39 protein-coding genes (1 of these 39 cut by a window edge) are annotated in these 41,520 nt (G+C 67.7%); 14 read left to right on the top strand and 25 right to left on the bottom strand.

Going from position 1 to position 41,520, the window contains the following annotated elements:
- Positions 1-181 precede the first annotated feature (181 nt).
- The 12 genes from J2739_RS16740 to J2739_RS16685 form a co-directional block, all read right to left on the bottom strand.
- Positions 182-1,210, bottom strand: coding sequence for a branched-chain amino acid ABC transporter permease (locus J2739_RS16740; protein ID WP_309903612.1), 1,029 nt, complete (start codon positions 1,208-1,210; stop codon positions 182-184).
- A 74-nt stretch (positions 1,211-1,284) separates the two neighbouring features.
- Positions 1,285-2,436, bottom strand: a complete 1,152-nt coding sequence (locus J2739_RS16735) for an ABC transporter substrate-binding protein (protein ID WP_309903610.1) — start codon at positions 2,434-2,436, stop codon at positions 1,285-1,287.
- Between the two features lie 34 nt (positions 2,437-2,470).
- On the bottom strand, positions 2,471-3,556 hold the full coding sequence (gene paaE, locus J2739_RS16730; protein WP_309903608.1) for a 1,2-phenylacetyl-CoA epoxidase subunit PaaE: 1,086 nt from the start codon (positions 3,554-3,556) through the stop codon (positions 2,471-2,473).
- Positions 3,557-3,559: 3 nt separating this feature from the next.
- Positions 3,560-4,093: a 1,2-phenylacetyl-CoA epoxidase subunit PaaD gene (paaD, locus tag J2739_RS16725; RefSeq protein ID WP_309903606.1), complete on the bottom strand. Its 534-nt coding sequence runs from the start codon at positions 4,091-4,093 to the stop codon at positions 3,560-3,562.
- On the bottom strand, positions 4,093-4,866 hold the full coding sequence (paaC, locus tag J2739_RS16720; RefSeq protein WP_309903604.1) for a 1,2-phenylacetyl-CoA epoxidase subunit PaaC: 774 nt from the start codon (positions 4,864-4,866) through the stop codon (positions 4,093-4,095). Before paaC ends, paaD begins: the two co-directional genes overlap by 1 nt.
- Before the next feature lie 10 nt (positions 4,867-4,876).
- Positions 4,877-5,200: a 1,2-phenylacetyl-CoA epoxidase subunit PaaB gene (gene paaB, locus J2739_RS16715; protein ID WP_309903625.1), complete on the bottom strand. Its 324-nt coding sequence runs from the start codon at positions 5,198-5,200 to the stop codon at positions 4,877-4,879.
- 50 nt (positions 5,201-5,250) lie between these two features.
- Positions 5,251-6,261, bottom strand: coding sequence for a 1,2-phenylacetyl-CoA epoxidase subunit PaaA (gene paaA, locus J2739_RS16710; RefSeq protein WP_309903603.1), 1,011 nt, complete (start codon positions 6,259-6,261; stop codon positions 5,251-5,253).
- Positions 6,262-6,272: 11 nt separating this feature from the next.
- The gene (gene paaK / locus J2739_RS16705) at positions 6,273-7,592 is read right to left on the bottom strand and encodes a phenylacetate--CoA ligase PaaK (RefSeq protein WP_309903601.1); all 1,320 of its coding nucleotides are present in this window, start codon (positions 7,590-7,592) and stop codon (positions 6,273-6,275) included.
- Between the two features lie 33 nt (positions 7,593-7,625).
- Entirely contained in the window at positions 7,626-8,063 is a 438-nt protein-coding gene (gene paaI, locus J2739_RS16700; protein WP_309903599.1) for a hydroxyphenylacetyl-CoA thioesterase PaaI, read from the bottom strand.
- A 13-nt stretch (positions 8,064-8,076) separates the two neighbouring features.
- A complete protein-coding gene (locus J2739_RS16695) occupies positions 8,077-8,880 on the bottom strand; it encodes an enoyl-CoA hydratase-related protein (RefSeq protein ID WP_309903598.1) in 804 nt (267 codons plus the stop codon).
- 129 nt (positions 8,881-9,009) lie between these two features.
- Complete coding sequence (locus J2739_RS16690) at positions 9,010-9,657, bottom strand: TetR/AcrR family transcriptional regulator (protein WP_309903596.1); 648 nt, start codon at positions 9,655-9,657, stop codon at positions 9,010-9,012.
- A gap of 69 nt (positions 9,658-9,726) precedes the next feature.
- Complete coding sequence (locus J2739_RS16685) at positions 9,727-11,019, bottom strand: SUMF1/EgtB/PvdO family nonheme iron enzyme (protein WP_309903594.1); 1,293 nt, start codon at positions 11,017-11,019, stop codon at positions 9,727-9,729.
- A 183-nt stretch (positions 11,020-11,202) separates the two neighbouring features.
- Here J2739_RS16685 and J2739_RS16680 point away from each other — a divergent pair, with 183 nt between their 5' ends.
- A complete protein-coding gene (locus tag J2739_RS16680; protein WP_309903592.1) occupies positions 11,203-11,814 on the top strand; it encodes a TRAP transporter small permease subunit in 612 nt (203 codons plus the stop codon).
- A 14-nt stretch (positions 11,815-11,828) separates the two neighbouring features.
- Positions 11,829-13,598: a TRAP transporter large permease gene (locus J2739_RS16675; RefSeq protein ID WP_309903591.1), complete on the top strand. Its 1,770-nt coding sequence runs from the start codon at positions 11,829-11,831 to the stop codon at positions 13,596-13,598.
- 90 nt (positions 13,599-13,688) lie between these two features.
- On the opposite strand, the gene J2739_RS16670 is transcribed toward J2739_RS16675, so the two are convergent.
- The 4 genes from J2739_RS16670 to xseB form a co-directional block, all read right to left on the bottom strand.
- A complete protein-coding gene (locus J2739_RS16670; RefSeq protein ID WP_309903589.1) occupies positions 13,689-14,771 on the bottom strand; it encodes a TRAP transporter substrate-binding protein in 1,083 nt (360 codons plus the stop codon).
- Between the two features lie 94 nt (positions 14,772-14,865).
- Positions 14,866-16,749 (bottom strand): 1-deoxy-D-xylulose-5-phosphate synthase, encoded by a 1,884-nt coding sequence (gene dxs / locus J2739_RS16665; RefSeq protein ID WP_309903587.1) that lies wholly within the window; start codon positions 16,747-16,749, stop codon positions 14,866-14,868.
- A gap of 12 nt (positions 16,750-16,761) precedes the next feature.
- A complete protein-coding gene (locus J2739_RS16660) occupies positions 16,762-17,691 on the bottom strand; it encodes a polyprenyl synthetase family protein (RefSeq protein WP_405053898.1) in 930 nt (309 codons plus the stop codon).
- Positions 17,688-17,954: an exodeoxyribonuclease VII small subunit gene (gene xseB, locus J2739_RS16655; RefSeq protein ID WP_309903583.1), complete on the bottom strand. Its 267-nt coding sequence runs from the start codon at positions 17,952-17,954 to the stop codon at positions 17,688-17,690. Before xseB ends, J2739_RS16660 begins: the two co-directional genes overlap by 4 nt.
- Positions 17,955-18,196: 242 nt before the next feature.
- On the opposite strand from xseB, the gene J2739_RS16650 reads away from it, so the two are divergent.
- The 8 genes from J2739_RS16650 (at position 18,197) to J2739_RS16615 (ending at position 24,876) form a co-directional block, all read left to right on the top strand.
- Positions 18,197-19,336, top strand: coding sequence for an aromatic ring-hydroxylating oxygenase subunit alpha (locus J2739_RS16650; protein ID WP_309903581.1), 1,140 nt, complete (start codon positions 18,197-18,199; stop codon positions 19,334-19,336).
- Between the two features lie 15 nt (positions 19,337-19,351).
- Positions 19,352-20,269 carry a DMT family transporter gene (locus tag J2739_RS16645; RefSeq protein WP_309903624.1) on the top strand — a complete coding sequence of 306 codons (918 nt, stop codon included), beginning with the start codon at positions 19,352-19,354 and terminating at the stop codon, positions 20,267-20,269.
- 16 nt (positions 20,270-20,285) lie between these two features.
- Positions 20,286-21,197: a sulfurtransferase gene (locus tag J2739_RS16640; protein ID WP_309903579.1), complete on the top strand. Its 912-nt coding sequence runs from the start codon at positions 20,286-20,288 to the stop codon at positions 21,195-21,197.
- Positions 21,194-21,742, top strand: coding sequence for a DUF2796 domain-containing protein (locus J2739_RS16635; protein WP_309903577.1), 549 nt, complete (start codon positions 21,194-21,196; stop codon positions 21,740-21,742). Before J2739_RS16640 ends, J2739_RS16635 begins: the two co-directional genes overlap by 4 nt.
- Positions 21,743-21,761: 19 nt before the next feature.
- On the top strand, positions 21,762-22,466 hold the full coding sequence (locus J2739_RS16630) for an ABC transporter ATP-binding protein (RefSeq protein ID WP_309903575.1): 705 nt from the start codon (positions 21,762-21,764) through the stop codon (positions 22,464-22,466).
- 166 nt (positions 22,467-22,632) lie between these two features.
- Positions 22,633-23,895: an ABC transporter permease gene (locus J2739_RS16625; protein ID WP_309903573.1), complete on the top strand. Its 1,263-nt coding sequence runs from the start codon at positions 22,633-22,635 to the stop codon at positions 23,893-23,895.
- Between the two features lie 2 nt (positions 23,896-23,897).
- Positions 23,898-24,509 carry a DUF3299 domain-containing protein gene (locus J2739_RS16620; RefSeq protein WP_309903571.1) on the top strand — a complete coding sequence of 204 codons (612 nt, stop codon included), beginning with the start codon at positions 23,898-23,900 and terminating at the stop codon, positions 24,507-24,509.
- Positions 24,510-24,666: 157 nt separating this feature from the next.
- Complete coding sequence (locus J2739_RS16615) at positions 24,667-24,876, top strand: dodecin (RefSeq protein ID WP_309903570.1); 210 nt, start codon at positions 24,667-24,669, stop codon at positions 24,874-24,876.
- A 28-nt stretch (positions 24,877-24,904) separates the two neighbouring features.
- Here J2739_RS16615 and J2739_RS16610 read toward each other — a convergent pair whose 3' ends face one another.
- The 4 genes from J2739_RS16610 to J2739_RS16590 all read right to left on the bottom strand — a co-directional run bounded on the left by J2739_RS16610 (position 24,905) and on the right by J2739_RS16590 (position 28,121).
- Complete coding sequence (locus J2739_RS16610; RefSeq protein WP_309903568.1) at positions 24,905-25,138, bottom strand: hypothetical protein; 234 nt, start codon at positions 25,136-25,138, stop codon at positions 24,905-24,907.
- Between the two features lie 130 nt (positions 25,139-25,268).
- Positions 25,269-26,138 carry a ZIP family metal transporter gene (locus J2739_RS16605; RefSeq protein WP_309903566.1) on the bottom strand — a complete coding sequence of 290 codons (870 nt, stop codon included), beginning with the start codon at positions 26,136-26,138 and terminating at the stop codon, positions 25,269-25,271.
- A 308-nt stretch (positions 26,139-26,446) separates the two neighbouring features.
- Positions 26,447-27,205 (bottom strand): aspartate/glutamate racemase family protein, encoded by a 759-nt coding sequence (locus J2739_RS16595; RefSeq protein WP_309903564.1) that lies wholly within the window; start codon positions 27,203-27,205, stop codon positions 26,447-26,449.
- A gap of 31 nt (positions 27,206-27,236) precedes the next feature.
- Positions 27,237-28,121, bottom strand: a complete 885-nt coding sequence (locus tag J2739_RS16590; protein ID WP_309903562.1) for a transporter substrate-binding domain-containing protein — start codon at positions 28,119-28,121, stop codon at positions 27,237-27,239.
- 220 nt (positions 28,122-28,341) lie between these two features.
- On the opposite strand from J2739_RS16590, the gene J2739_RS16585 reads away from it, so the two are divergent.
- Complete coding sequence (locus J2739_RS16585) at positions 28,342-29,562, top strand: D-amino acid dehydrogenase (RefSeq protein ID WP_309903560.1); 1,221 nt, start codon at positions 28,342-28,344, stop codon at positions 29,560-29,562.
- A 3-nt stretch (positions 29,563-29,565) separates the two neighbouring features.
- Here the strand turns inward: J2739_RS16585 and J2739_RS16580 are convergent, their stop codons facing one another.
- Genes J2739_RS16580 through polA form a run of 3 tightly spaced genes read right to left on the bottom strand, consistent with a single transcriptional unit; the run spans position 29,566 to position 34,598 of the window.
- Positions 29,566-30,468 carry a LysR family transcriptional regulator gene (locus J2739_RS16580; RefSeq protein ID WP_309903559.1) on the bottom strand — a complete coding sequence of 301 codons (903 nt, stop codon included), beginning with the start codon at positions 30,466-30,468 and terminating at the stop codon, positions 29,566-29,568.
- A 16-nt stretch (positions 30,469-30,484) separates the two neighbouring features.
- Positions 30,485-31,774: a M20/M25/M40 family metallo-hydrolase gene (locus tag J2739_RS16575; protein ID WP_309903557.1), complete on the bottom strand. Its 1,290-nt coding sequence runs from the start codon at positions 31,772-31,774 to the stop codon at positions 30,485-30,487.
- Between the two features lie 31 nt (positions 31,775-31,805).
- Positions 31,806-34,598 carry a DNA polymerase I gene (polA, locus tag J2739_RS16570; protein WP_309903554.1) on the bottom strand — a complete coding sequence of 931 codons (2,793 nt, stop codon included), beginning with the start codon at positions 34,596-34,598 and terminating at the stop codon, positions 31,806-31,808.
- A gap of 97 nt (positions 34,599-34,695) precedes the next feature.
- On the opposite strand from polA, the gene J2739_RS16565 reads away from it, so the two are divergent.
- From J2739_RS16565 to J2739_RS16555, 3 genes are read left to right on the top strand one after another with little or no spacing between them, the layout of a single operon-like run.
- Complete coding sequence (locus tag J2739_RS16565) at positions 34,696-35,052, top strand: hypothetical protein (RefSeq protein ID WP_309903553.1); 357 nt, start codon at positions 34,696-34,698, stop codon at positions 35,050-35,052.
- A 9-nt stretch (positions 35,053-35,061) separates the two neighbouring features.
- Positions 35,062-36,114 (top strand): homoserine kinase, encoded by a 1,053-nt coding sequence (locus J2739_RS16560; RefSeq protein WP_309903551.1) that lies wholly within the window; start codon positions 35,062-35,064, stop codon positions 36,112-36,114.
- A gap of 18 nt (positions 36,115-36,132) precedes the next feature.
- The gene (locus J2739_RS16555) at positions 36,133-36,933 is read left to right on the top strand and encodes a BPSS1780 family membrane protein (protein WP_309903549.1); all 801 of its coding nucleotides are present in this window, start codon (positions 36,133-36,135) and stop codon (positions 36,931-36,933) included.
- A gap of 62 nt (positions 36,934-36,995) precedes the next feature.
- Here J2739_RS16555 and J2739_RS16550 read toward each other — a convergent pair whose 3' ends face one another.
- Both J2739_RS16550 and J2739_RS16545 read right to left on the bottom strand, forming a co-directional pair.
- Entirely contained in the window at positions 36,996-39,107 is a 2,112-nt protein-coding gene (locus tag J2739_RS16550; RefSeq protein WP_309903547.1) for a hypothetical protein, read from the bottom strand.
- A gap of 244 nt (positions 39,108-39,351) precedes the next feature.
- A protein-coding gene (locus tag J2739_RS16545; protein WP_309903544.1) for a UvrD-helicase domain-containing protein crosses the window boundary here: on the bottom strand, positions 39,352-41,520 show its 3' portion. 195 nt of this gene lie beyond the right edge of the window; 2,169 of the gene's 2,364 nt are visible here — the last part of the coding sequence; its start codon lies off the right edge, out of view; its stop codon occupies positions 39,352-39,354.

Genomic DNA, 41,520 nt, shown 5'->3' with positions numbered 1-41,520 from the left:
GTCGCCTTTTCTTTGGTTACTTTCTTTTGGCGAAGCAAAAGAAAGTGACTCGCCCGCCGGGGCGACATCCCGGCTCCAGCCTCCAAACAGCCACACCGCCAAAGCAAGCGAACGAAGTCCACACCCTCTCCTTCACCTTCTCCAAGAGCCAGAGCCAGAGGCAGAGGAAGCAAAACCGCACTCATTCCTCATCCTCCACATGCCGGCTGCTCAACGAGCGCCACCACAACACCGGAATGATCAGCGTGAAGACAAAGACTTCCTTAAAGGCACTGGCCCAGAAGGACGAAAAGGCCTCCAGCTGGCCGACGATGAGCGCCCCCACCAGCGCCAGCGGATAGCTCGCCAGGCCGCCCACGATCGCGGCCACGAAGCCCTTCAGCCCGATCAGGAAGCCGGTGTCGTAGTAGATGGTGGTGATCGGCGCAATCAGCAGCCCCGAGACCGCGCCGATCGCCGCCGCAAGGGCGAAGCTCAGGTCGCCGGAGAGGCCGGTGGGAATGCCCATCAGCCGCGCTCCCACACGGTTGATCGCAGTAGCGCGCAGCGCCTTGCCCACGATGGAGCGCTCGAAGAACAGGAACATCAGCACCACCAGCGCGGCCGTGACCGCCACCACCACCAGCGCCTGTCCGGTGATCGCGACGCCGCCCAGGTCCAGCCGCATCTCCGAGAAGGCCGGCGTGCGCGATCCTTCGGCGCCGAAGAACAGCAGCCCCAGCCCCACCAGCACGCCGTGCAGTGCCACCGAGACGATCAGCAGCGTCAGCACGGTCGCATCGGCCAGCGGCCGGTAGGCCAGCCGGTAGAGCAGCGGGCCCAGCGGCACGATGACGGCCAGCGCGGCGAGCGTCTGCGTGAACTGCGACTCGGGCCGCAGCAGCAGCACCAGCGCGCAGGCCACCAGCGGCAGCACCACGCACCAGGCCAGGGTCGAGGCCCAGTCGATGGCCGCGCCGCGCTTCCAGCGCCACAGCTCCACGACGAGCGCCGCGGCGGCCAGCACCAGCAGCAGCCACAGCGTGGCCGGCACGCGGCCGGCCTGCAGCGCCACCACCGACAAGGCGCTGAAGGCCACGAATTCCCCTTGCGGGATGAAGATGACGCGGGTCACGGAGAACACCAGCACCAAGGCCAGCGCCATGAGCCCGTAGATCGCCCCGTTGACGATACCGTCCTGCCCCAGGATCAGGGCGATTTGCATGTCCATGCAGCTACTCCGGCGCGGCGCGCGCAGGCCCCCGGCCCGCGAACGCCGTCGCACGCACGCTCAGGTTGAGGGGCTCAGTCTTGCGGCTGGTATTTCCAGGCGCCGTTCTCGATCTTCACCATCACGCGCGCGCGCTGGTCCAGGCCGAGGTGGTCGGTCGGCGACATGGTGAAGATGCCATGGGCGCCGGGGAGGTTCTTGACCTCTTCCATCGCATCGCGCAGCGCGGCGCGGAAGGCAGGCGTGCCGGGCTGCGCCTTCTTGAGCGCAACGGGAACCGCGGCGTTCATGATCAGGCCGGCATCCCAGGCATGGCCGCCGAAGGTGGACACGCTGCCCTTGCCGTAGGCCGCCTCGTAGGCGTTGACGTAGGCCAGCGCGGACTTCTTGAGCGGATGCGAATCGGGCAGCTGCGCCGCCACCAGCATCGGGCCGGCGGGCAGCAGCGTGCCTTCGACGTCCTTGCCGCCGACGCGCAGGAAGTCGGCGTTGGCGACGCCGTGCGTCTGGTAGACCTTGCCGGCATAGCCGCGCTCCTTGAGCGTCTTCTGCGGCAGCGCGGCCGGCGTGCCGGAGCCGGCGATCAGCACGGCATCGGGCTTGGCGGAGATCAGCTTGAGCGCCTGGCCCGTGACCGAGGTGTCGCTGCGCGCGTAGCGCTCGTTGGCCACGATCTTGAGCTTCCTGAGCTCGGCGGCCTTGGTGAATTCCTGGAACCAGCCTTCACCGTAGGCATCGGAAAAACCGATGAAGCCAACCGTCTTCACGCCGTTGGCCGCCATGTGCTCGGCGATCGCGAGCGACATCATGATGTCGTTCTGCGGCGTCTTGAAGACCCACTTGCGCTTGGCGTCCATGGGCTCGACGATGCGCGACGAAGCGGCCATCGAGACCATCGGCACCTTCTCCTCGGCCACCACGTCGATCATGGCCAGCGAGTTGGGCGTCACGGTCGAGCCAAGCACGATGTCGACCTTGTTCTCGCTGATCAGCTTGCGCGTGTTCGACACCGCGGCGGTGGTGTCGGAGGCGTCGTCCAGCACGATGTAGTTGACCTTCTGCCCGCCGATGGTCTTGGGCATCAGGGCAATGGTGTTCTTTTCGGGGATGCCGAGGGAGGCGGCCGGCCCGGTCGCCGACAGCGTCACGCCGACGTTGATGTCGGCGTGCGCGGCGAAAGCCATGGCGCACAGCAGTGCCACGCCGAGGCGGGTGAAAGAAGTCATGAACGGTCTCCGTTGGTTGAGAAATCGCGCGCGCTCAGCGTTCGTCGAAGGACAGCCGAACGCGCTCGGTCAGGGGATGTGCCTGGCAGGTGAGGATAAAGCCGCCCGCGACCTCATTCTTGTCGAGCGCGAAGTTGCGCTCCATCCGCACTTCCCCTTCCAAGAGTTTGGCACGGCAGGTGCCGCACACGCCCGAAGTGCAGGAGTACGGCACCTCGAGGCCGGCGGAGGATGCGGCGTCGAGGATGCTGGGCTGCCCCTTGGTGAACGGGATCTCGCGCGCCAGCCCGTCGCGCACGATGGTGATGCGCGCCGTCTCGGCATCGCCCGGCTGCGGCTCGTGCACCACCGCGCCCACGGTGCCGGTGGGCGACTGGGCCAGGCCGAAGCGCTCGATGTGGATGCGCTCCTCGGGCACGCCGGCTTCCAGCAGCGCCGCCTCGGCTTCGTCGTTCATCTGGAAGGGCCCGCAGATGTAGACATGGTCGATGCTCCCGGGCGGCACGAGGCCCTGCAGGAACTCGGCGATCTTCTCGCGGTTCATCACGCCCATGTTGATCGGCACGTCGGTGTGCTCGTCGGAGAACACGTGCTGCAGCACCAGGCGGGTCATGTAGCGGTTCTTGAGGTCCTCGATCTCCTCCTTGAACATCGTGGACTTGAGCTGCCGGTTGCCGTAGATGAGCGTGAAGCTCGACAGCGGCTCGCGCGCGAGCACCGTCTTCATGATCGAGAGGATGGGCGTGATGCCGCTGCCGCCCGCGATGCCCACGTGGTGGCGGCGCGCCTCGGGCTCGAGCGGCACGAAGAAGCGGCCTTGCGGCGCCATCACCTGCAGCGTGTCGCCGGGCTTGAGGCTGCTGTTGATCCAGTTGGAAAACAGGCCCTGCTGCACCTTGCGCACGCCCACGCGCAGCTCGCCGTCGTCCACGCCGGCGCAGATGGAATAGGAACGGCGCAGGTCCTGGCCGTCGATCTCCTTGCGCAGGGTGAGGTACTGGCCCTGGGTGAAGCCGAAGACGCCGCGCAGGTCCTCGGGCACGTCGAAGGATACGACCACCGCCTCGGCGGTATCGGGCTCGATGCTGCGCACGCGCAGCGGGTGGAAGATGACGCTCATGGCTCAGAGGGGTTTGAAGTGCTCGAAGGGCTCGCGGCAATCCAGGCAACGGTAGAGCGACTTGCAGGCGGTGGAGCCGAAGGCGGACAGCCGCTCGGTGTGATCGCTGCCGCAACGCGGGCAGGCCACCGGCGCGGCGGCCGGGCGCCGCACCAGGCGAATCGGGACCGCACCGCCGGGCAAGGCGGCCGCGCCCGGCGGCGCGATGCCGTAGTCGCGCAGCTTGCGCTTGCCTTCGTCGCTGATCCAGTCGGTGGTCCAGGCCGGCGCGCGACGCAGCGTGACGCGGGCGGGCCCCAGGCCTGCGGCCTCGATGGCATCGCACACGCTGCGCTCGATCACCTCGGTGGCCGGGCAGCCGGAGTAGGTCGGCGTGAGCACGATCTCGAGGCCCTCGGCCTGCGGCAGCACTTCGCGCACGATGCCCAGGTCGCAGACCGACAGCGCCGGCACTTCGGGGTCGAGCACCGTGCCCAGCACGTCCCAGGCGCGCGAGACGCGGGTCTCGTCGGCAAGGGCCGGGCGCTGCGCACGCATCACCACGCCCCGCCCGGATAGACGCGCTGCAGATGCTGCATCTCCGCCAGGATGTAGCCCATGTGCTCGCTGTGAACGCCGTGCTTGCCGGTGCTCATGAAGGCCGACTCGGCCGGCATGGCAAGGGTGGCTTCGTGCAGGACCGGGCCCATCTCGGCGAACCAGGCCTCCCGCAGCTCGGACCAGGCCGGGCCCAGGCCGCTGGCGCGCGCCGCTTCGTCGACGGCATCGGCAGCAAAGAGCTCGGGCACGTAGCGCCACAGCTCGGCCAGCGCGGACGCCATGCGCGAATGCGATTCGTCCGTGCCGTCGCCGAGGCGCACGACCCAGTCGGCCGCATGCTGCTGGTGGTAGCGCGCCTCCTTGACGGCCTTGGCGGCAATGGCGGCCACCTCGGCGTCGGTCGAGGACTCGAGCTTTTCCCACAGCAGCTTGAGCAAGGTCGCGACCATCGCGTTGCGCAGCACGCTGAACGCGAAGTCGCCGCGTGGCAGCTCGACGAGGGTGGCATTCAGGTAGTCGCGCTCGTCGCGCAGGAAGGCCAGCTGGTCCTCGTCGTGCGCGCGGCCCTCGATCTGGCCGGCGCGGGTCAGGAGCGCGCGCGCCTGCCCCACCAGGTCCAGCGCCATGTTGGTCATGGCGATGTCTTCCTCCAGGACGGGCCCGTGGCCGCACCACTCTCCCAGGCGCTGGGCGAGGATCAGGCAGGTATCGCCGATGCGCAGCAGGTACTGCACGGCGGGGCTGCGGTCGAGTTCGATGGAGGCTTGCATGGGCATCTGCTCACATGTGGTCGACCGACTTCGGCAATGCGTAGAAGGTCGGGTGGCGGTAGACCTTGTCTTCCGCCGGGTCGAAGAACATGTCCTTGTCGCCGGGGTCGCTGGCGACGATCTGGTCGGAGCGCACCACCCAGACGCTGACGCCTTCCTGGCGCCGCGTGTAGACGTCGCGCGCCATCTGCAGCGCCATCTTCGGATCGGGCGCGTGCAGGCTGCCGCAATGCTTGTGGTCCAGCCCGGCCTTGCTGCGCACGAACACTTCCCAAAGCGGCCACTCGCGTCCTGCGGACGGGGTCGCCTGCGGCTGGGCCGTGCTCGATCCCACGCCGACCCTCTCCTCGCCGGGGGAAGGCAATGCGCCTTGTTTGTCGCTGCTCATGCTGCCAACCTCCGCGCTTGTTCTTGCTTTGCCGCGTGGGCAAGGGCTGCTTCCCGGACCCAGGCGCCCTCTTCCCAGGCCTTGACGCGCGCGCCCAGGCGCTCGCGGTTGCAGGGCCCGTCGCCGCCGATCACGCGCCAGAACTCGGCCCAGTCGATGGCGCCATGGTCATGCGCCTGGCGCTCCTCGTTCCACTTGAGATCGGGATCGGGCAGGGTCACGCCCAGCACCTTGGCCTGCTCGACCGCGGCATCGATGAACTTCTGCCGCAGCTCGTCGTTGGTGAAGCGCTTGATGCCCCAGCGCATGGACTGCGCACTGTTGGGCGACTGGTCGTCGGGCGGGCCGAACATCATGACCGAGGGCCACCACCAGCGGTTCACCGCGTCCTGCACCATGGCCTTCTGCGCGTCGGTGCCGTGCTGCATCATGGTGAGCAGCGCCTCGTAGCCCTGGCGCTGGTGGAAGCTCTCCTCGCGGCAGATGCGGATCATGGCGCGCGCATAGGGCGCGTAGGAGCAGCGGCAGATCGGCACCTGGTTCATGATCGCCGCGCCGTCCACCAGCCAGCCGATGGTGCCCATGTCCGCCCAGGTCAGCGTCGGGTAATTGAAGATGGAGCTGTACTTGGCCTTGCCGCTGTGCAGCGCGTCCAGCATCTGGTCACGGCTGGTGCCGAGGGTCTCGGCAGCGGCGTACAGGTAGAGGCCGTGGCCGCCTTCGTCCTGCACCTTGGCCAGCAGGATGGCCTTGCGCTTCAGCGTGGGCGCGCGGCCGATCCAGTTGCCCTCGGGCAGCATGCCGACGATCTCGGAATGCGCATGCTGGCTGATCTGGCGCACCAGCGTCTTGCGGTAGTGCTCCGGCATCCAGTCCTTGGCCTCGATGAAGCCGCCGGCGTCGATGCGCTGGTCGAAGCGCTCTTCCAGCCGCATCTCCTCGGCCGAGCGCACGGCCTTGGAGCCGTCCTTGTCCTTGCCCATGGTGTCCATGGCCTGGGTGTACATGGCGTGTCCTTTCAGGTTTTGGGGCGCTCGTCGAGGACGCGCCGGGCCTTGCCCGTCAGCGTGCGCTCGAGCGTGGCGGGGGGCTGCACCACCACCGTGGTCGAGATGCCGACCAGGGTCTTGACGCGCTGCTGCACCCACTGGGCGATCTGGTCGCATTCGGCATCGGGAAGGCCGGCGGCGCCCTGCTGCAGTTCACAGCGGACTTCCACGTGGTCCAGATGGCCCTCGCGGCTGACCTTGATCAGGTACTGGCCGGAGAGCTTCTCGTGCGCGAGCACGACCTCCTCGATCTGGGTGGGGAAGACATTGACGCCGCGGATGATCAGCATGTCGTCGCTGCGCCCCACGATCTTGCCCATGCGGCGGAAGCTGCGCGAGGTCGGCGGCAGGAGGCGCGTGAGATCGCGCGTGCGATAGCGGATGATCGGCAGCGCCTCCTTGGTCAGCGAGGTGAAGACCAGTTCGCCCTCCTCGCCGTCGGGCAGCACCTCACCGGTCTCGGGGTGGATGATCTCGGGATAGAAATGGTCTTCCCAGACCACCGGGCCGTCCTTGCTCTCGATGCATTCGCTGGCCACGCCCGGGCCCATCACCTCCGACAGCCCGTAGATGTCGACCGCATCCATGCCGCCCTTGTGCTCGATCTCGCGGCGCATGGCCTCGGTCCAGGGCTCGGCGCCGAAGATGCCGACCTTGAGCGAGCTGTCGCGCGCATCCAGCCCCTGGCGCTGGAACTCCTCGATGATCACCTGCATGTAGCTGGGCGTGACCATGATGATGTCGGGCCGGAAGTCGCGGATCAGCTGCACCTGCTTCTCCGTCTGCCCGCCGGACATCGGGATCACGGTGCAGCCGGCGCGCTCCGCGCCGTAGTGCGCGCCCAGGCCGCCGGTGAAGAGGCCGTAGCCGTAGGCCACGTGCACGATGTCGCCGGCCCGCGCGCCGGCGGCGCGGATCGAGCGCGCCACGAGATTCGCCCAGTGCTCGATGTCCTGCAGGGTGTAGCCCACCACGGTGGGCTTGCCGGTGGTGCCCGAGGAGGCGTGGATGCGTGCCACCTGCGCGCGCGGCACCGCGAACATGCCGAAGGGATAGTTGTCGCGCAGGTCCTTCTTGACGGTGAAGGGAAACTTCGCGATGTCGCTCAATTGCCGGAGGTCATCGGGATGCACGCCGCCTGCGTCGAAGGCCTGGCGGTAATGCGGCACCTTGTCGTAGGCGCGCTGCAGGGTGGCCTTCAGGCGCTGCAGCTGCAGCGCGGCGATCTCGTCGCGGCTGGCGGTTTCGATGGCTTCGAGGTCGCCGGGCTCGGGGCGTTTCACGGGCATGGGGGGTCTCCTTGGATCCGAGGGCTGCTGTGCTCAGGCCGGTGCGACCGGCTTGCCCTTGAGAGTGTAGGAACGCCCCCGGAACATCGCGATGCGCTCGCCGCGCTGGTTCAGCACCTCCGTGTCGTAGACGCCCGTGCGGCCCGCCTTCGAGACCTCGACGCAGCGCGCGACCAGCCGGTCGCCCTGGCGCGCCGGCGCGAGGAAGTCGATGCCGAAGCCCGAGGCGACCGTCACCTCGTTGTAGGAATTGCAGGCATAGGCGAAAGCCGAGTCGGCCAGGGCCGAGATGAAGCCGCCGTGGCAGATGTCGTGGCCGTTGAGCATGTCCTCGCGCACGGTCATGGCGATGTCGGCGCGGCCGGGCGCGATGGCCTCGATCTCCATGCCGAGGCCGCGCACGGCGCGGTCCTTGGCGAACATGGCATCGCGCACGCGTTCGGCGGTGTGCTGGGCTTGGGTGTCGCGCATCGATCGGGTCTTTTCAGCGGTCGTTGAACTGCGGCAGGCGCTTGGCGCGGAAGGCCTCCACGCCTTCGCGGTAATCGGCGGCGGCGCCGAGCTCGCGCTGCAGCGCGGCTTCGCGCGCCAGCGCGTCAGGCAGGTCCAGCGACTGCGCTTCGGCCAGCGCCTTTCGCGTGGCCACCAGCGCGCGCAGGGGCATCGCGGCCAGGCGTTGCGCCAGGCCCTCGACGGTGAGGCTGAGCTCATCGTCCTCCACGCATTTCCAGATCAGGCCCATCTGCGCCGCCTCGGCCGCCAGCAGTTTGTCGCCGAGCAGCGCCAGCCCCAGCGCGCGCGCCTGGCCGACCAGCCGCGGCAACAGCCAGGTGCCGCCGGTGTCGGGCACCAGCCCGATCTTGGTGAAGGCCTGGATGAAGCTGGCCGAGCGCCCGGCCACCACGAGGTCGCAGGCCAGGGCCAGGTTGGCGCCAGCGCCGGCCGCGACGCCATGCACCTCCGCGATCACCGGCACCGGCATCGAGCGGATGCGCAGCACCAGGGGCGCGTACAGCGATTCGATCACGTGGCCGAGGTCCTTGGGCGCCGCGCCGGGCGTGAAGTCCGGCGCGACCAGGGGATCGGACAGGTCCTGCCCGGCGCAGAAGGCGCGACCGGCGGCACCCAGCACGACACAGCGCACGGCACTGTCGGCCGCTGCGGCGTCGAGCTCGGCCATGAGCGCGGCATGCAGCTGCGAGGTGAAACTGTTGAGCGACTCCGGCCGGTTGAGCTGGAGCGTGCGCACGGCGCCGGATTGCGTGGTGCGGACCAGGGCTTCGTTCATCGTGTGCTGGGGGTGGGTTGACGACGGGTCCGAGGAAGGCGTCTCGAATAATTGACCGACCGTTCGGTTGATTATAGGATTGCCAGTCTTACCCCCGCAAGCTTTGGTCCTCGGTGCTAACCCTGAAATCTAGCGCGGGCCGACCGCTGCGCGCTTGCCCTTCGGCGCCAATGCCGGTGGCAGCTCCACCGCCCGCACGCCGCCGAAGAACAGGTCGGAGACGATCTCGCCGATGGCCTCGTGGTCGAGTTCGCGGTTCGGCTTCATCCAGGTGAACATCCAGTTGATCATGCCGAAGAGCAGCATGGCCATCGGCTTGCCGAGCTTGCTCCCCGCCGCCTCGCCGCGCACCTCGGCGATGGTGCGCGCGAAGGCGGCGACCACGCGCCGCTCGACGCCGACGATGCGGGCCTGGTCCTCCTCGCGCAGGAAGCGCACGTCCTCGGTCAGCACGCGCTGGGCGTTCTGCGCCACCGCGTACTCGGCCACGAAGCTGCGGATCAGCGCGGCGAGCCGGGCTTCGGGCGTCGAATGCTCGCGCATCACCTGCTCCACCACCGCTTCGAGGCGCTGCACATGCTCCTCGGCGATGCGCACGGCCAGGTCGTGCTTGTCGCGCACATAGTGGTAGAGGGTGGCCTTGGACACGCCGCAAGCCGCAGCCACCTCGTTCATCGAGGTGCCCGCATAGCCGCGCTGCGCGAACAGCTGCGCGGCATTGGAAAGAATCATTTCTCGCTGGCCGTCGTAGCCAGCCGGGTCACGCACGCGAGCCATCCGGCAGCGCCCTTTCCGGTCGATGTTGTGCAAGCCCGCATGATGGCACGGGCGCTGGAATCGACGGCCTTACAACGCGCAGGTCCGAAATCCGAAGAACCCGTCGTCGCGCTCCGGCCAGGCGAAGCCGCGGCGCCGGGGGGAACGCAGGCGCGCGCGCGTAGCGACCGAGGCGCCGCGCAGCACGCGCGCCGTGCCGAAGGCGGGCTGCGGATCGAACTCGGTGCCCGCGCTCCAGGGGTCGGCACGAAAGTCCGGCCAGGGCTGCAGGGTGCCGGCGGTCCACTCGTGCACATCGGCCCAGCGGAAGCCGCGCCGCGCGGCGTGGTGAGCGGCGATTTCCCATTCGACTTCCGTCGCGAGCCGGCGCCCGGCCCAGCGCGCCCAGGCATCGGCCTCCCACCAGCTCACATGCACGGCGCTCTGGTTGCCGGCCGCGCGCATGGGGCGGCCGAAGCGCTGCTGCAGCACCGAGCCGCCGCTGCCGCGGCGCGCCGCGCCGATCTGCTCCACATGGCGCGGTCCGCGCCGCCCTTCCGTCTGCGCGGCGAGCCAGGCGAGCCCGCCAGGCAGCCACAGCGCCTCGCGGTCATAGCCGCCGTCGTCGACGAACTCCACGTACTGGCTCCAGGTCACGGGCTGGGCATCGATCTCGAACTCCGGCACCTCGAGCGTGCACTGGCCGCGCTCCTGCGCGAAGGCGAAGCCGGGCTCGTCGAAGCCGAGGGTCCAGGCGGTGGCCGGCAGCAGCAGCGGCTCGTGCTCCACCGGCGCGGGCCGCGCCTCGATGCCCAGCGGCAGGCCCAGGGTCTGCGCCATCACCACCAGCTGCTCGCCGCGCAGGTCCTCGTGGAACAGCGCCAGCCTGTAGAAGTAGAGGCCGGCATCGGTCTCGACCGCGTGCTCCAGCAGTTCCAGCGTGCTCTCCAGCGTGTCGAGCAGATAGGCCTTGGTCGAGGCGAGATCGGGGAGCTCCAGCGACCAGCGCTGCTTCGGCTCGGCCTGCGCCGGATTCCACCAGCCGTCGGCCTCCGGCTCGATGGCTGCCAGGCGCGTCGGGCGCACCGGGCAGTCGGCACCGAAGGCGCGCTGCGTGTTGCGCGCGATCCACCACTCGGCAAACCACCCGATGTGGCCGGCCAGCCAAAGCGGCGGGTCGATGCCCTGCAGCCGCGGCACGGGGAGCATCGACGAGCCCAGCGCCTGCTCGTACAGCGAGAGCAGATGCAGCGTGTGGTTGCGCGCATCGATCAGCGCCAGCGACAGCAGCTCGCGCCCCGCACGCCGCATCTCCGGCGAATCGATGGAATGGGGCAGGCCGGCTGCGCCGAAAGGCGTGCCGGACGGCGGACTCGAAGGCATGGGCAATTATGGCCAGGCTCCACGCCGCCTCTGCGCCGCCTAGGGAATACACCGCCCGGACCCCGCGGCGGTCCGGCCTCGGCCCCCCTAAAATCGCGCGTCCTCGATGCACCCGGCGCGCCGCCCACAGGCAGGCACCGCCGGTTCTTGCATATCCAGAATCCAATCTTCCATGGAAAGAGCATGAACGGCTTGCTCCGGTTTTCGCGCGGAGTCGACTGGGTCAATGCCCAGGTCGGCAAATACATCATCTGGCTCATCCTTGCGTCCACCGTCGTCAGCGGCGTCAACGCGGTGGTGCGGAAGTTGTTCAACATGAGTTCGAACGCCTTCCTCGAGGTGCAGTGGTACCTGTTCGCAGCGGCCTTCCTGGTCGCTGCCGGCTACACGCTGCTGCACCAGGAGCACGTGAAGATCGACGTGCTCTCCAGCCGGCTCTCCAAGCGCGGCCAGATCTGGGTGGACATCATCGGCTTCACCTTCTTTCTCACGCCCATCTGCCTGGCCATCCTCTGGTACGGCATTCCGTTCTTCCTGCAAGGCTGGCGTTCCGGCGAGATGTCGAACAACGCCGGCGGCCTGGTCCGCTGGCCGGTCTACGCCATGATTCCCCTGGGCTTCACCCTGCTGATGCTGCAGGGCTGGTCGGAGCTCATCAAGCGCATCGCATTCCTGCAGGGCCGCATCGAGGACCCCACCGCCAAGCGGGCCGAGAAGAGCGCCGAAGAAGAACTCGCCGAATCGATTCGCCGCCTCGCCGAGGCCGAGGCCGATGCCGGCAAGAAGGCCGACTGAGCAAGTACATCACCATGGATTTCATCACCCAGAACTACGCCCCGATCATGTTCGCGGGCCTGATCGTGTTCCTGCTGTTCGGCTTTCCGGTCGCATTCAGCCTCGGTGCCTGCGGCCTGTTCTTCGGCCTGCTCGGCATCGAGCTCGGCCTGCTGCCCGAAGCGCTCATGCAGGCGCTGCCGCTGCGGCTGTTCGGCATCATGCAGAACGACACGCTGCTGGCCATCCCCTTCTTCACTTTGATGGGGCTGATCCTGGAGCGCAGCGGCATGGCCGAGGACCTGCTCGACACCATCGGCCAGCTGTTCGGGCCGGTGCGCGGCGGCCTCGCGCTGGCGGTGATCTTCGTCGGCGCGCTGCTCGCGGCCACCACCGGCGTGGTCGCCGCCTCGGTCATCTCGATGGGGCTGATCTCGCTGCCGATCATGCTGCGCTACGGCTACGACAGGCGCCTGGCCTCGGGCGTGATCGCGGCCTCCGGCACGCTGGCGCAGATCATCCCGCCCTCGCTCGTGCTGATCATCATGGCCGACCAGCTCGGCCGCAGCGTGGGCGACATGTACAAGGGCGCCTTCGTGCCGGGATTCATGCTGACGGCGATGTATGCCGGCTACGTGATCCTGTTGGCGATCTTCAAGCCGACGTGGGTGCCGGCCCTGCCGCCGGAAGCCCGCACCTTCCGCGAGAAGGACGGCGGCAACGGCCTGCCATCCCTGCTCGTGGTCACGGTCCTGTCCACGGCGGCCGCCCTGGTGTTCGCCCAGCACATTGCCGACGTCCAAAGCTGGTGGAAGGGCGAGACGATCGAATCGGTGGCGACGGACGAGACGATCGTCGTGTCCATGTGCGTCGGCGTCCTGCTGGCCTTCCTCATTGCCGTGCTCAACCGCATCGCGGGCCTGAAGCTGCTGTCGCGCATCGCCGAGCGCGTGACCTTCGTGCTGATCCCGCCGCTGCTGCTGATCTTCCTGGTGCTGGGCACCATCTTCCTCGGGGTCGCCACGCCGACCGAAGGCGGCGCCATGGGGGCGCTCGGCGCCTTCGCCATGGCGATGGCGCGCAAGCGGCTGGACCTGGCGCTGCTCAAGCAGGCGCTCAACACCACCACCAAGCTGTCCTGCTTCGTGGTGTTCATCCTGATCGGCTCCACCATCTTCAGCCTGGTCTTCCAGGGTGTCGACGGACCGCGCTGGGTCGAGCACCTGCTGAGCGGCACGCCGGGCGGCCAGCTTGGCTTCCTGATCCTGGTCAACCTGCTGATCTTCCTGCTGGCGTTCTTCCTGGACTTCTTCGAGCTGTCGTTCATCGTCGTGCCGCTGCTGGCACCCGTGGCGCAGAAGCTCGGCATCGACCTGATCTGGTTCGGCGTGCTGCTGGCGGTCAACATGCAGACCTCGTTCATGCATCCGCCCTTCGGTTTCGCGCTGTTCTATCTGCGCAGCGTGGCGCCGACGAGCGAATACACCGACAAGCTGACGCGCAAGCGCATCCAGCCGGTCACCACCATGCAGATCTATTGGGGTGCCGTGCCGTTCGTGCTGATCCAGATCGTCATGGTCGGCCTGATCATCGCTTTCCCGGGCATCGTCTCCAGCGGCCTGGACAAGGCCGAGAAGATCGACCTCGACAAGATCGGCGCGGAGATGCAGGCCGAGATGCCGCCGCCTGAAGCGCCGGCGCCGGGCGCGGAAGGAACGGAGCCGGCGCCCGCAACGCCGAGTCCGGAGGAAGATCCCTTGAAGGCGCTGCAGGAGTCGCTCGGCCGGGACAAGCCGAAGAACTAGCGCGCCGAAAGGACGGCGCTGCGAAACAGCGCCCATGAAAAAACCCCGCAGTGCGGGGTTTTTTTTGGGGGTGCCGGACGGGCGGTCCGCTTACAGCTTCTGCGACGCCATGAAGTTGTCGAACCGGTTCTCGGCAAAGCGGAACCACAGCACCTGGTCGCGCTGGAAGGTGCGCATGTCGGCGTAGATCTTCTTCCACTCCGGGCTCTTCGCGTCGTTTTCCGCGAACACCTCCATCGACGCCTTGAACGAGGCTTCGAGCACCTGCTGCGAGAAGGGCAGCACCTTGGTCTTGGCGCCCACGAGCTGCTTGAGCGCGGTGGGGTTCACCGCGTCGTACTTGGCCAGCATGTCCATGTGCGCGAGCGCCGAAGCCGCGTCGACGATGGCCTTGTTCTCGGCAGACAGCGCGTCGTAGGCCTTCTGGTTGATGAAGAAGTCGACTTCCGGACCGCCTTCCCACCAGCCGGGGTAGTAGTAGAAGGGCGCCACCTTGTTGAAGCCCAGCTTCTGGTCGTCGTAAGGGCCGACCCATTCGGCGGCATCGAGGGTGCCCTTCTCGAGGGACTGGTAGATCTCGCCGCCCGGGATGCTCTGGGGCACCGCGCCCATCTTGATCATGACGTCGCCGATCAGGCCGCCGCCGAGGCGCATCTTCAGGCCCTTGAAGTCGGCAGGCGACTTGATCTCCTTGCGATACCAGCCGCCCATCTGGCAGCCGGTGTTGCCGCCGGCGAAGCTGATGATGTTGTACTTGGCGTAGAACTCGTTCATGAGCTTGCGGCCGTTCCCATGCTTCATCCAGGCGCTCATCTGACGCGCATTGAGGCCGAAGGGGACGGCCGAGCCCAGCGCGAAGGCGGGGTTCTTGCCGTAGAAGTAGTAGGGCACGGTGTGAGCCATTTCGACGGAGCCGTTCTGCACCCCGTCCACCACGCCGAAGGGGGGCATCAGCTCACCGCCGGCATGCACCGAAATCTCGAACTTGCCACCCGACATGGCCTTGACGGCATTCGCGAACACTTCGCCGCCGCCATAGATTGTGTCCAGCGACTTGGGAAAGCTCGAAGCCATGCGCCAGCGGACAGCGGCCTGGGCATGGACTGCGGGCGCGATGCCGGCAGCGAGGACGCCGGCAATGCCTGCGTTTTTGATGAGGGAACGACGATCCATTGAGGTTGACTCCGAGTGCTTGGAAAAAACAAGAACGCGGCTCGTGGCCGCGTTGCCGACATCGCTGTCGAGGCAGCGAGATTGTAAAAAGTGCTTACAGGGCACCGGGCCGGGTTTTCCCTGCGGGCTCGCTCGCATCGAAGCGCTCGCGTATCGATTGCTCGATCCCGGCCGCATCGAGCCCGATGCTCGCCAGCAGCTTGGCGGGATCGCCATGCTCGATGAAGCGGTCGGGCAGGCCGAGCTGCAGCACGGGGAGCTGTACGTCGGCAGCCTGCAGCGCCTCGACGACCGCACTGCCCGCGCCCCCCATCACGGCGCCTTCCTCGAGGGTCACGACGCACTCGTGCGTGGCCACGGTCTTCAGCAGCAGATCGAGATCGAGCGGCTTGACCCAGCGCATGTTGAGCACCGTGGCATCGAGCGCCTCGGCGGCCTTGAGCGCCGGATAAAGCAAGGTGCCGAAGACCACGATCGCGATGCGCCGTCCGGTGCGGCGCAGCTCGCCCTTGCCGAAAGGCAGCGCATCCAGACCCGGCAGCGTCGCGACGCCCGCGCCCGCGCCGCGCGGATAGCGCACCGCCACCGGATGGTCCTGCGCGAATGCGCTGGAGAGCAGCTGCCGGCACTCGGCCTCGTCGGCCGGGCAGGCCAGGCTCATGTTGGGAACGCAGCGGATGAAGGCAATGTCGTAGGCCCCTGCATGGGTGGCGCCATCGGCGCCCACCAGGCCGGCGCGGTCCAGCGCGAAGACCACGGGCAGGTTCTGGATCGCCACGTCGTGGATCATCTGGTCGTAGGCGCGCTGCAGGAAGGTCGAGTAGATGGCGACCACCGGCTTCAGGCCTTCGCAGGCCAGGCCCGCGGCGAAGGTGACGGCGTGCTGCTCGGCGATGCCGACGTCGTAGTAGCGCTCGGGAAAGCGCTGCTCGAATTCCACCAGCCCCGAGCCCTCGCGCATCGCCGGCGTGATGCCGACCAGCCGGCTGTCCTGCGCCGCCATGTCGCACAGCCAATGGCCGAAGACCTGCGTGAAGGTCAGCTTGGGCGCAGTCGCGGGCTTGACAAGGCCGATGGCCGGATCGAACTTGCTGGGGCCGTGGTAGGCCACCGGATCGGCCTCGGCCAGCTTGTAGCCTTGCCCCTTCTTCGTGACCACATGCAGGAACTGCGGGCCGTGCAGGTGCTTCAGGTTTTCCAGCGTGGGCACCAGCGAGTCGAGGTCGTGGCCGTCGATCGGGCCGACGTAGTTGAAGCCGAACTGCTCGAACAGCGTCGCCGGCACCACCATGCCCTTGGCGTGCTGCTCCAGGCGCTTGGCCAGCTCGAACAGCGGCGGCGCGGCGCGCAGCACGCTCTTGCCCACGTTCTTGGCCGCGGCGTAGAAGTTGCCGCTCATCAGCTGCGCGAGATAGCGGTTGAGCGCGCCGACCGGCGGGCTGATCGACATGTCGTTGTCGTTGAGGATGACCAGCAGCTTGCAGTCGTACACGCCCGCGTTGTTGAGCGCCTCGAAGGCCATGCCCGCCGTCATCGCGCCGTCGCCGATGATCGCGACCGCGTGGCGGTCTTCCCCCTTCTGCTTGGCCGCCAGCGCCATGCCGAGCGCAGCCGAGATGCTGGTGGAGGAATGCGCGGTGCCGAAGGTGTCGTACTCGCTCTCGGTGCGCTGCGGGAAGCCGGAGATGCCGCCGATCTGGCGCAGGCTCGGCATGCGCTCGCGCCGGCCGGTGAGGATCTTGTGCGGATAGGTCTGGTGCCCCACATCCCACACCAGCCGATCGTGCGGCGTGTTGAAGACGTGGTGCAGCGCCACGGTGAGCTCGACGGTGCCGAGGTTGGAGCTCAGGTGCCCGCCGGTGCGCGAGACGTTGTCGAGCACGCAGCTGCGCACCTCGTCGGCCAGCTGCTTGAGCTGGGCGCGGTCGAAGTGGCGCAGGGCGGAGGGATCGTGGATGGTGGGGAGCAGCGGGGCCATGGGGTTGTAGTTCTAGCGGTCGCGGTCCACGACCATGTAGGCCAGCGCGCGCAAGGCGCCGGTGTCGGCCAGTTCGCTGCGGTCGAGCGCTTCCAGCGCCTGCGCCAGCAGCGCACGGGCCTGCGCGCGCGCGCCGTCGAGCCCGAGCAGGGAGACGTAAGTGGGCTTGTCGCTCGCCGCGTCCTTGCCCGCGGTTTTGCCGAGGGTCTGCGAATCGGCCGTGACGTCGAGGATGTCGTCCACGACCTGGAAGGCCAGGCCGACGGCCGAGCCGTAGGCGCGCAGCGCATCGAGCGCCTGGGCATCGATCGAACCGCAGGCCGCGCCCATCTCGACGCTGCCCTGCAGCAGGGCGCCGGTCTTGAGGCGATGCATCTCGCGCAGCCGGGCCTCGTCGAGCGCGACGCCGACGCTGGCCAGGTCGATCGCCTGGCCGCCGGCCATGCCCTGGCTGCCGGCCGCGCGCGCCAGCAGGCGGCACAGGTGGGCCTGCACCGCGGGCGCGATGCCTTCGCGCTCGGGCGTGAGCAGCTCGAAGGCCAGCGCCTGCAGGGCATCGCCGGCCAGCAGCGCATCGGCCTCGCCGAACTTCACATGCACCGTGGGCTTGCCGCGGCGCAGCACATCGTTGTCCATGCACGGCAGGTCGTCGTGCACCAGCGAATAGGCATGGATCAGCTCGACCGCGCAGGCGGCGCGCAGCGCGGCCTCGGCCTGGCCGTCCACCGACTCGCAGGCGGCGAAGACCAGCAGGGGCCGCAGCCGCTTGCCGCCGTCGAGCACCGCATAGCGCATCGCGTCGCCGAGCAGCACCGGCGCATCGACGCCGACCCATTGCGACAAGGCGGCCTCGACGCGCGCGAGCAACGGTTCGCTCCAGGCCCCGAGGCGCTGCGCGTCCCAGCGCAAGGCGTCCGGGGCCGTCATGGACGAGGCGCTCATTCCCCGGCCCACGCCTTCAGGCCGTTCGCGTCGAGCACCTTGATCTGATCTTCGACGGCCTGCAGCTTCTCGCGGCAGAAGGCCAGCAGCGCCGCGCCCCGCTGATAGCTGCCGAGCAGCTGGTCGAGCGGCAGTTGCCCCGATTCGAGCTCGGCCACCAGTTGTTCGAGTTCCTGGAGCCCGGCTTCGTAGCTCGCGGGCAGCGCACCGCTGTCGGGGGCGGCGGGCGAGGAATCTGGGGAGGGAGGAGGCACCTTGGGCATTCGGCGATGGGGATGAAACAGGCCATTTTAGGGCGGGGGCACTGCGGGCCGCCCCGGGGCGGTGCCGGCCCGCCCCGCCGCGGCGCCGCACGAAGGGTAAAGCAGCGGCACGCCTATTTTTCCCGGGGTACAATCGCCCTCTCTCGCGCCGGCGCCTGCCGGCGATTTTCTTCGGGGTGTCCAGTCTCCAGCGGCACCTCTTTTCGTTCTTCCTCCCTGTGGGGAGCTTGGTCAGGTCACCCATGTCTGATTTAAGTCTTCAACTGCAGCAGGCTTCCAGCCAACTCCCGGTTTCCGCGTACTTCGACGAGGCGCTCTACGCCCGCGAACTGCAAACCCTTTTTGCCGGCGGTCCACGCTACGTGGGCCACCGCCTCGCGGTGCCCGAGCCGGGCAACTACCACGCCCTGCCGCAGGAGCAGCAGGGCCGTGCGCTGGTGCATACGCCCAAGGGCGTGGAGCTGATTTCCAACGTGTGCCGCCATCGCCAGGCGCTGATCCTGCAAGGCCGCGGCGCGCTCGATCCGCAGGCCGGCGGCGGCAACATCGTCTGCCCCCTGCACCGCTGGACCTACGCGGCGGCCGACGCGCGCACCACCGGCAAGCTGATCGGCGCGCCGCATTTCGCGCAGGACCCATGCCTGGACCTGCACAACTACCCGTTGACCGAATGGAACGGCCTGCTGTTCGAGCAGAGCCCGCAAGGTGCCGGCCGCGACGTCGCGGCCGACCTGGCCCGGCTCGGCCCGCGCGCGGACCTCGACTTCGAGGGCTATTCGCTGGACCGCGTCGAGCTGCACGAGTGCAACTACAACTGGAAGACCTTCATCGAGGTCTACCTCGAGGATTACCACGTCGGGCCCTTCCATCCCGGCCTCGGAAGCTTCGTCACCTGCGAGGACCTGCGCTGGGAGTTCGGCCATCACCACTCGGTGCAGACGGTGGGCGTGGCCAACCGCCTGGGCCGTGCCGGCAGCCCGGTCTACCAGAAGTGGCAGGAGCAGCTGCTGAAGTACCGCGAGGGCAAGCCGCCCAAGTACGGCGCGATCTGGCTCACCTACTACCCGCACGTGATGATCGAGTGGTACCCGCACGTGCTTACCGTGTCGACGCTGCACCCCATGGGACCGCAGAAGACGCTCAACATGGTCGAGTTCTTCTACCCTGAGGAGATCGTCGCCTTCGAGCGGGAGTTCGTCGAGGCGCAGCAGGCCGCCTACATGGAGACCTGCGTGGAAGACGACGAAATCGCCGAGCGCATGGACGCCGGCCGCCGCGCGCTGATGCTGCGCGGTGTCGACGAGAGCGGCCCCTATCAGAGCCCGATGGAAGACGGGATGCAGCAGTTCCACGAGTGGTACCGCCGCGAGATGAAGCCCTGAGTGCAAGCCCTCTGGATGGTGCTGGCGGCACTGATCTTCGCCACCATGGGCGTGTGCGTGAAGATCGCCTCGGACTGGTTCACGAGTGCCGAGCTGGTGTTCTATCGCGGCCTGATCGGCATGCTGTTCCTGTGGGTGCTGGCACGCCAGCGCGGCATCACGCTTTCAACGGCCTACCCGGGCATGCACGCCTGGCGCAGCCTGGTCGGCGTGTTCTCGATGGGCGCCTGGTTCTACGCCATCGCGCACTTGCCGCTGGCGACCGCCATGACGCTCAACTACATGAGCAGCGTCTGGATCGCGGCCTTCCTGGTCGGCGGCGCCCTGCTGGCCTGGGTGCCGGTGCCCGGCCGCGACGGGCGCGTGCCGCGGCCGCCGCTGCAGGGTCCGCTGGTGCTCACCGTCCTGGCGGGCTTCGGCGGCGTGGTGCTGATGCTCAAGCCCAGCATGGGCGAGAGCCAGGGCTTCCCGGGGCTGGTGGGGCTGATGTCCGGGCTGACCGCTGCCTTCGCCTACATGCAGGTGGTCGCTCTCTCGCGCGTGGGCGAGCCGGAGTCGCGCACGGTGTTCTATTTCGCGCTCGGCTCGGCCGCGGCGGGTGGCCTGGTGACGCTGCTGGGCAGCTTCACGCCCTGGGAGCGATGGACCTGGGCGCACGCGATGTGGCTGCTGCCGGTCGGCGTGCTCGCGGCCCTCGGCCAGCTGTGCATGACACGCGCCTATGCGAGCGCGAAGAGCCAAAGCGGTACGCTCGTCGTGGCCAACCTGCAGTATTCAGGCATCGTGTTTGCAGCCGTCTACAGTGTGGTGCTGTTCGGCGACCGCATCGACGCGGCCGGCTGGGCCGGCATGGTGCTGATCGTCGCCAGCGGCATCGCGGCCACCGTGCTGCGCCAGCGCTCGCTGCCCAAGGCGCCCGCAGAAGAGCATTGAGCAAAGAAGGATCGCCATGTACCAGACCCTGATCTCCGTCGAAGAACTCATGGACCTGCAGCGCGGCAATGCACCGCAAATGGTGTTCGACTGCAGCTTCGACCTGATGCAACCCGAGGCCGGCTTCGCGCAGTACCGGGCGGCGCACATTCCGGGCGCGCTCTACGCCAACCTCGACACCGACCTGAGCGCCAAGCATGGCGTGCCGGGCGCGCGAGGCGAGGTGATGGTGGCGCAGGCCGACGAGGGACCGCCGGCCTCCGGCGGCCGCCATCCGCTGCCCAGCCGCGAGCGCTTCGCGGCCTGGCTCTGCAGCATCGGCTTCGCGAACGACATGCAGGCCGTGGTCTACGACCGCAACGGCGCCAACTACTGCGGCCGGCTGTGGTGGATGCTCAAGTGGATGGGCCACGACGCCGTGGCCGTGCTGGACGGCGGCCTGCAGGCCTGGCAGGCGGCCGGCGGCAAGACGAGCGCCGGCGACGAGCCGGCGCCCTTCCAGTCGAACTTCGTGCCCGGCCGGCCGCTGGTGACGCTGGTCGACACGCGCACCGTCGCCGCGCGGCTGGAGAAAGCTGACCAGACGCTGATCGACGCGCGCGCCGCCGCGCGTTATCGCGGCGAGGTGGAACCTCTGGACCCGATCGCCGGTCACATCCCCGGGGCCCTGAACCGGCCCTTCACCGAGAACCTCGGCCCCGAGGGCAAGTTCAAGCCGGCCGCGCAGTTGCGCGCCGAGTTCGAAGCACTGCTGGCGGGGCGGAATCCCGCAACGGTCGTCCACCACTGCGGCAGCGGCGTGAGCGCCGTGCCGAACCTGCTCGCGATGCAGATCGCCGGGCTCGGGACGACCGCGCTCTATGCCGGCAGCTGGAGCGAATGGAGCAACACGCCGGGACTGCCGACCCGGCAAGGTGCGAATGCATGAATTTTCGACGCGTTCTTCCCGCGCTGGCGTTGACGGGCCTGATGGCCGCGGCGCCAATCGCCGCCATGGCGCAGGCGCGCGCGCATGTGCATGGCCAGCTCAAGCTCGACATCGCCATCGATGGCCCGACGGTCGTCATCGAGATGGAATCGCCGCTCGACAATTTCGTCGGCTATGAGCATGCGCCCAAGAGCGAGTCCGAAAAGAAGATGGCGGACGATGCCGTCGCACAGTTGCGCGCGGCCGACCAGCTCTTCAAGATCGACCCGGCCGCCAATTGCAAGCTCGGCCCGGTGGCGCTGCGTTCCGCGGCGCTCGGCCTGGGCAAGACCGAGACCGGCGCGGGCGAAGGCCATGCGGACCTCGACGGCACTTTCGCTTTCAACTGCACCAAGGCGACTGAGGCCAAGTTCATCGAGCTCGGCCTGTTCGGCGCCTTCAAGGGCCTGCGGCAGGTCGATGCCCAGATCGTCTCGCCCGACGGCCAGTTCAAGCGCACGCTGAAGCGGCCTGCCACGCGGCTGGCGTGGGGCGGCAGCAAGTGACGCTTTCGCTTTCGCGTTCGTGAGCGCAGTTCTTCGCGCAGAGGCGCTGCGCTTTGCCTGGCCGGGCGCCGCCGCGTCCTGCATCGACATCGAGCAGCTCGAGATCGAGGCCGGCGAGGCCGTCTTCCTGCACGGGCCCAGCGGCTGCGGCAAGAGCACGCTGTTGTCGCTGCTGGCGGGCGTGCTGGTGGCCGATGCCGGCCGCGTCGCGCTGCTGGGCCAGGACTGGGCCGCGCTCTCGGGCGCCGCGCGCGACCGCCAGCGCGTCGCGCATGTGGGCTACATCTTCCAGCAGTTCAACTTGCTGCCCTACCTGAGCGTGCTCGACAACGTGCTGCTGCCCTGCCGCTTCTCGGCCCGCCGCCGCGAGCAGGCCGCACGCGAAGGCGGCGCACGCGCGCAGGCTGCGCGGCTGCTCGAAGACATGGGCTTGTCGCAGGCCTTGTGGAAGCGGCAGGCGATGCAGCTCTCGGTCGGGCAGCAGCAGCGCGTGGCCGCGGCGCGCGCGTTGATCGGGCACCCCGAGGTCGTGATCGCCGACGAGCCCACCTCGGCGCTGGACGAGGACCGGCGCGAAGCCTTCCTCGACGTCCTGGTCGAGGCCTGCCGCGCGAACCGCAGCGCGCTCGTCTTCGTGAGCCACGACCAGCGCATCGCGGCACGCTTCGGGCGGCACCTGCTCTTGCCGGAGATCAACCGCGCGGCGGAGCTCGCGCAGCCATGAAGGTCCAGGAACATCGGGCTCGGCCGCACGCCAAGGAAGCAAGCATTGCGCGAAGGGCGCAAAAAAATCCGGGACAGCGAAAGACCTTCTCGATGGCTTCTTTCGCGTCCCACGCGAAACCTTCGCGTCCTTCGCGCAGGGATGTCCCGACTCCGATTCCCGCGCCATGAAAACGCTCGTCACCATCGCCTGGAAGAGCGCCTGGAACCGGCGCTTCACGCTGGCGCTCACCGTCCTGTCGATCGCACTGTCGACTTTCCTGCTGCTGGGCGTGGAACGCATCCGCACCGAGTTGCGCGAGAACTTCTCCGCATCGGTCTCGGGCACCGACCTGATCGTGGGCGCGCGCACCGGCTCGTCGCAACTGCTGCTGTACTCGGTGTTCCGCATCGGTGCCGCGACCAACAACATGCAGTGGCAGAGCGTGCAGGCGCTGGCCCAGCACCCGGGCGTCGATTGGGTGGTGCCTTTGTCGCTGGGCGATTCGCACCGCGGCTTCGCGGTGCTCGCGACCTCGCCGGACTACTTCCGGCATTTCCGCTACGGCAATCGCCAGCCGCTGCGGCTGCGCGAAGGCAAGCCCTTTGCCGAGCTCTTCGATGCGGTGGTCGGCGCCGAGGTGGCGGACCGGCTGGGCTACCACGTGGGCCAGCGCATCACGCTGGCCCATGGCAGCGGCGAGCTCAATGTGGCCGAGCACGCCGACAAGCCCTTCACCGTGGTCGGCGTGCTCGCGCGCACCGGCACGCCGGTCGACCGCACGGTGCACATCGGCCTGGAGGCGATGGAGGCCATTCATCTGGAATGGCGTGGCGGCGCGCCGCTGCCGGGCGTGCACATCCCGGCCGAGCAGGTGCGCAAGTTCGACCTCGAGCCCAAGACGGTGACGGCCGCGCTGGTCGGCCTCAAGAACCGGGCTGCGGTGTTCTCGGTGCAGCGCTGGGTCTCGACCTACCAGCCCGAGGCGCTGATGGCCATCCTGCCCGGCGTGGCCCTGGACGAGCTGTGGAGCGTGATCGGCGTCGGCGAGAACGCGCTGATGTTGATGTCAGCGCTGGTCGCGCTGGTCAGCCTCGCGGGACTGGTGTCGGTCGTGATGGCTGGCCTGAACGAACGCCGTCGCGAACTCGCGGTGCTGCGCGCGGTGGGCGCCGGCCTGCGCCATGTGCTGGCGCTGCTCGCGCTCGAAGGCGCCATCGTCACGCTGCTGGGCGTAGCGATGGGCCTGCTCGCCGCAGGGCTGGGCATCGCCCTGCTCTCGCCATGGCTGCAGGCCCGGTTCGGGCTGACACTCTCGCTGTCCGAACCTACACTCAACGAGTGGGCCCTGCTCGCCGGCCTGCTGCTCTCCGGCTGGTTGGCCAGCCTGCTGCCGGGCGTGCGCGCCTACCGGCTGTCGCTGGCCGACGGACTCTCCCCAAGGATCTAAAAATGACGCTCGTGCCCAGCCTTCGTTCGCGCTTCCTGATCGCCGTGCTGTACGGCGCGGCCGTCGCGGCCTCTGCGGCCGACCCCGCGCCGCAGTCGACCTCCGCCACCAACCCCCTGGGCGGCAAGAGCGCCGCCGCCAAGCCCGCGCCGGGGCAGCCACGGCTGATCGCCTGGGAAGAACTCGTGCCCAAGGACTGGGACCCCATGAAGGAGTTCAAGGGCATGGACCTCAGCAAGCTCCAGGACGGTGATCCGCGCGCCAACGACCTGCTGTTGAAGATGCAGGAAGTGTCGAACAACGCGCCGACCAACCCGGCGATGAACGGCGTGGAGATCAAGCTGCCCGGCTTCATCGTGCCGCTCGAAGAGAACAAGGGCGAGGTCACGGAGTTCCTGCTGGTGCCCTATTTCGGCGCTTGCATCCACACGCCGCCGCCGCCGGCCAACCAGATCGTGCATGTGCGCGCGCGGCAGGGCGCGAAGTTTCGCGCCATGGACACGGTGTGGATCACCGGCAAGCTGCAGACCCTGCGCAACGACTCGATGATGGGCGTGAGCGGCTATCACATGACGGCGGACAGCGTGACCAAGTACACCGGCGGAGCGAAGTAGCCGACGCATGCAGGATCGGCTACCGCTTTCGTCCTACGCGCCGACGCGCAACGAAGGGCCGACGCCGCAGGAAGAAACCGCGGTCCCAGGCCTATGATGGACGTGCTGCCGTCTTGTTCAAGGCGGCGTGTCCGGTACCACCTACAAGGAGCGCTCCATGTCCAACCACGTCTACAAACTCCTCGAACTCACCGGCTCCTCGCCCACCAGCAGCGACGATGCCGTGCAGCGCGCGATTGCAAAAGCCAGCGAGTCGGTGCGCAACATGCAGTGGTTCGAGGTGACGGAGACCCGCGGCCATGTGAAGGACGGCAAGGTCGCGCATTGGCAGGTGACGCTGAAGGTGGGCTTCACGCTCGAGGACTGAGGCCGGGGCCCGGCGGGCCGGTGTCTCGTCAGTCCGGGGCTTGCATGACGCGATCGAACTCCTCGTCGGCCGGCACGTTGTCGGCGTCGAGTTCGCTGGCGTCGCTCAGGTCGATGCCGGTTTCCTCGGAGAGGTCGTCAGGCGGATCGGAGTCTGCCTCGTCCACGGCTTCATCTTCAGGCAGCTCGTCGTCCTCGAGTTGTTCGTCCGATGGATCGTCGACGGGATCGACGGAACTCAGCGGGGGATCGGCGCGGTTCATGATCGGCTCCTAGGCTGTTTTGGCTCGCGTGAGGCGAGGCCCAAGTGTGAGCCTCCTCGCCCGACTTGGGTAGTGCGAGTTTGCAACCGGCCGCACGGCCTGCATGTCGGAAAGGGCCGCGTCTGCGGCTTCAGGGCGAGTGCCCGTGTTCCTCGTGGGCCGGCTCCGCACGCTCGTGCGCATGTCCGTGCTCGCTGTGCGCCAGTCGGCTCACGCCCATGACCAGCAGGAGGCCCGCAGCGAGCCAGGCGATCTGCCATGCGGTCTCGCGCGCGCTCAGTCGCTTCTGCAGTTGCGGAATCAGGTCGGCCAGCGCCACGTAGACAAAACTGCTGGAGGCCAGCACCAGGAAATAGGGCAGCCAGCCATGGAGCTGGTCGACCAGCCACCAGCCGGCCAAGCCGCCCAAGGCCGTCATGGTGCCGGCGAGCGACACCTTGACCAGCGCGGCGCGCGCATCGGGCGAGCTCTGACGCAGCACGACGAGGTCACCGATGTGGTGCGGCACTTCGTGCGCCAGCACCGCGAGCGCCGCCACCAGGCCCAGGCGCAGGTCGGCGATGAAGGCCGAGGCGATGAGGATGCCGTCGCCGAAGCAATGCACGCTGTCGCCGGTGAGCACGGCCCAGCCGCCGGCCTTGCGCGGATGGTCGTGGCCGTGCGAATGCGCATGGCCGTGAGCATGGCCGTGATGCGCTTCCTCGCCATGGTGATGCTCGTGGCCGTGGTGCCAGAGTTCGGCCTTGTCGAGCAGGAAGAAGACCACCAGGCCGCACAGCAGTACGCCGAACAGCAAGCCCGGCTCGATGCGGCTCTCGAAGGCCTCGGGCAGCAGGTGCATGAAGGCGGTCGACAACAGAGCGCCGGCCGCGAGGCTCAGCAGGTGCTGCGGATCGACGCCGCCGCCGCTGCGCACGCCCACGCGCAGCAACAGCGCGGCGATCCAGACACTTCCGATGCCGGCGACCAGGGTCGCGGCGATGATGACGAACAGGTTCATGACGGCTTCGAGAAAGAAAACAAAAAGCCGCCCATCGGGACGGCTTTCGGCGGAAAGCGGGCTCGCCTCGGTCGAACGCCGCGGATCCTGAATCGAACCAGGCAGCGCCTCCAGCCATCACCGGCCATGCCGGCGAGATCGCTCGGCCGGTCCATCGGCGTGGAAGGCGTGGCCCGCTTCGGGGTACACGACGAAACTCGAAGGCGCTGGCCGCCGGCGAACCGGTGGCCCAAGCCGCTTTCATCTTATCAACCGTGTCAAGGGGGATGCCCTGGCCCTTGCCGGCCCCAGAGGCCGGGCGTGAGCGATCAGGCGCGAATCGGCTGTGACGCTGCGCCGTAGGCGCGCGCGGCCAGCGCCGAGGCCAGCACCCGCGCCGGATCCACCAGCCGCAGCCCCGCGACCGCGGCCGAGCCCTGAAGTCCCAGCGGAATCTCGGTGCATCCCATGACGATGGCCACCGCGCCATGCCGGTCCGCCAATTGCAGCGCGACGCGGCTGAAGCACGCTTCGGCCAGGCGCAGGTCGCCGGCCTTTACGCCTTCGTAGATGCCGCGCATCAGCAGCTTGCGCTCCTCGGCCAGCGGCAGATGGCAGGCCAGGCCGGCGTCGGCCATCGCCCGCTCATACAGCCCGACCCGATAGGTGCCCTCGGTCGCCATCAGCGCCGTGTCGCGCACGCCGTCGGCGGCGAGCCGCGCCGACACTTCGCGCGCCACATGCAAGACCTCGATCTGCGGAAAGCGCTCCTGGAGCGTGGCATGCCAGGCATGGGCCGTGTTGCAGGCGATGGCCACGGTGCGGCTGCCGAGGGCCGCCAGCCGGCCCAGGGCCTGCAGCATCGGCTCCAGCGGCTGGTGCGCGCCGAGCGAGGTCGACTCGAGCGCGCCGCTGCGGTCAGGCACCGGCACCTGGGCCAGCCAGTGCTCGGGAAAGGCCTGGTCGCGCACCGGTTCGCCACGTGCGCGCATCAGCCTGGCGCAGGCCTCGACGAAGAGGCGCACGAAATCGGCACCCGCCGCCGGCCCCATGCCGCCCAGGATGCCCACGGTCTGCGACTTCAGCATCGCGGCCTTCCTGCCTGACCTTCGCTGGCGCTCAGGTCGCCGGCTTGTCGCTGGGCGATTTGATGTTGTCGCGCAGCTGCTGGCTCATCGGCAGGTTCAGCGGCACGTTCTTCGGCGGGATCGGCTGCAGGAACCACTTGTTGTACATCTTCTCGAACTCGCCGCTCTTCATCAGGCCGATGAAGGTGTCGTCGACCAGCTTCTTGAACTCCTTGTCGTCCTTGGCCAGCATGCAGGCATAGGGCTCGACCTGCAGCGCCTCGCCCACCACCTCGAACTCCGACGGATTCTTCGCATTGGCGATCAGGCCGTACAGCAGGATGTCGTCCATCGCGAAGGCCACAGCGCGGCCGCTCTCGACCAGCAGGAAAGCGTCGGCGTGGTCCTTGGCCAGCACGATGTCCATGTCGAGATTCTTTTCGGCGTTGTACTTGCGCATGACCAGCGCGTTGGTCGTCCCGGTGGTGCTGGTGACCGTCTTCTTGGCGAGGTCGGCGTAGTCCTTGATGTGGGAGGACTTCTTCACCAGCAGTCGCGTGCCGGTGTAGAAGTGGTTGATGGCGAAGCTCACGTCCTTGGCGCGCGCGCTGTTGTTGGTGGTGGAGCCGCACTCCAGGTCGATGGTGCCGTTGCTCAGCAGCGGAATGCGGTTCTGCGAGGTCACGGGCATCAGCGCCACCTCCAGGTCGGGCTTGTTGAGCTTCTTCTTGACGGCCTCGACCACCGCATTGGAAAGGTCCACTGCAAAGCCGATCGGCTTGCCCGGGCCGTCCAGATAGCTGAAGGGCACCGAGGACTCGCGGTACGCAAGCGTGATCTTGCCGGACGCGGCAATCTTGGCCAGGGTATCGGCGGCCTGCGCGCCCGTTGCAACGGCGGCGAGCGCCACGGCAACCATCAAAGCAGAAATCTTCATGCGAGCCCTTTCGGTCGGATTGGAATGTGTTGCGGAGTGTAGGAACGATTCGGGCCGTGCTCACAATTCCTTTTGCGGGCATGGCCATGATCAAAAGTTATGGTCTTCGGCACCCGGGCATGAGCTTTGGCTATGGGCTGCGCCGCTTTTGGCATTTCACGCGTGCGCGGCCACCGCCTAGAGTGGATGCACTCCAACCAAGCGACAGAAAGAAAGCGTCATGCATGTGGGTGTGCTGGGTGCCGGCATCGTGGGCCTGGCCACGGCCTGGCAGTTGAGCCGGCGAGGCTTCCAGGTGAGCGTGGTCGACCGTGCGGAACCCGGCTCCGGCGCCAGCGGCGGCAATGGTGCGCAGTTGAGCTATTCCTATGTGCAGCCGCTGGCGGACCCTTCGATCTGGAAGCAGTTGCCGAAGCTGCTCCTCTCGCCTTCTTCTCCACTCAAGCTGCGGCCGCAGCTCGATCCGCTGCAATGGCGCTGGGGCCTGGCCTTTCTCGCGGCCTGCAATGCCCGCACCTCGCGCCAGACCACGGCGCAGCTGCTCACGCTCGCCGCCGAGAGCCGCGCGGCCTTCGAGGCGATGCTGGCGGCGCTCGAACCCGATTGCGATTTCTCCGCCACCGGCAAGCTCGTGCTGTATGGCAGCGCCTCCTCTTTGGAAGCCGCGGGCCGGCAGCTCGAGCTGCAGCGCGCCATGGGCAGCGAACAGCGCCTGGTCACGCCGGAGGAATGCATCGCGATCGAGCCCGCGCTCGCCGCTTATCGCAGGCAAATCGCCGGCGCCATCCACACGCCGAGCGAATGCGCGGCCGACTGCCTCAAGCTCTGCGTGGCGCTCGAAGGTGCGCTGCGCGCGCGGGGCGTCCGCTTCCTGCTCGACTGCGAGGTCCAGGGCTTCGATCGGCACCACGGTCGCGATGGCCGCGTCAGGGCGGTGCTGACCAGCGCCGGCGACCTGGAGGCGGACGCCTTCGTCATGGCCCTGGGCACCGCTTCGCACCGGCTGGGACGCCGGCTCGGCGCCTACCTGCCGGTGTATCCGCTCAAGGGCTACAGCATCACGGTCGACGTGGACCCGGCGTCGGAAGGCGCGCCGCACGTGAGCGTCACCGACAGCGCCCGCAAGGTCGTCTTCGCGCGCATCGGCTCGCGGCTGCGCGTGGCGGGGATGGCGGAGCTGGTAGGGCACGATGCCAGCATTCCGGCGACGCGCATCGAGACGCTGGCCGCGGCGACGCGCGCCGTGTTCCCGCAGGCCAGCCGCATGGCGGCGCTCCATCCGTGGACCGGCATGCGCCCCGCCACGCCCACGGGCGTCCCCATCATCGGCCGCCTGCCCCGCGCACCGCGCAACATGCTGTTCAACACCGGTCACGGCGCGCTGGGCTTCACGCTGGCCTTCGGATCGGCCGAGCGCGTGGCGGCGCAATTGGCGTCCTGAGCCTTAGGCCATCTCCTCGATCGCCTCGCGCATGCAGCGCGTGATGCCGCGCACCGCCACCGAATCCGGCCGTTCGGCAAAGCGCAGCGCGCGGATCGGCACGGGGATGCGCGGCTCCAGCGCCAGCACCTCCACCTTGTCCCGATCGGCCGAACTGGCGGTGCAGCCGTCGACCAGCGCCACGCCCAGCCCGTGGTGCGCCATGGCCAGCGCCGCGTGGTAGGTCTGCACCGTCACCACGGCTTGCTGGAAACCCACACCGGCCTGCCGGCAAGCCTGGCTCAGGCTGGTGCCCACGGGGTCGCGGCTGTCCAGTCCCACCACCGGGAGCTTGACCAGATCGTGCAGCGCCGCAGCGCCGTTGCGCACCAGCGCGCGCGGCAGCATGCCCTTGGGCGCGATGCACACCATGCGGCTGTCGGCCAGCGCTTCCTGCGTCAGCGAGGGATGCACCGCCGGACTGAAGGCAAAGCCGACGTCCGCCTCCTGCCGCAGCAGCGCCGACATGATCTGCGGCGAGTGCAGCGATTCCACCGTGACCGCGATGCCCGGATGCTTCTGCCTGAAGGCCTTGAGCGCGCGCGGCAGCACCTCGTAGCTCAGCGCCAGCACCGTGAGGATGCGCAGCTCGCCCGCATCGCTGCCCGCTCGCAGGTTGGCTGCGAGGCGCTGCACTTCGTCGAGCTGCGCGAACAGGCGCTCGATGTGCGGATAGAGCGCCTGTGCCTCGGTGGTCGGCGTGAGCCGTCCCTTGGCGCGCTGGAACAGCGGAAAGCCCAGCTGGATCTCCGCGTGCTGCAGCGTGCGGCTGACCGCCGGCTGCGTGATGTTGATGAGCCTGGCCGCCGCGCTCACGCTGCCGGTGAGCATGATGGCGTTGAAGACCTCGATATGGCGCAGGCGCATCGCGTGGGGCCAGGGGCTAGTAGCCGGCGATCTTGCCGTGCGAGATGTCCATGACCATCCGTGCCGCCAGGTACAGCCGCGGCTCGATCGAATCGACCAGCACGTACTCGGCGTCCGCCGAATGCGCACCGAAGCCCTGCAGGCCGAAGCGCTCCACCACCGGCGCCTTGGTCTTCAGCGCGGCAAAGGCCGCATCGGTGCCGCCGCCGGCCACCTTGTCGTCGGCGCCCAGCTCGCGGCCCAATTCCTTGTAGACGGCCTGCGCATGCGCGGCCAGCGCGCGCGAGGCGTCGGTGGCCTCCAGCGGCGGGCGGCGCCGCTCGAAGTTCATCTCGACCTTGGCCTCGGGGATCAGCTGCTTCTTCACCCGCTCCTGCACCTGCTTCTCGATGCGGTCGTAGTCGCTGACCTTCAGCACCCGCACGTCGGCGCCGGCGCTGGCCGAGGCCGGGATCACGTTGCGGTTGGTGCCCGCCTTGGCGATGGTCCAGTTCATCTTGAGCCCGGTGGCCGGGTCGGACAGGTCGCGCATCTGCAGGATCTGGTTCGAGAGCTCGTAGAGCGCATTCACGCCCAGCTCGGGCGCCGAGCCCGCATGCGAGGCCTTGCCCGTCACATGGAGCGACACCGAGGCAATGCCGGCGGTGGCGAGCGAGAGCTTGTCCTCCTTGATCGAGGCGCCCTCGTACGACATCACCGCATCGTGCTCCGCGCCGAGCCGGCTGATGAGCGCGCGCGAGCCGGGCGAACTGATCTCCTCGTCGCCGTTGATCAGCACCGTGAGCGTGCCGTAGTCCCTGAAGTCCAGCGCCTTCAGCAGCGCCACCGTGTGCAGGATGACGGCCACGCCCTGCTTGTCGTCGGCGATGCCCAGGCCGTAGGCTTTGTCGCCTTCGATGCGGAAGGGCTGCTTGTTCAGCATGCCGATCTGGTAGACCGTGTCCATGTGGGCGATCAGCATGATCTTCTTGGTGCCCGTGCCCTTGAAGGTGGCGCGCACCGCCTTGCCGATCTTCTCCGGCGTGTCCTCCATGCGGTAGGCGTCTGCCGTCGGGTCGACCAGCTCGACCTGGCCGCCCATCGCCTTGAGGCGCTCGGCGATCAGGTTGGCGATCTTGTCCAGGCCTTCGAGGTCGCGGCTGCCCGACTCGATGGAGACCAGCTGCTTGAGGGTATCGAGCAGCGCGGGCCTTTCCTTGGCGGCCAGCGCGGCAATGCGCGCGTCGGGAGCCGCCGAGGCGGTGCCGAGCCAGGCGGCGCAGACGGCGCCGAGGGCGAGGGTGCGGAGGGCGTGCGAGAGCTTCATGGATCTGTTGTTCCTTGGGTCTTGTCTTCTTTCAATGCGCCTTGTCCCAGTTCGGGCCAAAGCCGATTTCGGCCAGCAGCGGAACCTTGAGCTCCGCCACGCCGGCCATGAGCCGCGGGATCTCGGTGCGAACCCACTCGACTTCATCCTCGGGCACCTCGAACACCAGTTCGTCGTGCACCTGCATGATCATCTTGGTGCGGCGCCGCTCTGCATCCAGCACCTGCTGCACCTTCACCATGCTGAGCTTGATCAGGTCGGCCGCCGTGCCCTGCATCGGCGCGTTGATGGCGGCGCGCTCGGCCCCGCCGCGGCGGGGGCCGTTGGGCGAATTGATCTCCGGCAGGTAGAGGCGGCGGCCGAACACCGTCTCCACGTAGCCTCGCTGCTTGGCCAGGGCCTTGGTCTCGTCCATGTAGACCTTCACGCCTGGATAGCGGGCGAAGTAGCGGTCGATGTAGGAGGCCGCGGCCTTGGTCTCGATGCCGAGGTTGCGCGCCAGGCCGAAGCTGCTCATGCCGTAGATCAGCCCGAAGTTGATGACCTTCGCGTAGCGGCGCTGCTCGCTCGACACCTGCTCCACCGGCAGCCCGAAGACCTCGGCGGCGGTGGCACGATGCACGTCGATGCCCTCGGTGAAGGCGCGCAGCAGAGAGGCATCGCCGCTGATGTGCGCCATGATGCGCAGCTCGATCTGCGAGTAGTCGGAGCTCGCGATCACGCTGCCCGCCGGCGCCACGAAGGCCTCGCGCACGCGCCGGCCTTCGGGCGTGCGGATCGGGATGTTCTGCAGGTTGGGGTCGTTGCTCGACAGCCGGCCCGTCACCGCCACCGCCTGCGCGTAGTGCGTGTGCACCCGGCCGGAACGCGGATGGGCCAGCTGGCCCAGCTTGTCGGTGTAGGTGCCCTTCAGCTTCGAGAGGCCGCGGTGCTCGAGGATCTTGGCCGGCAGCGGGAAGTCCTCGGCCAGCTTCTCCAGCACCTCCTCGTCGGTGCTCGGCGCGCCGCTGGGCGTCTTCTTGACCACCGGCAGGCCCAGCTTCGTGAAGAAAACCTCGCCGATCTGCTTGGGCGAACCCAGGTTGAAGGGCTGGCCCGCGAGCTCATAAGCCTCCTGCTCCAGCGCCAGGATGCGCTTGCCCAGCTCGTTGCTCTGCGCAGCCAGCGTCGGCGCGTCGATCAGCACGCCGTTGCGCTCGACCCGGTAGAGCGCCTCGCTGGAGGCCATTTCCAGCTCGTAGATGAAGCGCAGCTTGTCGTCGGCCTGGAGCCTGGGCCAGAGCGCGAGATGCACGTCCAGCGTCTGGTCGGCGTCCTCGCAGGAATACTCGGCGGCCTTCTCGATCGACACCTGGCTGAAGGAGATCTGGTGCGCGCCCTTGCCGCACAGGTCCTCGTAGTCGATGCCGCTGCGGCCCAGGTGGCGCTCGGCCAGGCTGGCCAGGCCATGCGGCTTGTGCACTTCGAGCACGTAGCTCTGCAGCATGGTGTCGTGCGCGTAGCCCCGCACCTCGATGCCGTGGTTGGCGAACACATGGCGGTCGTACTTGACGTGCTGGCCCAGCTTCTTCTTCGTACCGTCCTCGAGCCAGGGCCGCAGCCGAGCCAGCACCTCGTCGCGCGGCAGCTGCGCGGGAGCATCGCCGTAGTTGTGAGCCAGCGGAACGTAGGCCGCCTCGCCGGGCTCGACGCTGAAGCTGATGCCGACGATTTCGGCGTGAACCTCGTCCAGCGAATTGGTCTCGGTGTCCAGCGCGACCAGCTCGGCGGCCTCGATCTTCTCCATCCATCTGTCGAAGAGCGCCCAGTCCAGCACCGTGTCGTAGACCAGGTTCGACACCTTGGCAGCGGCATCCGCGGCCGGTGCTTCGAGCAGGCCGGTGCCGCCTTCGGGGCCGCGCCGTTGCTTGTTCTCCTCGATGAGCTCGGGGGAAACCTCGTGCGCCTCCAGCGTCTTCACCAGGCTCTTGAAACCGTATTTGTCGTAGAAGACTTTCAGCGCGTCTACCTGCTGCGGGCCGATGGCGATGCCGTCGAGCGCGGGCAGCCCGGGCACGTGGCCGTCGAGCTCGCAGTCGGTGCGGATGGTCACCAGGCGCTTGCCCTGCGGCAGCCAGTCGAGGGCCTTGCGCAGGTTCTCGCCGGCCTGGCCCTTGACCTCGCCGGCGCGCGCGATCAGCCCGTCCAGCGAGCCGTATTCGAGCAGCCACTTGGCAGCCGTCTTCGGGCCCACCTTCTCGACGCCGGGCACGTTGTCGACGCTGTCGCCTACCAGCGTCTGGTAGTCGACCATCAGGCGGGGCGGCACGCCGAATTCGGCCGTGACGCCGGCCACGTCGCGCTTCTTGCCGTTCATGGTGTCGATGATGGTGATGTGCTCGTCGACCAGCTGGCTCAGGTCCTTGTCGCCGCTGGAGACGATCACCTCGACACCCTGCTTCGCAGCGGTGCGCGCCAGCGTGCCGATCACGTCATCGGCCTCGATGTCGGGGACGCACAGCACCGGCCAGCCCAGGAGCTTGACCACCTCGTGGATCGGCTCGACCTGGCTGCGCAGGTCGTCGGGCATCGGCGAGCGGTTGGCCTTGTACTGGGGATACCACGCGTCCCTGAAGGTCTTTCCGGGCGCATCGAAGATGCAGGCGCCGTAGTCGGCCCGCACCTCGCGGCGCAGCACCTGCAGCATGTTGATCATGCCGCGGATCGCACCGGTCGCCGGGCTGGCCGGGTCGCCCGGCACCGCGCGCAGATCGGGCATCGCATGGAAGGCGCGATAGAGATAGCTCGATCCGTCCACGAGCAGCAATGTTTTCTTGTCGGTCATCGGGGCATTTTGCCGCGCCGCGCCCGGGCGCCTGCACGACGGCAAACGTCGCCGGCGGCTGACAGCGGTGCACGGGGGCGCCGCCTACAATCGATCCATGTCCTCCACGCCTCTTCTGTTCGCCCGCGGCGCCCTCCTGGCCGCGTTGGCCTGTGCCGCACCGCTGGCCGCCGTTCACGCCCAGAGCGCACCGCCACCCGACGCAGCCCAGGCAACGCCCGAGCCGCCGCGCCGCAACCAGAAGATCGAGCACATCCATGTCGAGGATTCCGGTGCCCGCGTCGACGAGGTGCGCTACGGCGGCCAGACGCAGAGCATCACGGTCCAGCCCAAGGCGAATGTGCCCTCCTACGAGGTATTGCCGAACTACGGCGGGCGCGACCGGCAAGGCCAATCCGAGACCAGCGGCGGCAACGGCAACGGCGCGCGGGTCTGGAACGTCTTCAAGTTCTGAGCCCGCGCCGTGGCGGTCTTCACCGAAGTCGGGTTCGACGAAGCCGATGCGCTGGTCCGGCGCCTCGGCCTGGGCCCGCTCACCGCGCTGCGAGGCATCGAGGGCGGCATCGAGAACACCAATTACTTCGCGAGCACCGCGTCGGGCGAATTTGTCCTGACGCTGTTCGAGCGCCTGGGCCCGGAGCAGTTGCCCTACTACCTCTGCCTGATGAAGCACCTGGCCTCGCGCGGCATTCCGGTGCCCGGGCCGGTGGCCGACCCGGCCATCGAGCCGCTGGGCGGACATCCCCTCTCCATCCCGGTCAATGCGCCCTGCGAGTTCCTGCACCGGGTCGCTGGCAAGCCGGCGGCGCTGGTGCAGCGGCTCGAAGGCCGAAGCGAGCTGGCACCCACCCCGGCGCATTGCGCCGAGCTGGGCCGCCTGCTGGCGCGCATGCACCAGGCGGCGCGCGACTTCCCCCGCATCCAGCCCAACCTGCGGGGCCTGGCCTGGTGGAACGACACCGCGCCGGTGGTGCTGCCCTACCTCGAAGCGCCGCAGGCGGCACTGCTGCGGAGCGAACTGGCCTACCAGAACCACATCGCCGAGTCCTCGGCCTACGCGGCGCTGCCGCGCGGCCCGATTCACGCCGACCTGTTCCGCGACAACGCCATGTTCGCCATCGGCGAAGCGGCGCCGCGCCTGACCGGCGTGTTCGACTTCTATTTCGCCGGCACCGACACCTGGCTCTTCGACCTGGCGGTGTGCCTCAACGACTGGGCGATCGACCTGCCCACCGGCCGGCACGACGCGCTTCGCGCCGCCGCCCTGCTGGCTGCCTACGCCACCGTGCGGCCGCTGACCGGCGCCGAGCGCGCCCTGCTGCCCGCCATGCTGCGCGCCGCCGCCCTGCGCTTCTGGATCTCGCGCCTCTGGGACTTCCACCTGCCGCGCGAAGCGAGCATGCTCAAGGCCCATGACCCGACGCATTTCGAACGCGTGCTGCGCGAGCGCTCGCGCGCGCCTGCCGGGCCCCTTGTTTCCATTTCCGCAGACTCCGGCGAGCCGCAGGCCGCCTGAGCCGGAGCCTTTCCATCCATGAAACTGAACCTCGTGCCGGCACGCACCGGCGCCGAATGGGTCCGTACCGGGCTCAAGACCTTCTGGCGGCAGCCGCTGGCCTTCATTTCGCTGTTCTTCCTGTTCATGGCCTCGATCTCGATCGCTTCGCAGCTGCCGCTGGTCGGCAGCGTCCTGGCGCCGATCCTGCTGCCCTTCATGACCCTGGGCCTGATGGTCGCCACCTCGGTCGCCTACACGAACGACCGGCAGAAGCCGGCGGCCCCGGCCATGTTCACTGCCGCTGCGGAGGCGGTGCGCGGCGAATGGAAGCCGATGGTCGTGCTGGGCCTGATCTCGGCCGCCTACTTCGTGGTAGCGGTGGGCCTGTCGGCCCTGCTGGACGACGGCTACCTGGCGCGCGCCTACCTGCTCGACGAAACTGTCTCGCCCGAGGTGATGGGCAGCAGCGACTTCCAGGCGGCGCGCCTGTTCGTCATGGTGCTCAACCTGCCGCTGTCGCTGGCCATGTGGCATGCGCCGGCGCTGGTGCATTGGCATCACGTGGAGCCGGTGAAGGCCCTGTTCTTCAGCCTGGTCGCGCTGTTTCGCAACTTCGGCGCTTACGCGATGTTCTGTCTCTCCTGGTTCGGCGTGTTCCTCGTCGCCGGCATCGCCATCGGCCTGGTGGCCACGGTGCTGGTCGGCATCGGCGCGATTGGCATGGGCGGCGGCGCCTCGGCGCTCGGCGGCGCGCTGATGATCGGCAGCGCGCTGGTGCTGGCGGCAATGTCGTTGAGCTCGACGTGGTTCACGTTCAGGGACAGCTTCAGGGAATAGACGGCCGCCCTGGACAAGATGCACACGCGCGCGCGGTGAAGCGCTGAAGGCGCCTTGGCAGGTTATTGAGGCGTTTCGTCAGTCATTTCGTCGTCAGTCATTTTGTGCGGCATTTCTTTCATCAGACGATCGACAAGGTCTATGCAGTCGAAATGCTGGCCTGTAAACCCCTTGATGATCTCCAGGACAAACACTCGATCGTCGACAGGAATGTCCCCATTTCCCGCGAAGCTCGCGATCAGTTCCATGTGATCTGACCGGTTCTTCTGGTCGTCAGGAGCGTAGATCCTGCACAACATCAGGCTCTGTTCTTTGAACGTGAGTCGAGCGAATGCAAGGCTCAGAATAGAGGCCGGAAACAGCGCCATGAACTGAGGGGCCGCGAACCTGTAGGCCGGAGCAGATACTGAGCAGAACTGCCGCAAGAGATCTGCCAGGCAATGAACGAGCCCCGACGGGTTCCACCCTTCGAGCTTCTCCGCACGTTTGCACAAGGCGCAGAGCCAACCTATGTCGCCCATAGTCCACAAGACATAGCGCTCGCCAAACGGATCGTCGATCAGCATCCTCGGCTCGCCGCCCACACCGTGGTGCCGCTGCAGCGCTGCAAGAAGCCCGTTTGCCTCTTCTTCGAGCACCGGACTGGAGCCGTCGATCAGCGCGAGCATGACGTTCAAGCGAGATGCCTGATAGAGCAGCCAATCATGGGCTGGGCGCTTCCAATGAACCCCGTTGTCCATGAGCTTCTGGATGCGGCCCAGAAACTTATCTACGAGCTCTTGAGAATTGCCCAGGAAGGGCAAAACGCCGATCAGTGTCTGCACCTGGACATCCTCCGGATAAGCCTGCAGGCCCTCGAGTGTCAGCCTCGTCAGTACCCTGAAAGCCGGCGTTGTGCCGCCGAGCATACGGTAGGCCGTGGTCAGCAACTGCAAGGGCATCGCTGAAAGATCGACGTGCTGGGCAAACGAAGGCGACACAGCCTGGCCCGCGCTTGCGAGTTGGACGACCGCTCGATTGTGCAACTGCGAATACACGCCCTGCAGCAACGGAAGACTTATTTGAAGCCTGGGCTGCGTCAGGCATAACGACAAGGCCCGCAAAACCAGGTCGAGGCGGCGCTGCGCTACGCCCGGCGCACCAGGCAACATCGATTTGACCGTTTGCGCATCCAGATCGACGATGTCGTGGATCAGCCTTGACATCGCATCGGCAGGCTCAATATCCGAGAACGACTTCAGCCTGCTGTCGGCCTCCCTCTTCATCCATGGATGGTTGGCCAGCATCGGTTGGAAGCGAATAAGGAACTGCTTGTCAACCAACGCCATGTTCAACAGGGCTTTACCGTGTTTCTCATACGGCCCGAAATGCTGGGGCTGCATCCAATCGATGCCCTTGGCCCTAAGCGCGTGCGCCATCACCAAAGTCAGCACATCGTGGTTCAACTCGGGCAAAGCTCGCGTTGTCGTACCCGGAGCCTGGATCGCATGACGATCGGTGCCCGTATCGATCGCCATAATTTCGTCTTCTCCGAGCACAACAGGGGGGAGCTCGATCGGTACGACCAACGTGGTGCCGGGCCCTGTGCCAAACCCCGAGGCTGGCAGTGACAGACTCAGATCAATGACTTCCTTGATATGAACAATGAGGCCTGCTCCGTTGGCAGGCGGATTCTCTTGGCCCTGCAAACATTCCAACAACGCCTGCATGGCAGTCAGCGACATGCTGGGGAGCGCAGCGCAAAGAGTCCTCCACACTACGACAGACTGGCCCGCACCCGCTGCCACGTTCAGACAACGCTCCACACACGCGTGCAAACTGTCCGGGGTCCATTGAGGCAGCAAGCAAGAGAGCCGCTCGGAGAAGCTCGACAGCAAAGCCGGACAGGATCTGCAGAGTGCCGGGGTCAGCGCATTGAGCCAGTCATTGACGTCCTGGACCGTTGTAACCTGCTGCAGTATGGCCAGCAATTGCGCGGGCCAGCCCTCCTCGCTCTCCGATCTCGCTGCCCAGCGGCGGAAAGCGAGGAGGCGTTCGCCAATGGAAGGAGCATACGATTGCTCGCTAGTCACGGGTTGCGTCGGAGAGCCGTTTTCGGGCTTCTGCCGCTTTGCGGATGGCAAGGCTTCGGACGAGCTTGAGCTTCCGGACGGACGCCGGGTGACTGAAAGCATGACGTGATCCTTTTCTGGGTGCTTTTTGAAGTGAGCGAAGGCGAGTGGCATGAGCGCACTTCAGCCATGCAACCTCCGACCCTCCTGGGTAACGACGCTTGCACATCGGTTCCTTCACAGGGCCGGGCACCACGATGCGGTCATGGGCGACGACGCCGGGCGCGATCCAGCCTTTGAAGCCAGATGCGCGCGGGTCTGCGATCACCGGAGAAGAAGCACTCCAGCAACCCAGGTGTCTTGAGCGCTACACCGGCGTCAGCTTCGCCACCGACAGCGCCAGCCACTTGATGCCGTGGCGCGGGAAGTTGACCTGCGCCCGCGCATCATCTCCGCTGCCTTCCAGCGCCAGCACGGTGCCCTCGCCGAACTTGTTGTGGAAGACCTGCATGCCCGAGCGCAGGCCGTGCGAAGGCGCAGCCTTCTGCGGCGGAACCGGTGGGCTGGCAAAGCTCTCCTTGCTTCCGTAGCTGCCGCCGCGGGTGCTGGCGTAGCCCGCGCCGTAGCCGAAGGCCGAGGGCGCGAAGCCCTGGTTCTTGGGCGTGAGCCACTTCAGCGCGGCCTCGGGCAGTTCGTCGAAGAAGCGGCTCTTCACGTTGTAGCGGGTCTGCCCGTGCAGCATGCGCGTCTGTGAATGGCTCAGGTACAAGCGCTGGCGGGCACGGGTGATGGCCACGTACATCAGGCGGCGTTCCTCCTCCAGGCTCTCGTGGTCGGACAGCGAGTTCTCGTGCGGGAACAGGCCCTCCTCCATGCCCGTGATGAACACGCAATCGAACTCCAGCCCCTTGGCCGCGTGCACGGTCATCAGTTGCACCGCGTCCTGGCCGGCTTGCGCCTGGTTGTCGCCCGATTCCAGCGCCGCGTGGGTCAGGAAGGCGGCCAGGGGGCTCATGGTCTCGCCGGTCTCCGCGTCCGGCACGAGCGGCTCGTCGGTGATCGGCAGGTTCGGATCGAGGCCCTGGCTGGCCGGCGACTGGCGCAGCTCGTCCACCGGCATCGCCACCGCATCGCGGCCGAAGCCCTCCTGCGTGACGAAGCTCTCGGCGGCGTTGACCAGTTCCTCCAGGTTCTCGATGCGGTCGGCACCTTCGCGCTCGCTGCGGTAGTGCTCGATCAGGCCGCTGTGCTGAAGCACGAGCTCGATGATCTCGCGCAGCGAGAGGCCCTGGGTCTGTTCGCGCAGCACGTCGATTTTGGCAACGAAGGCCGACAGGTTGGCGCCGGCCTTGCCGCCCACCGCAGCGACCGCATCGTGCAGCGAACGGCCCGCGGCACGGGCTGCGTCCTGCAGTTGCTCGATGCTGCGCGCGCCGATGCCGCGCGGCGGGAAGTTGACGACGCGCAGGAAGCTGGTGTCGTCGTCCTTGTTCTCGAGCAGGCGCAGGTAGGCCAGCGCGTGCTTGATCTCGGCGCGCTCGAAAAAGCGCAGGCCGCCGTACACGCGATACGGCACGGCGGCATTGAAGAGCGCGGTCTCGATCACCCGGCTCTGCGCGTTGCTGCGGTAGAGCACGGCCATCTCCTTGCGCTCGATGCCGTCGCGCACCAGCTGCCGCATCTCCTCCACCATCCATTGCGCCTCGGCGAAGTCGCTGGTCGATTCGTAGACGCGCACCGGCTCGCCGGGGCCTTGGTCGGTGCGCAGGTTCTTGCCGAGCCGCTTCTTGTTGTGGCTGATCAGCGCGTTGGCCGAATCGAGGATGTTGCTGTAACTGCGGTAGTTCTGCTCGAGCTTGATCTGGTGCGCGACCCCGAACTCGCCCACGAAGTCGGCCATGTTGCCCACCCGCGCGCCGCGGAAGGCATAGATGCTCTGGTCGTCGTCGCCCACCGCGAGCACGCTGTTGTCGCCAGGGACGAAACGGCCTTCCACGGTATGGCCGGCCAGCATCTTGATCCAGGCGTACTGCAGGCGGTTGGTGTCCTGGAACTCGTCGATCAGGATGTGGCGGAAGCGGCGCTGGTAGTGCTCGCGCACCGGGTCGTTGTCGCGCAAGAGCTCGTAGCTGCGCAGCATCAGCTCGCCGAAATCGACCACGCCTTCGCGCTGGCACTGGTCCTCGTAGAGCTGGTAGAGCTCGACCTTCTTGCGGTCGTCATCGCTGCGGACCTCCACGTCGCGCGGCCGCAGGCCGTCTTCCTTGGCGCCGGCGATGAACCACTGGGTCTGCTTGGCCGGGAAGCGCTCCTCGTCGACGTTGAACTGCTTCATCAGCCGCTTGATGGCCGAGAGCTGGTCCTGCGTGTCGAGGATCTGGAAGGTGGACGGCAGCCCGGCCAGCTTCCAGTGCGCGCGCAGGAAGCGGTTGCACAGGCCGTGGAAGGTGCCGATCCACATGCCGCGCGTGTTGATCGGCAGCATGGCCGTGAGCCGCGCCATCATTTCCTTGGCAGCCTTGTTGGTGAAGGTGAC

It is taken from the genome of Variovorax soli, assembly GCF_031454625.1.
GTDB classification, from domain to species: domain Bacteria; phylum Pseudomonadota; class Gammaproteobacteria; order Burkholderiales; family Burkholderiaceae_C; genus Variovorax; species Variovorax soli_A.
The sequence above is the reverse complement of the archived record's forward strand: the minus strand, read 5'-3'. Positions and strand labels throughout refer to the sequence as shown.

Coding starts and splice junctions, on each gene's coding strand:
- J2739_RS16740 (WP_309903612.1), bottom strand. CDS start 1,210: ATGGACATGCAAATCGCCCTGATCCTGGGGCAGGACGGTATCGTCAAC.
- J2739_RS16735 (WP_309903610.1), bottom strand. CDS start 2,436: ATGACTTCTTTCACCCGCCTCGGCGTGGCACTGCTGTGCGCCATGGCT.
- paaE (WP_309903608.1), bottom strand. CDS start 3,556: ATGAGCGTCATCTTCCACCCGCTGCGCGTGCGCAGCATCGAGCCCGAT.
- paaD (WP_309903606.1), bottom strand. CDS start 4,093: ATGCGTGCGCAGCGCCCGGCCCTTGCCGACGAGACCCGCGTCTCGCGC.
- paaC (WP_309903604.1), bottom strand. CDS start 4,866: ATGCAAGCCTCCATCGAACTCGACCGCAGCCCCGCCGTGCAGTACCTG.
- paaA (WP_309903603.1), bottom strand. CDS start 6,261: ATGTACACCCAGGCCATGGACACCATGGGCAAGGACAAGGACGGCTCC.
- paaK (WP_309903601.1), bottom strand. CDS start 7,592: ATGCCCGTGAAACGCCCCGAGCCCGGCGACCTCGAAGCCATCGAAACC.
- paaI (WP_309903599.1), bottom strand. CDS start 8,063: ATGCGCGACACCCAAGCCCAGCACACCGCCGAACGCGTGCGCGATGCC.
- J2739_RS16695 (WP_309903598.1), bottom strand. CDS start 8,880: ATGAACGAAGCCCTGGTCCGCACCACGCAATCCGGCGCCGTGCGCACG.
- J2739_RS16690 (WP_309903596.1), bottom strand. CDS start 9,657: ATGGCTCGCGTGCGTGACCCGGCTGGCTACGACGGCCAGCGAGAAATG.
- J2739_RS16685 (WP_309903594.1), bottom strand. CDS start 11,019: ATGCCTTCGAGTCCGCCGTCCGGCACGCCTTTCGGCGCAGCCGGCCTG.
- J2739_RS16680 (WP_309903592.1), top strand. CDS start 11,203: ATGAACGGCTTGCTCCGGTTTTCGCGCGGAGTCGACTGGGTCAATGCC.
- J2739_RS16675 (WP_309903591.1), top strand. CDS start 11,829: ATGGATTTCATCACCCAGAACTACGCCCCGATCATGTTCGCGGGCCTG.
- J2739_RS16670 (WP_309903589.1), bottom strand. CDS start 14,771: ATGGATCGTCGTTCCCTCATCAAAAACGCAGGCATTGCCGGCGTCCTC.
- dxs (WP_309903587.1), bottom strand. CDS start 16,749: ATGGCCCCGCTGCTCCCCACCATCCACGATCCCTCCGCCCTGCGCCAC.
- J2739_RS16660 (WP_405053898.1), bottom strand. CDS start 17,691: ATGAGCGCCTCGTCCATGACGGCCCCGGACGCCTTGCGCTGGGACGCG.
- xseB (WP_309903583.1), bottom strand. CDS start 17,954: ATGCCCAAGGTGCCTCCTCCCTCCCCAGATTCCTCGCCCGCCGCCCCC.
- J2739_RS16650 (WP_309903581.1), top strand. CDS start 18,197: ATGTCTGATTTAAGTCTTCAACTGCAGCAGGCTTCCAGCCAACTCCCG.
- J2739_RS16645 (WP_309903624.1), top strand. CDS start 19,352: ATGGTGCTGGCGGCACTGATCTTCGCCACCATGGGCGTGTGCGTGAAG.
- J2739_RS16640 (WP_309903579.1), top strand. CDS start 20,286: ATGTACCAGACCCTGATCTCCGTCGAAGAACTCATGGACCTGCAGCGC.
- J2739_RS16635 (WP_309903577.1), top strand. CDS start 21,194: ATGAATTTTCGACGCGTTCTTCCCGCGCTGGCGTTGACGGGCCTGATG.
- J2739_RS16625 (WP_309903573.1), top strand. CDS start 22,633: ATGAAAACGCTCGTCACCATCGCCTGGAAGAGCGCCTGGAACCGGCGC.
- J2739_RS16620 (WP_309903571.1), top strand. CDS start 23,898: ATGACGCTCGTGCCCAGCCTTCGTTCGCGCTTCCTGATCGCCGTGCTG.
- J2739_RS16615 (WP_309903570.1), top strand. CDS start 24,667: ATGTCCAACCACGTCTACAAACTCCTCGAACTCACCGGCTCCTCGCCC.
- J2739_RS16610 (WP_309903568.1), bottom strand. CDS start 25,138: ATGAACCGCGCCGATCCCCCGCTGAGTTCCGTCGATCCCGTCGACGAT.
- J2739_RS16605 (WP_309903566.1), bottom strand. CDS start 26,138: ATGAACCTGTTCGTCATCATCGCCGCGACCCTGGTCGCCGGCATCGGA.
- J2739_RS16595 (WP_309903564.1), bottom strand. CDS start 27,205: ATGCTGAAGTCGCAGACCGTGGGCATCCTGGGCGGCATGGGGCCGGCG.
- J2739_RS16590 (WP_309903562.1), bottom strand. CDS start 28,121: ATGAAGATTTCTGCTTTGATGGTTGCCGTGGCGCTCGCCGCCGTTGCA.
- J2739_RS16585 (WP_309903560.1), top strand. CDS start 28,342: ATGCATGTGGGTGTGCTGGGTGCCGGCATCGTGGGCCTGGCCACGGCC.
- J2739_RS16580 (WP_309903559.1), bottom strand. CDS start 30,468: ATGCGCCTGCGCCATATCGAGGTCTTCAACGCCATCATGCTCACCGGC.
- J2739_RS16575 (WP_309903557.1), bottom strand. CDS start 31,774: ATGAAGCTCTCGCACGCCCTCCGCACCCTCGCCCTCGGCGCCGTCTGC.
- polA (WP_309903554.1), bottom strand. CDS start 34,598: ATGACCGACAAGAAAACATTGCTGCTCGTGGACGGATCGAGCTATCTC.
- J2739_RS16565 (WP_309903553.1), top strand. CDS start 34,696: ATGTCCTCCACGCCTCTTCTGTTCGCCCGCGGCGCCCTCCTGGCCGCG.
- J2739_RS16555 (WP_309903549.1), top strand. CDS start 36,133: ATGAAACTGAACCTCGTGCCGGCACGCACCGGCGCCGAATGGGTCCGT.
- J2739_RS16550 (WP_309903547.1), bottom strand. CDS start 39,107: ATGCTTTCAGTCACCCGGCGTCCGTCCGGAAGCTCAAGCTCGTCCGAA.